Origin of the sequence: Streptomyces sp. NPDC002176, assembly GCF_044903645.1 — a bacterium.
In the GTDB taxonomy this organism is placed as follows: Bacteria; Actinomycetota; Actinomycetes; order Streptomycetales; family Streptomycetaceae; genus Streptomyces.
Genome location: NZ_JBJDQW010000007.1, coordinates 391,568 through 434,329, shown reverse-complemented (window position 1 = coordinate 434,329; position 42,762 = coordinate 391,568). Strand labels below are relative to the sequence as shown.

The following is a 42,762-nucleotide window of genomic DNA, read 5'->3' as shown; positions in this document are numbered from 1 at the left end:
AGTTCTCAAGGAACGGTCGCTTCCTTTGTACTCACCCTCTCGGGCTTTCCTCCGGGCTTCCCTTCGGTGTTTCCGACTCTATCAGACCGTTTCCGCTCCGATTTCCTCGGTGCTTTCTAGGCTCTCACTTCGGCGTTTCCGCTTCGGTGTTTCCCTTTCGGCGATCCAAACTCTATCAGGGTTTTTCCGTGTCCCTGACCAGTCGATCGCAAGCATGCGAGAACTGATCCCGAGATAGGATCTGACGAGTTTGGGTGCTGCCGAGGTTGAGCGCGCTGTCGCGCCGCCCGGTCTCAGGCAGGACGATGACTGTACACAAGTTCTGGCGATGACGCAAACCCCCGAGGTTGGTGGTCTAGACCACTAGCTGCTAACTTCTCTGAGGAACCGCCACCACCCCACTCTTTGGGAGGCTTCCCATGACCACCGTGACGTCCCCGCTCGCCGGACGCGCCATCGGACTGGCCAACGTGCCCGATCCGGTCTTCTCCGGGGCCATGGTCGGCCCTGGTACCGCGATCGACCCCGTGCGTGAGCCCTCCGAGGTCGTGTCCCCCGTGGACGGCGTCGTCGTCTCCCTTCACCCGCACGCCTTCGTGGTGGTCGACGAGAGCGGACACGGCGTGCTGGTCCACCTGGGCATCGACACGGTCCAGCTCAACGGCGAAGGCTTCGAGCTGCTCGTGAACAAGGGGGACACCGTGGCGCGCGGACAGGCCGTCGTGCGCTGGGACCCCGCGGCCGTCGAGACCGCGGGCAAGTCCCCCATCTGTCCCGTCGTCGCGCTCGAGGCCACCTCCGAGTCCCTCGCCGAGCTGCGCGAGACCGGTGACGTGAAGACCGGCGACAGTCTCTTCTCCTGGTCCTGATCTCCTTGTCCTGACGGCACGGCCGTCCGACGGCATGTACGACAACCAACGCGGCGGCGGGGGCCGCCGCATTAGCGGAGACGGTGAGATGGAGACAACGCTGCGAGGCGTCGGTGTGAGCCACGGTGTGGCGATCGGCGAGGTCAGGCACATGGGTACGGCGGTGCTCGAACCGCCGGCCAAGCAGATCCCGGCGCAGGACGCGGAGCGCGAGCAGGGTCGCGCCCGGCAGGCCGTGGACGCCGTGGCCGCCGACCTGACGGCACGCGGCAACCTGGCGGGGGGCGAGGCGCAGGACGTGCTGGAGGCCCAGGCCCTGATGGCCCAGGACCCCGAGCTGATGGCCGACGTGGAGCGGCGGATCGCCGTGGGCAGCACCGCGGAGCGCGCGGTGTACGACGCGTTCGCGGCCTACCGCGAGCTGCTGGCTAACGCCGGTGAGTACCTGGCCGGGCGGGTGGCCGACCTGGACGACGTGCGGAACCGCATCGTGGCGCGGCTGCTGGGTGTGCCGATGCCGGGTGTGCCGGACAGCGACCATCCCTATGTACTGGTGGCCCGTGATCTGGCTCCGGCCGACACCGCGCTGCTCGACCCGACTCTGGTGCTCGGCTTCGTGACCGAGGAGGGCGGGCCGACCAGCCACAGCGCCATCCTGGCGCGGGCGCTCGGGGTGCCGGCCGTGGTCGCGTTGCCGGGCGCGGGTGAGCTGGCCGAGGGCACGGTGATCGCGGTCGACGGCAGCTCGGGCGACATCTTCGTGAACCCGACCGAGGAGACGGCGGCCCGGCTGGAGTCGGCCGCCGCCGAGCGGAAGGCCGCGCTGGCCGCGTCGAGCGGTCCCGGTGTGACGGCGGACGGGCACAAGGTGCCGCTGCTGGCCAACATCGGCGGTCCGGCGGACGTACCGGCCGCGCTGGAGGTCGGGGCCGAGGGTGTGGGGCTGTTCCGTACCGAGTTCCTGTTCCTGGACGACAGCAAGAACGCGCCGTCCGAGGAGAAGCAGGTGACGGCCTACCGGCAGGTGCTGGAGGCGTTCCCCGAGGGCCGGGTCGTGGTGCGGGTGCTGGACGCGGGGGCGGACAAGCCGCTGGACTTCCTGACGCCCGCGGACGAGCCGAACCCGGCGCTCGGTGTGCGGGGTCTGCGGACGCTGCTCGATCACCCGGAGGTGCTGCGCACGCAGCTGACCGCGCTGGCGAAGGCGGCCGAGGGGCTGCCGGTCCACCTGGAGGTCATGGCCCCCATGGTGGCGGACCGTGCCGACGCCAAGGCGTTCGCGGACGCCTGCCGGGAGGCGGGGCTGCGGGCGAAGTACGGCGCGATGGTGGAGATCCCGTCGGCGGCGCTGCGGGCGCGTTCGATCCTGCGGGAGGTCGAGTTCCTGTCGCTGGGTACCAATGACCTCGCGCAGTACACGTTCGCGGCGGACCGCCAGGTGGGTGCGGTGTCGCGGCTCCAGGACCCGTGGCAGCCCGCGCTGCTCGACCTGGTCGCGCTGTCCGCCGAGGCGGCGAAGGCCGAGGGCAAGAGCTGCGGGGTGTGCGGTGAGGCCGCGTCCGACCCGGTGCTGGCGTGTGTGCTGACGGGTCTGGGTGTCACCTCCTTGTCGATGGGTGCGGCGTCGATCCCCTATGTGCGGGCGACGCTGGCGAAGCACACGCTGGCGCAGTGCGAGCGGGCCGCGGCGGCGGCGCGTACCGCGGACAGTGCCGACGAGGCGCGGGCGGCGGCTCAGGCGGTGCTGTCCGGCGAGTAGCCGGTGTCGCGCGGACGTAGGCGTTCGTGCTGGTCAGGGGCGTCCCATCCTTCGGGTGGGGCGCCCCTGGCGCGTTTTCAGTGGTGGTGGCCCCGGTCCAGGGGGTCGTCCGTGAGGTCGGGGGCGGCGCGGTAGTCGACGCCTGATTCGGGGGCGATGAGGTCGCCGGTGTCGATGTCGGTGCAGTAGGCGTCGAAGACCTCGGCCGCGGTGAGCGGCTGGAGGTGTCCGGCGCGCAGGCGCCAGCCGTGGACGCGGTCGGGGCGGTCCGGTGCGGTGACGCGGATGACGAGGCCGCCGGGGCTGTGGGTGGCGAGGCCGAGGGCGAGGACGCTGGTGAACTCGAGTGCTTCGGCCTGGTCCGGTTCGGCGGTGCCGTGGGTGTCGGCGTCGGCGTGGAGGACGGCGACGAGGGTGTCGGGTGGTCCGGCGACGCTGCAGACGAGGTGCTGGGCGCCGGGTGGCGCGGTTTCCAGGACGCGGGCGAGGAGGGCGGAGGCGCGGATGAAGGCGGCGCGGCCGATGTCCTCGCCGCAGGTGGCGCAGGGGCCGAGGCGGGTCAGGAGGGTGGTGGCGTACTCCCAGGTGGCCTGGCGGACGGCTTCGCCGACGAGGGCGGGCAGGAGTGCGGTGAGGGGTTCGCCCTCGTAGGGGATGGTGGGGCCGAGGGCCGCGAGTTCGGCGGTGAAGCGGCTGCGGCTGGCGGGGGCTTCGGGGTCGATGCCGGTGGCGGTGCAGAACTCCTCGTACTCGTCGGGGTCGAAGAGGGCGAGGGCGGTGTGGCTGCCCTGGGCCACGCGGGATTTGAGGACGGCTTCCATCTGGCGCAGGTAGGTGGTGTGGTCGTCGAAGGTGAAGCTGCGGTAGCGCCGCATGGCGTGGAAGTCGTGTTCGTCGGTGAGCAGGCCGACGGTGCCCGCGATCTCGCGGCGCAGAACGCGTCGCATGGTCTGGTGGTCGGTGTGTGCCATGGTGTTCCCCCGGTTTGCGTGGTGTCGATCAATGCTCACTCACGGTAACCGGGGGGACTGACAACGGGGCTGGGGTCAGGCGCGGTCGCGGGCCAGGCGCTCGTAGAAGTCGAGCAGGGTCAGGTCGTCGATGGAGCCGGGGTTGACCGCCTTCTCCAGCGGGGTGCCCTGGAGGAGGCGTTTGACCGGGACCTCGATGCGCTTGCCGGTGAGGGTGTGCGGGACGCCGGGGACCTCGATGATCTCGTCCGGGATGTGCCGGGGTGAGAGCTGCTCGCGGATGGACTTCTTGACGCGGTCCCGGAGGGAGTCGTCCAGGACCGCGCCGGGGGCGAGGTGGACGAAGAGGGGCATCCAGTAGCCGCCGTCGGGCTGTTCGATGCCGATGACCAGGGATTCCTTGATCTCCGGGAGGCGCTCGACGACCTCGTAGATGTCGGCGGAGCCCATGCGGACGCCCTGCCGGTTGAGGGTGGAGTCGGAGCGGCCGTGGATGATCACCGAGCCGCGGGAGGTGACGGTGATCCAGTCGCCGTGCCGCCACACGCCGGGGTAGGTGTCGAAGTAGCTCTCGCGGTAGCGGCTGCCGTCGGGGTCGTTCCAGAAGCGGATCGGCATGGAGGGCATGGGGTTGGTGACGACCAGCTCGCCCACCTCGTCCACCAGTGGCTTGCCGCTGGGGTCCCAGGACTGGAGGTCGGTGCCGAGGCCGGGGGCCTGGAGTTCGCCGGTGTAGACGGGCAGGGTGGGCACGGCTCCGGCGAAGCAGGAGCAGACGTCGGTGCCACCGCTGACGGAGGCGATCCACAGGTCGTCGCGGACCTCGTCGTGCAGCCAGCGGAAGCCGTCCGGGGGCAGCGGGGAGCCGGTGGTGGCGACGCACTGGACGGCTGCGAGGTCGAAGTCGCGGGCCGGGTGGACGCCCGCCTTGCGGCAGGCCATGACATAGGCGGCCGAGGTGCCGTAGAGGGTGGTGCCGGTGCGTTCGGCGACGCGCCACTGGGCACCGGTGTCGGGGTAGCCGGGGCTGCCGTCGTACAGGACGATCGTCGTGCCGGTGAGCAGGCCGGAGACGAGGAAGTTCCACATCATCCAGCCGGTCGAGGTGTACCAGAAGAAACGGTCCTCCGGGCCCAGGTCGCAGTGCAGGCCGAGCTGTTTGAGGTGTTCGACGAGGATGCCGCCCTGGGACTGGACGATGGCCTTGGGCAGGCCGGTCGTGCCGGAGGAGTACAGCACCCACAGCGGGTGGTCGAACGGGACCTGTTCGTAGACCGGTTCGGTGTCCCCGGCGGTCAGCTCCGCCCAGTCCAGGGCGCCCTCGGGGGCCTCGGTGCCGAGCAGGGGGATGTGCACGACCGCGCGCAGGGTGGGCAGTTCGCGGCGGAGTTCGGCGACGGTGTCGTGGCGGTCGTGCTCCTTGCCGCCGTAGCGGTAGCCGTCGACGGTGAACAGGACGACGGGCTCGACCTGCTGGAAGCGGTCCAGGACGCTGCGGGCGCCGAAGTCGGGGGCGCAGGAGGTCCAGACGGCGCCGACGGCCGCGGTGGCGAGCAGGGCGACGACGGCTTCGGGGATGTTGGGCAGGTAGCCGCTGACCCGGTCGCCGGGGTGTACGCCGAGGTCGCGGAGGCGGGCGGCGAGCGCGCCGACCTGGCGGCGCAGTTCGGCCCAGGTCACCGGGCGGGGCTCGTGGGTCTCGTCGACGTACAGCAGCGCGGGTTCGTCGGCCCGGTCGTCGGCGGCACGCAGGGCGTGCTCGGCGTAGTTGAGGGTGGCGCCGGGGAACCATGCGGCGCCGGGCATGGCGCGGTCGCCGAGCACGCGCGCGGGGGGCGTCGAGAAGCGGACGTCGAACCACCGGGTCACGGCCGTCCAGAAGTCCTCCGGTTCGGCGACGGACCACTGGTGCAGGGCCGGGTAGCCGCCCTCGGCCGGAGCGCCGTGGTGCTCGGCGGCCCAGGTCTGGAACCGGGTGATGCGGGCACGGGCGATCCGCTCGTCGGTGGGCTGCCAGAGCGGCTGCGGATGCGCGGTGGACATGATGCGGCTCCCGGACTGTACGCGTCGTTGCGTCGTCCGCGCACGGCCTGGTGGGTGCGCGGGACAGGGCTGACAGGGACGATGCCATGTGATCGACTTCGGCACCAGGGCACGCCCCCACATGGTGCGCGTGTCAACGATGTGGTCCCACCACGGTGAACGGCAGTTGAACGGCACACGCGCGTGGCGCGCACGGTGACAGGGTGAGCAGCATGAACGGTCGTGACCTGGTGCGTTCGTGGGGCGGGGTCGGCGCGGGGCGCGCCGCGCGAGGGATACGGGTGGTGCGGGCGGCCTGGCACCGCAGGCGCAGTGACGCCGTGGGGCTGCCGCCGAGGGGCGCGGAGCGGGCGCGGGTGCCTGGTCAGGTGCTCGGCGCGGAGCCGGAGCCCGGTGGTGGGGTGATCCGGTTCGCGCGCTCGGAGCTGCGGATCGTGGTGGCGGTCGGCGGGGCGGTGTTCCTCGGCTGGGACGGGGCGATGCCCGAGCCGTCGTACGCGCTGGCCGGTGGTCCGCCCGAGGTCGATCCGCGGGCGGTGCTGGAGCCGGACAAGGACGGCGGCTGGCGGGTGGTGGCCGAGCGGCTGACGGTGGTGGTCTCCCGGCACGGGGCGGTGGAGGTGTGCACGCCCGGTGGTCTCGTGCTGCGCCGGGAGCTGCCGCCGCGCTGGTGGGAGCCGGTGGACGGGGGTGCGGCGCGCTGGACGCAGCGGGCCGAGGTGGCCGCTGACGCGCGGTTCTTCGGGCTGGGCGGGCGGACGTCGGGGCCCCGGCTGCGGGACGGCGCGTACCGGCTGTGGGACGGGGCGGTGCCGGTGGCCGTGCCGGTGCAGCTGGTGGTGGCGGACGCCTCGGCGCATCTGGTGTTCCACGACACCACGTGGGACGGGACGGTGGTGCTGCGGGAGGGCGAGGAGGGTGCCGGTTCCGGGCACGACCGGGCCGGGCGCTGCGAGGTGCGGATGGACGGGGGTCCGCTGCGCTGCTGGGTGGTCGTGGGCACTCCCGCGCGCGTGCTCAACGCCTGGGTGGCGCTGACCGGCGCGCCCGCGCTGCCGCCCGCGTGGGCGCTGGGGCACCAGCACGCGCGGGACTTCGCGGACGAGCAGGAGGTGCGCGAGGTCGTCGCGGGGTACCGGGAGCGCGATCTGCCGCTGGCCGCCGTGCAGTTGGACGCCGGGCACCACGACGAGGGGCGGGCGTTCAGCGTCGACCAGGACCGTTTCCCCAAGTTGCGTGGGCTCGCGGAGGAGTTGCGCCGGGACGGGGTGCGGCTGGTGTCGGCCGTCGACGCGGCGGTGCGGGTGGTGCCGGAGGACGTGGTGTACGAGGGCGGTTCGGCCGTGGACGCGTTCGTGCGGGACGCGTCGGGGCGGACGGTACGGGGTGAGGGGCGGGCCGGGGAGTCGGTGTTCCCGGACTTCACGCACGCGCGGGCACGCGCGTGGTGGGGCGGTCTCTACGAGGAGCGGCTGGAGCAGGGGTTCGCCGGTTTCTGGCACGGCGCCCATGAGCCGTCCGCGTGGGACGGGTTCGGGGAGCCGTCACTGCCGCGCTCGGCCCGGCACGCCTTGGAGGGGCGGGGCGGTGACCATCGGGAGGCGCACAACGTGGACGCGCTGTGCATGGCGCGGGCGGCGTACGAGGGGCTGCGTGAACTCGCGCCCGGGGAGCGGCCGTTCGTGCTCTCCCGGTCCGGCTGGGCCGGGTCGCAGCGGTACGGGGGTGTGTGGTCGCAGGACGCGGGGGCGGGCTGGCCGGGGCTCAGGGCGTCGCTGTCGCGGGTGCTCGGGCTGGGGCTGTGCGGGGTGGCGTACTCGGGGACGGATGTGGGCGGGCTCGGTGGTGATCCGTCGCCGGAGCTGTATCTGCGGTGGTTCCAGCTGGGCGCGTATTTGCCGCTGTTCCGTACGCGCACGGGCGCGCGTGCGGGGCGGCGGGAGCCGTGGGAGTTCGGTTCGGGGGTGCTGGAGCACGCGCGCGTGGCGTTGCTGGAGCGGCGTCGGCTGCTGCCGTACTTCGTGACGCTGGCGCACCTGGGCCGCTGGACGGGGACGCCCTGGGTGCGGCCGCTGTGGTGGGGGGCGCCGGAGGACCGGGCGCTGCGGGACTGCGAGGACGCGTTCCTGCTGGGTGACAGCCTGCTGGTGGCGCCCGTGCTGGACCCCGGCACCGAGCGGCGGGCGGTGCGGCTGCCTCGGGGGCGCTGGTACGACACGGTGACGGAGCGGGCGTACGAGGGGCCGGGGCAGGTGCTGGTGGACGCTCCGCGGGCGCGTATCCCGGTGCTCGCGCGCGCGGGTGCCGTCGTTCCGGTGCGGGGTGCGGACGGCGCTCTGGAGCTGGAGGTGTGGGCGCCCGCGCCGGGGCGGACGGGGGGCGGTGTGGTGGTGCCGGACGCGGGCGACGGCTGGGCCGTGCCGGAGGTCGAGCGGTACGTCACCCGCTGGGACGGCACGCGTGTGGTCGTGACCAGGGAGTGGGAGGGCGGCGCCGCCGAGCCGTCTCGGCCGGTGCGGGTGCGGGGGCTCGGCGGGGCCGCCCGAGGTCAGTAGCGGCCCTCGAACCAGGCGCGGACGGCCAGGGTGTGCAGCGGGAAGGCGAGTTCCTCGGGGCCGCGCAGCAGGTGCCAGCCCTCGGTCTCGTCGGTGGCGGCGGAGGCCGGGAGGTCGGCGGCCGGGCGTTCCGGGAGGAGCCCGAAGAGCAGCAGATGGCCGTCGGGCGAGCTCATGGCGTCCACCAGGCGCAGGTCGCGGGCCTCGGCCTCGATGCCGGTCTCCTCGCGCAGTTCGCGGACGGCGGCGTGCTTCCAGTCCTCGCGGTCGTCGATGAAGCCGCCCGGCAGGGCGACGCCGCCGAGCTGGGGGGCGACGGTCCGGGTGATGACGACCAGGGCGGCGCCGTGGGTGTCGTACACGGGCTGGAGCACGACGGCCACCGGCAGCGGGTTGCGGTAGGCGGTGGTGCCGCAGGCGGGGCAGGTGCGCGGCCAGCCGGAGACGCCGTCCCCGTAGGCGGCTCCGCAGCTCGAACAGTGGGAGCCGGGGCCGGAGTTGGCGGTCGGCTGCTGATTCTCGGACACGCGCGGACTGTATCCGATCGGGGCGGGTGTGTCGCGTGGTACGGGTGGGGTTCGGCCTCCGGGTCAGGTGGCGAGGGCGCGGCGGCGTTCGGCGGCCAGCTCCATGGCGTGCTGGACGACGCCGATCAGCACGGTCTTGACCGATTCCCGGTCGCGGGCGTCGGTCAGCAGCACCGGCACGTCCGGGTCGAGGTCGAGCGCTTTGCGGACCGACTCCACCGGGTAACGGGCCGCTCCTTCGAAGCAGTTGACGCCGACGACGAACGGGATCGACCGCCGCTCGAAGTAGTCGACAGCGGCGAAGCAGTCCTCCAGGCGCCGGGTGTCGGCGAGGACGACGGCGCCGAGCGCGCCCTCGGAGAGTTCGTCCCACATGAACCAGAAGCGCTGCTGGCCGGGTGTGCCGAAGAGATAGAGCACGAGGTCGGCGCGGAGGGTGATGCGTCCGAAGTCCATGGCCACGGTGGTGGTGCGCTTGCCCTCGACGCCGTCGGTGTCGTCGACGGGCCGGCCGGCCTCGGTCAGCACCTCCTCGGTGCGCAGCGGCCGGATCTCGCTGACCGCGCCGACCATGGTGGTCTTGCCCACGCCGAACCCTCCGGCCACCAGGATCTTGAGCGTGACGGGCTCGACGGGTGGCTTGCCGCGGTCAGCTCGTCGCTCGAAGACCATCGCTCGCTTCTCCTGCTCGGTGGGGGTCGGTGGAAGGGGTGCCGGGGTCGGTGGAAGGGGTGCCGTAGCCGCCGCCACCTGGGGTTTCGACGACGAGTACGTCGCCGGGTGCGACGTCGGCCGAGCCGCTGGCGCCCAGGTCGGTGACCGTGCCGTCGGCGTGCTCGACCCGGTTGGCGCCGAGGGCGCCGGGTGAGCCGCCCGCCATACCGTACGGGGGGACGCGGCGGTGTTGGGAGAGGGCGGAGACCGTCATGGGTTCGAGGAAGCGGATGCGGCGTACCGCGCCGTCGCCGCCGCGCTGCCGTCCGGCGCCGCCGCTCCCCCGCCGTACCGCGAACTCGTCGAGGCGGACGGGGAGTCGCCACTCCAGCACCTCGGGGTCGGTGAGCCGCGAGTTGGTCATATGGGTCTGCACCACGTCGGCGCCGGGGAAGGTGTCGCCCGCACCCGCACCAGAGGCGATCGTCTCGTAGTACTGGTGGTCGTCGTTGCCGAAGGTGACGTTGTTCATCGTGCCGGAGCCCTCGGCCTGGACGCGGAGCGCGGCGTAGAGGGCGCCGGTGAGGGCCTGGGAGGTCTCCACATTGCCCGCGACGATGGCGGCGGGCGGCTCGGGGGCGAGCATGGAGCCGGGGGGTACGACGATGTCGAGGGGACGCAGGCAGCCGTCGTTGAGCGGGATGTCGTCGGCGACGAGGGTGCGGAAGACGTACAGCACGGCCGCGTGGACGACGGCGGTGGGGGCGTTGAAGTTGGTGCCGAGCTGGGCGGAGGTGCCGGTGAAGTTGATGGTGGCGCGCCGCGCGGCCCGGTCGACGCGTACCTGGACGCGGATGACGGCGCCCGCGTCGGTCTCGTAGGCGTACTCCCCGTCGTCCAGGGCGTCGATGACGCGGCGGACCGCTTCCTCGGCGTTGTCCTGGACGTGCCGCATGTACGCCTGGACGACGTCGAGGCCGAACTCCTCGATCATGCGGCCCAGTTCGTCGGCGCCCTTCTGGTTGGCGGCGATCTGGGCGCGCAGGTCGGCGAGGTTGGTGGCGACGTTGCGAGAGGGGTACGGGGCGTCGGTGAGCAGGCGGCGGGTCTCCTCCTCGCGGAGGCGGCCGTCCTCGGTGAGGAGACAGTTGTCGAAGAGGACGCCCTCCTCCTCGATGGTGCGGCTGTCGGCGGGCATGGAGCCGGGGGCGATGCCGCCGATCTCGGCGTGGTGGCCGCGGGAGGCGACGTGGAAGAGGATCTCGGGGTCACCGGGCCCGGTGCCGAACACCGGGGTGATCACGGTGACGTCGGGCAGGTGGGTGCCGCCGTGGTACGGGTCGTTGACGGCGTAGGTGTCGCCGGGGCGCATGGCGGGGCCGCGGCGGCGGACGACCTCTTTGACGCTGGTGCCCATCGAGCCCAGGTGGACGGGGATGTGCGGGGCGTTGGCCACCAGGTTGCCGTCGGGGTCGAAGAGGGCGCAGGAGAAGTCCAGGCGTTCCTTGATGTTGACGGACTGGGCGGTGGACTCCAGCCGGGCGCCCATCTGTTCGGCGACGGACATGAAGAGGTTGTTGAAGACCTCCAGCAGGACCGGGTCGACGTCCGTGTCGGGCCGGGAACTCTCCGTGACGGCCGTCCGTTCCATCACCAGTTGTCCTTCGTCGTTCGCGGTCGCCCGCCAGCCCTCGTCGACGACGGTCGTGGTGCCGGACTCGGTGATGATCGCGGGGCCGGTGACGGTGTCGCCGGGCGGCAGGGCCTCCCGGCGGTGCAGGGGTACGTCGCGCCAGGCGCCGCCGGTGTGCAGGCGGACGGTGTCGGGGGCGGCGGGGGTGCCTTCGTAGGGGGCGAGGGCGGAGAGGTCGGGCGGTGGGGTGATGCCGGTGGCTTCGACGGAGAGGGCTTCGACGACGATGTGGCGGTCGAGGGTGAAGGAGTAGGTGGCGCGGTGGCGTTCTTCGAAGGCGCGCCGCATGGTGTCGGGTTCGGTGAGTTCGACGGTGAGCGTGGTGTCGGTGCCGTCGTAGCGGAGCTGGGCGCGGCGGACGGTGCGGACGCGGTCCTCGGGCACGTTCTCGGCGCGGAGTTCGGCGCGGGCGGCCGCCTCCAGTTCGTCGGCGGTCGCGTGGACGCCGGGCATGGCCGCGTCGGTCAGGGGTGCCTCGGCGGACTGCTCGCGCATCGCCGTGGTGTCGGCCAGGCCGATGCCGAGCGCGGAGAGGACTCCGGCCATGGGCGGCACCAGCACGGTGCGGATACCGAGGGCGTCGGCGACCCGGCAGGCGTGCTGGCCACCGGCGCCGCCGAAGGTGGTGAGGGCGTAGCGGGTGACGTCGTGGCCCTGCTGGACGGAGATCCGCTTGATCGCGCCCGCGATGTTGGCGACCGCGATGCGCAGGTATCCCTCGGCGACCTGCTCCGGGGTGCGGTCGTCGCCGGTGGCCCGGTGGATCTCGTGGGCGAGCGCGGCGAAGCCGTCGCGTACGGCGGAGGCGTCCAGCGGCTGGTCGCCGTCGGGGCCGAACACGGCCGGGAAGCGGGCGGGTTGGATGCGGCCGAGCATGACGTTGGCGTCGGTGACGGTGAGCGGGCCGCCCGCGCGGTAGCAGGCGGGGCCCGGGTCGGCTCCGGCCGAGTCGGGGCCGACCCGGTAGCGGGAGCCGTCGAAGTGGAGCACGGAGCCACCGCCCGCGGCGACGGTGTGGATGTCCAGCATGGGGGCGCGCAGCCGGACGCCCGCGATCCGGTTGGTGAAGACCCGCTCGTACTCCCCGGCGAAGTGCGAGACGTCGGTGGAGGTGCCGCCCATGTCGAAGCCGATGACACGGTGATGCCCGGCCAGTTCCGACATGCGGGCCATGCCGACGATGCCCCCGGCGGGCCCGGACAGCACGGCGTCCTTGCCGCGGAACTGCCTGGCCTCGGTGAGCCCGCCGTTGGACTGCATGAACATCAGCCGTACGTCCCGCAGTTCGTCGGCGACGTGCCGGATGTAGCGGTGGAGGACGGGCGAGAGATAGGCGTCGACCACGGCGGTGTCCCCGCGCGGGATCAGCTTCATCAGCGGGCTGACCTCGCTGGACAGGGAGATCTGGGGGAAGCCGACTCGCTCGGCCAGCTCACCGACGGCCCGCTCGTGGTCCGGGTGCTGGTGGCTGTGCAGACAGACGACGGCGACCGCGCGGATGCCGTCGTCGTACGCCCGTCGCAGCTCGCCCTCCAGCGTGTCGAGGTCGGGGGCGCGCAGTTCGGTGCCGTCGGCGGCGAGGCGCTCGTCCACCTCCACCACCCGCTCGTAGAGCTGCTCGGGCAGCTCGATGTGGCGGGCGAAGATGTGCGGGCGGTTCTGGTAGGCGATCCGCAGGGCGTCGCGGAAGCCGCGGGTGATCACCAGCAGGGTGCGCTCGCCCTTGCGCTCCAGCAGCGCGTTGGTGGCGACGGTGGTGCCCATCCGGACCGCGTCGACGGGCTCCGGGGAGCCGCTCAGCAGTGCGCGGACGCCCGCCACGGCCGCGTCGGCGTACCGGGCGGGGTTGTCGGAGAGCAGCTTGCGGGTGAGCAGGCCGCCGTCGGGGCGGCGCGCGACGATGTCGGTGAAGGTGCCGCCCCGGTCGACCCAGAACTCCCAGCCTGTCACGTCACTACCCCGCTTCCGCGCTGGTCACAGCGCCCGGAGGCCGTCGATCACGTCGCGCAGAATACTCTCGTCCGGCAGCTCGGCCGGGGGCACCGGACGTGTCACATGGACGAGTTCGGCGTCCACGAGGTCGCCGATCAGGACGCGTACGACGCCCACGGGCAGATCGAGTCCGGCGGCGAGTTCGGCGACCGACTGCGGTTCGTCGCGGCAGAGCCCGACGATCTCCACATGCTCCGGGCCCAGCGTCGGGTCCTCCTCGGGGTCGCCGGCGTCCGGTTCGGTGACGACGACCGCGATCAGGTCGAGGACGTGCTGTCCGGGGCCGGTGGTGCGGCCACGTGTCATGGCGTACGGGCGGACGACGGGGCCCGCCTCGTCGTCGAACCAGTGGCCGCTTCTCTGACCCTCTCCGCTCATGTCTTGACGACTACCCGCCCGTGGGCGAGTCGCTGCGCGGAGCGCTGCCCAGATGGACGCCGACCCGCTTGACCAGGAGCGTCATCTCGTAGGCGACCTGGCCGACGTCGGAGTCGGCGTCGGAGAACACGGCGAGGCAGCTGCCGTCACCGGCCGCGGTCACGAAGAGGAAGGCGTCGTCCAGCTCGACGACGGTCTGGCGGACGCTGCCCGCCTCGAAGTGGCGGCCCACGCCCTTGGCGAGGCTGTGGAAGCCGGACGCCACGGCGGCCAGGTGTTCGCTGTCCTCCCTGGTCAGGTCGGTGGACACGCCCATGGCCAGGCCGTCCCCGGACAGGACGACGGCCTTGCGGATGCTGGCCACCCGGTCGACCAGGTCGTCGAGGAGCCAGTTCAGCTCCTTCTTCCTGGTGTCCGTGTGGCCGGTCGCGTTCGATGCGGTCATCGACCGTCTCCCTCAGTCGTTCCTTGTGCTGTGCCGCTGTGGGCTCGGTCGCCCTCAGCGTTCTCCTCGCGGCCGCGCTCCCAGCCGCGCTGGAGCGAGGCCATCCGGGAGCGGACCTCGTCGGCGTCTCGAACGGCGGGCTCGAAGGTGTTCTCGGTACGCCGGTCGGGGTCGCGCCGCAGTTGCGGGGCCAGGTTGGCCTGGCGTACGCGCTTGGGCAGCGGCGTGGCGTTGTCGGGCGCCGGGTCGGCGGGGGCGGCGGCTGGGTGGGCGGCCGCCGCGCTGATCGGGTCGGGGGTGTCCGGGCCGGTCCGGGTCCGGCGCGGCAGCTCCGGGGGCGGCGCGTCGGTGCCGACGGGCGGGGTCTCGGGCCGCTCCGCGGTGGCGGTGCGGGCGGTCCGGGGCGTGGGGCGCCTGCCGGAGTCGCCGCGGCGGCGGGTGGGCAGCGGGGGCGGGCCGTCGGGTTCGGCGCCGACGGGTTCGCCGGGCGAGGCGACGGGTTCGCCGTGCGAGCTGACCAGTTTCGGCGGCTCGCGCCGGGGCGGCGGGATGAGCGCGGCCGGGTCGTGGAAGTCGGCGGGGGCGAGGCTGCGGGCGCGGAAGATGCCGCCGAGTTCGCTGTCGTCGTCCGCCAGCACGCTGGGGAACTCCTCGGCGGGGGCGTCGAGGGCGGGGCGGTCCAGGGTGGCGCCCAGTTCGGCCGGGTCGTCGCGCTCCGTGGGCCGGGCGGTGCCGCGTTCCCGGCTCCGCTGGGTCTCCTTGGACAGGTCGCCGAGCCGGATGCCGATGCCGTTGGTGTCGGGGGCGTCGTCGGTGAGCAGCGCGTCGGGGATGAGGACGACGGCGGTGGTGCCGCCGTACGGGGAGGGCTGGAGGGAGACGCGTACGTGCTGGCGGCGGGCGAGGCGGCTGACCACGAACAGGCCGAGCCGATCGGTGTCGGACAGCTCGAACTCGGGGGTCTCGGCGAGCCGGAGGTTGGCGTCGAGCAGCGCTTCGGCGGTCATGCCGAGGCCGCGGTCGTGGATCTCCAGGGCGAAGCCGTTGGCGACCCGCTCGCCCACCACCTGGACGTGGGTGTGCGGGGGCGAGAACAGGGTGGCGTTCTCCAGCAGTTCGGCCACGAGGTGGGTGAGGTCGGAGACGGCGGGGCCGATGACGGCCTCGCGGGGCAGCCGCCGTACCTCGACGCGCTCGTAGTCCTCCACCTCGGCGACGGAGGCGCGGACGACGTCCATGAGGCGTACCGGGCGGCGCCACTGCCGGGAGGGTGCGGCGCCGGAGAGGATGACCAGGCCCTCGGCGTGCCGCCGCATGCGGGTGGTGAGGTGGTCCAGCCGGAAGAGGTCGGCGAGTTCGTCGGTGTCCTCGGTGCGGCGTTCCATGGTGTCCAGCAGGGTGAGCTGCTTGTGCAGGAGCACCTGGCTGCGGCGGGCGAGGTTGACGAACACCTCGGAGACCCCGGCGCGCAGTTCGGACTGCTTCACCGCGGCCTCGACGGCGGCCCGCTGGAGGGTGTTGAGGGCGCGGCCGACCTCGCCGATCTCGTTCTGGTCGTACTCGGGGTGGGGCACCTCGCTCTCCACGTCGACCGGTTCGCCCGCGGAGAGGCGGCGCATCACGTGGGGCAGCCGTACCGCGGACGCCTCGTGCGCCTCCATCCGCAGCCGCTTCAGGTCGCGGATGAGGCGGCGGCCGACGCGCACGGACAGCACGAGGGAGACGAGGAGGGCGCCGAGGCCGAGGACGCCCGCGACGGCGGCCTGGGCGATGACACCGTAGGTGACGGGCCGTACCCGGTCGCGGAAGCGGGCCCCGGCCTGGTCCTCCATGGTGCCGAGGTCCTCGAGGACGCCTCCGGCGACGGCGTGCCAGCTGGCGGTGGTGACACCGCGCGGGATGCCCGCGCCGGTGTCGATGACGTCGCGCTCCGCCGTCCGCAGGGGTGCGGTGGCGGCGTTGCGCCAGTAACCGGCGTACCGGTCGCGTTCCGGGGCGGGCAGCAGGGGGAGGCTGACGTCGTAGAGCAGGGTGCGCTGGGCGACGAGGTCGGAGATCTCGCGGGCCTCCTCGCGGGAGAGGCTCCCGACCACCAGCGCGGAGCCGAGGATGGCGTCCTCGCGGGAGAGGAGTTCGCGGGCGCGGCCGGTGTTGACGAGGGCTCCGGCCTGCTTGTCCATCTCCACGTCGTCGACGCCGTCGACCGCGGCGATCAGGGCGTAGCAGGGGTCGACCAGCCGGTTGTAGAGGTCGAGGGCCCCGGCGCGGGTGATGGTGCGTTCCTCGACGCTGCGGCGCAGCGCTTCGAGGCCGCCGAGGGTGTCGAGCGCGGTGGTGAGGCGTTCGCCGTCCTCGCCGCGGACCGCGTCCCGCGTCTTCGGGTCGCGGGCGTTGGCGCGGAGGGCGGCGACGGCCTGGTCGGTGGCGGTGCGGGAGCGGTGCAGCGTGGCGAGGGCGTCGGCGGCGCGCGGGTCGGCGAGGTAGACGAGGCTCTGGCGGCGCTCGCGCTGGAGGTCGCGGACGGTGTCCTCGGTGGGGTGGCCGACGTCCCGCACGGCGCGTGAGACGCGCAGCAGTTGGGCGACCTCGCTGCCCGTGAGCACGGTGGCGAAGCCCCAGACCACGATCAGGGACACCAGCGGCACGAGAAGCAGCGCCACGATCTTCCGGCGGATCGACTTCCCGCGAAACCGCATGGCCTCCCCCAGCTGGACCCCGTCGGTCGGGGCACGTGTGTCCGACTCGGAACGGCGCGAGCCTACTACCGCCTCGCAGGTGACTCGAAGGCGCGTCTGATGCGTGAACTCCCTTGTGAGGGACGAGAGATGGCGAGTTGTCAGGGCATTGGGGGAGATTGCGGCCGTGAGGGGAGGGGTCCAGGGGAAGCGGGCCGAAACAGTACGGACACCGGTTGGCCGGAAATTTTCACAAGTCGGGAATCTTCGAGGCGCCTCGTGCGTCGTTCACATGGGGAGACGGGGACGGAATCGGCCATTGGAGCCGCATCCTTCACCCCGGCCGCGTAAAACAGCGCAAGCCGGGCAGCCACTGGGGAGCCGGGGCCTTCGGGTCGCGGGGCGAGCGGTGTGCCGGCGGTGGGGAGTGACACGGTGATGGGCACGGCGGAGCGGCGCGATGCGCCCGAGGTGAGCGTGGCGGAGCGCCCGGCGCGGATTCCGGACCAGGTGGGTCCGGAGCGCGGGATACCGGCGCGCACGCCGGGTGGCGCGAGAGCCGACCGGCAGTCGGCGTACCGGCCGCTGTGGGTGGAGGAGCCCGCGCGGCAGCGCCGGATGGCGGACCCGGTGCGTACGGCCGCGGTGCGTGCGGTGCTGATCATCGCGGTGACGCTGATCCAGGCGATGGTGGCGTTCCTGTGCACGCTGGCCGGGTCCTGGCTGGCGTTTCCCATGGTGATCAGCAGCGTGGCGAGCACGGTGGTGGCGACCTGGGCGGTGGTCGACGTATGGGTGACCCGCCAGGTGTGGAACCAGCGGTACGGCGTGGTCTCCGAGCCCAGCAGCACGGCCCGGCAGCTGCGCCGGGAGCGGCGGGCGGCGCGGCGGCGGGAGCGGGCCGAGCGGCGGGTCCAGGCGCGGATAGCCAGGCGGGGCGGCGCGAAGCGGCTGTCCCACCCCTGAGGTCCGGGTGGCCCGCTCGGGTCCGGGGCGCTCACCTCGTGGCGGTCTCCGCGGTGCTGCCGAGTTCGCGCCGGGCGCGGGTGAAGGGGCGGGGCCGGTCCACCGCGAGTACGGCGACGGTGTGGCCGTCGCGTTCGTAGCGGGCCAGGAACCCCGCCTCGCCCGGGCCCTCGTCGAGGAGTTCGCCCTCGGTGACGCGGACGGTGTCCCCGGCCCGGTACCGGCCCGCGAACTGGATGCGGGAGCCGTACTGGTCGGACCAGAAGTAGGGCACCGGCCGCGAAGTGGCGACGGTGCGTCCGGCGAGCAGGTTGGTCACGGCGACGCGGGGCTGCTCGGTGGCCGAGGTCCAGTGCTCGGCGCGGGTGCCCCCGGCGCGGGCGACATCGCCGACCGCGACCACCTGGGGCAGCGCCGTCGCGCATCCCTCGTCGCAGAGCACGCCGTCGCCCAGGGCGAGCGTCGAGCCCGCCAGCCAAGCGGTGTTCGGGACGGCGCCGATGCCGGTGATCACGATGTCGGCGGTGAGGGTGTGGCCGTCCGCCAGCTCCACGGCCGTGGCCGACCCGGTGCGCCGCAGGCTCGTCACCCCGGTGCCGGTGCGGAGCCGTACGCCGCCCCGGTGGTGCAGCGTGGCGCACACGGCGGCCATCTCGGGGCCGAGCTGGGGCAGCAGCGGCAGCGGGGCGGTTTCGACCACGGTGACGTCATGGCCGAGGGCGGCGCAGGACGCGGCGGTCTCGGCGCCGATGAAGCCTCCGCCGATCACGACGACCCGTCGTGGGCCCTCGGTGAGCCGGGCGCGCAGGGCGCGGGCGTCCTCCAGGGTGCGCAGGGTGTGGACGTCGGCGGGGGCTCCGGGCAGGCGGCGGGCCGTGGCGCCGGTGGCGATGACGAGCCCGTCCGTGGTGAGGGTGCGGCCGTCCGCCAGCAGGACGGTGCGGGCCCGGGTGTCGAGTCCGCGCGCGCGGACGCCGAGCAGCCATTCGGCGTCGAGTTCGGCGGTCTCCTCGGCGTCCGTCAGGGCGAGTCGGTCCTCGTCCGTCCGGCCGGTGAGGAAGTCCTTGGAGAGGGGCGGGCGGTCGTAGGGCGGGTGCGGTTCGTCGCCGACGACGACCAGTCGGCCGTCGTAGCCCTGGGCGCGCAGCTCGCGTGCCGCGTACAGCCCGGCGAGGGAGGCGCCGACGATGGTCACGGTCCTCATGTGCGGTGACTCCTTGTCCGCGGGGGCGCGTTCAGGCGGCTGTTCCTTCACTTCCCTCGCGCACCGTGACCTGGACGTGGATCACGCCGTCGTCCACGGTGACGAGGTGGGTGCGCAGGGCGTTCCGGGCCGGGAGACAGGTCGGGGTGCCGGTGCGCAGGTCGAACGAGGCGGCGTGCAGGGGGCATTCGATCAGACAGCCCTCCAGCCAGCCCTCGGAGAGCGAGGCGTCCTGGTGGGTGCAGGTGTCGTCGACGGCGTACAGGGAGCCGTCGTCGGTGCGGAACACCGCGATCGGCGGGGCGGTGTCGATCCGGACGGACTCGCCCTCGGGAAGGTCTTCGAGGCGGCAGACGGGAATCACGGGTCCCCCCTCTCGGTCCGGGACGCTCGGTCCGGACCGGATAGGCGCAGACGGCAGGGATACGAGGGTGACGATCGGGGTGTGGCACGAGGCGGACCGGGCAGGTCCAGAAGATCCGCACCCCTTACGGGACACGGACTCTTCGGTAACATGATGTTCCGCATGGCGCACGAACTGGCGCTGTGCGCAACAGAATCCGCGCGGGACGACCGTCGCGTCAAGGGCTTCCCGCAGATGCGGCCCGAACCGGGCTGCCAGATGGGGAGAGTCGAGCCATGAGCCGCACGCAGAAGCGGGCCGACCCCGGCGGGACGACCAGCGAGAACGACGATTCCACGGAGCGCGGCAGAGGTCGCGGCGCGGCTGGTTCCGTGCAGTCGGTGGACCGCGCGGTGAGCGTGCTGGAGATCCTCGCCCGGCACGGCGAGGCGGGCGTCACCGAGATCGCCGACGAGCTGGACGTGCACAAGTCCACGGCGTTCCGGCTGCTCGGCGTCCTGGAGAACCGGGGCCTGGTGACCCAGACCGGCGACCGCGGCAAGTACTACCTGGGGGCCGGGGTGCTGCGCCTGGCGGGCGCGGCGGCGGGGCGGCTGGACATCTCCCAGGAGGGCGTGCCGGTCTGCCGCGAGGCCGCCGACGAACTCGGCGAGACCGTGAACATCGCGGTGCTCGACGACGACGCCGCCGTCAATGTCATGCAGGCCCGCGGCACCGCCTCCGTGTCCGCGCAGAACTGGCTCGGCAGGCGCACCCCGCTGCACGCCACCTCCAGCGGCAAGGTGCTGCTCGCGCACATGCCGCTCACCCTGCGCGAGGGCTTCCTCGCCCGGCCGCTGCCCCGGCTCACCGAGCGCACGGTCACCGGGGCCGCGCTGCTGCGGACCGAGCTGGAGACCGTGCTGGCGCGGGGATACGCCCTGACCACCGACGAGTTGGAGCTGGGCCTCGCGGCCGCCGCCGCGCCGATCCGGGCGCACGACGGCAACGTGATCGCGGCGATCAGCGTGTCCGGTCCGGTGTACCGGCTGGGCCCGGAGCGGCTGTCGGTGGTGGCGAAGCGGATGGTGGCGGCGGGCGAGGAGCTGTCCCGGCGGATGGGCTACGGCTTCTGACGGAAGGGCCGGGCGGCCGTGTGTCGGGGCGGTTTCGGCGGCCCGGATTCGTTTACCAAGGGTTGACGCGCACCTCTTGACGGTGCGTCGGCCGCGTTCTCACTATGTTCCTCACCACGCAACACATCGTGCATTGCGCAACGGCAGCCCGAGACACCCGGTCCCCCGTCCTCGCCCGTACAAGGAGGGGCATGTCCGCCACGCCCGAAGAACGCACGCACCCGTCCCCCGAGAACTCCCCACGCGTCGTCATCGTCGGCGCCGGAATCGTCGGCTGTTCCCTCGCCGACGAGCTGACCGCCCGCGGCTGGACGGACGTCACCGTCCTCGAACAGGGCCCGCTGCCCGCCCCCGGCGGCTCCACCTCCCACGCGCCGGGGCTCGTCTTCCGCACCAGCCCCTCGAAGACGCTGACCGAGTTCGCCCGGTACACCGTCGGGAAGTTCGGCTCGCTCAGCCACGACGGCACCCCCTGCTTCGAGCCGGTCGGCGGTCTGGAGCTGGCCACCACCCCCGAACGCCTCGCCGACCTGCACCGCAGGGCCGGACTCGCCGCCGCCTGGGGCGTGGACGGCGAGGTGGTGAGCGGCGCCCGCTGCAAGGAACTCTGGCCGCTGCTGGACGAGTCGATGGTGCTGGGCGGCTTCCACACCCCCGGCGACGGGCTGGCCCGCGCCCTGCCCGCGTGCCGTGCCCAGCTCGACCGGGCCGCCGCGCGGGGTGCCCGGTTCCTCGACCGGCACACCGTCACCGGCATCGAGCGGGCGGACGGCCGGGTCACCGGTGTCGTCACCGACCGGGGCGTCTTCCCCGCCGACCACGTCGTCTCGGCGGCGGGCTTCTGGGGGCCGGTGATCGGCCGGATGGCCGGGATCGACGTGCCGTTGCAGCCGCTGGCGCACCAGTACGCGCGGACCCGGCCGCTGCCCGCGCTGGGCGGGGCGTCCCGCGAGGCGACCCTGCCCATCCTCCGCTTCCAGGACGCCGACCTGTACTTCCGGGAGCACCACGACCGGATCGGCATCGGCTCGTACGCGCACCGGCCGCTGCCCGTGGACCCGTTCGGTGTGCCCTCGTACGACGGGGCGCGGGCACGGGGCATGGAGATGCCGTCCTCGTATCCCTTCACCGAGGAGGACTGGGCGCCGAGTTGGGCCGATGCCCAGCGGCTGCTGCCCGCGTTGCGCGCAGCGGAGGTGGAGAGCGGGTTCAACGGGGTCTTCTCGTTCACCCCCGACGGCATGCCGCTGCTCGGGGAGGCCCGTGAACTGCGCGGTTTCTGGCTGGCCGAGGCGGTGTGGGTCACGCACTCCGCGGGTGTGGCCCGGGCGGTGGCCGAATGGATGGTTGACGGCCGTCCGTCGATCGACGTGCATGACTGCGATGTCACGCGATTCGAGGAAGCGCAGCGTTCACCCGCGTATGTCCGTGAACGCGGTTCACAGCAGTTCGTCGAGGTGTACGACGTCATCCATCCGCTCCAGCCGCTGGAGCGGCCACGCCCGCTGCGCGTCAGCCCCTTCCACGCCCGGCAGGAACGGCTCGGCGCCCACTTCCTGGAGGGCGGCGGCTGGGAGCGCCCGCACTGGTACGAGGCGAACGCCCCGCTGGCGGCGTCCCTCGGCGTGGACCTGCCCGAGCGCGACCCCTGGTCGGCCCGCCACTGGTCCCCCGTCGCCGCCGCCGAAGCCCGCGCCACCCGCGAGCGCGTCGCCCTCTACGACATGACCCCGCTGCGCCGCCTGGAGGTGACCGGCCCCGGCGCCCTGGACTTCCTCGACCGCATGACCACCAACAAGCTCCGCAAGAAGCCCGGCGCTGTCACCTACACCCTCCTGCTGGACGAGACCGGGGGCATCCGCTCCGACCTCACCGTGGCCCGGCTGGCCGAGGACCACTTCCAGGTGGGCGCCAACTCCCCCGCCGACCTCGACCACCTCCTCCGGCACGCCCCGGCAGGGGGCCCCTCCCGCTCGAGCGAAGCCGAGAGTGGGGGAGTACACATCCGGGACATCACCTCCGGCACCTGCTGCATCGGCGTCTGGGGACCGCTGGCCCGCGCACTCGTCCAGCCGCTCACCGCCGACGACTTCTCCCACGAGGGCTTCGGCTACTTCCGGGCCAAGCGAACCCACCTCGGGCATGTCCCCGTCACCGCGATGCGGCTGAGCTACGTCGGCGAGCTGGGCTGGGAGCTGTACACCACCGCCGACCTGGGCCTCCGCCTCTGGGACACGCTGTGGGAGGCGGGCCGGGAGCTGGGGGTGATCGCGGCCGGACGCTCCGCGTTCAACTCGCTTCGGCTGGAGAAGGGCTACCGCGCCTGGGGCACCGACATGACCGCCGAGCACACCCCGGCCGAGGCGGGCGTCGGCTTCGCCGTCCGAATGGACAAGGGCGACTTCGTCGGCCGGGACGCCCTGCGCGACCGCCCCGAGCCGACCCGCCGCCTGACCCCGCTGCTGCTGGACGACCCGGCCGCCGTGGTACTCGGCAAAGAACCGGTGTCGGTGGACGGCACCACGGCGGGCTACGTGACCAGCGCGGCCTACGGCTACACGCTGGGCCGGTGCGTCGCCTACGCGTGGCTCCCGGCGGGCCTCGCCCCCGGCACCGGCACGCACATCGAGTACTTCGGCGAGAAGGTCCCCGCGACCGTCGCCGAGGAGCCGCTGTTCGACCCGGAGATGACCCGCATCCGCCGCTGACCGCTCCCACCCCAGGAGGTCCGCAGAAGTGTCCCCCACCTACGACGTGATCGTCATCGGGCTAGGCGGCATGGGCAGCGCCGCCGCCCACCACCTCTCCGCGCGCGGGGCCCGGGTGCTCGGGCTGGAGAAGTTCGGCCCTGTGCACGACCGGGGCTCCAGCCACGGCGGTTCCCGCGTCACCCGGCAGTCCTACTTCGAGGACCCGGCGTACGTACCCCTGCTGCTGAGGGCCTACGAGCTGTACGAGGAACTGGAGCGGGCCACCGGTCGGGACGTCGCCGTCCTGTGCGGCGGCGCGATGGTCGGCCCACCGGACTCCCGTACCGTCTCCGGCTCACTGCGCTCGGCCACCGAGTGGGACCTGCCCCACGAGATGCTGGACGCCAAGGAGATCCGCCGCCGCTTCCCCACCCTCACCCCGGCCGACGACGAGGTCGCCCTGTTCGAGGCGAAGGCGGGCCTGCTGCGCCCGGAGAACATGGTCGCCGCCCATCTCCAGCTGGCCACCCGGCAGGGCGCGGAGCTGCGCTTCGAGGAACCGGTGGTGCGCTGGGAGCCGTACCGGGACGGGGTGCGGGTGCACACCGGCGAGAACACGTACACCGCCGGGCAGCTGGTGATCTGCCCCGGCGCCTGGGCGCCCCGGCTGCTCGCGGACATCGGGGTGCCGATCACCGTGGAACGGCAGGTCATGTACTGGTTCCAGCCGACGGGCGGCACCGGGCCGTTTGAGCCGGAGCGTCATCCCGTCTACATCTGGGAGGACGCGGACGGCGTCCAGGTGTACGGCTTCCCCGCGATCGACGGCCCCGAGAAGGGCGCCAAGGTCGCCTTCTTCCGCAAGGGGCAGGTCACCACGCCGGAGACCATCGACCGGACCGTGCACGAGCACGAGGTCCGGGCCATGGCGGACCACATGTCCGCGCTGATCCCGGACCTGCCCGGCACCTTCCTGAAGGCCGCCACCTGCATGTACTCCAACACCCCGGACGAGCACTTCGTGATCGCCCGGCACCCCGCGCACCCGGAGTCGGTCACCGTGGCCTGCGGTTTCTCCGGGCACGGCTTCAAGTTCGTGCCGGTCGTCGGCGAGATCCTGGCCGACCTCGCGCTGACGGGTTCCACCGCGCACCCGACCGGCCTGTTCGACCCCGCCCGTCTCACCGCCCCGGCCGCCCGAGGAGCCCAGCCATGACGACGACCCCGGTGTCCCCCAGCCTGATCGCCACCCTCCCCGGCCGCTACTACACCGACCCCGAGGTCTTCCGGCGCGAGCAGGAGGCGCTGCTGGAGTCGATGTGGTTCTGCGCCGTGCGCGGCGCCGACCTGGACCGGCCCGGCGCGTTCCGTACGGTCCAGGTCGGCCGGGAGAGCGTGCTCGTCACCCGCGACCGCACCGGCACGCTGCGGGCCTTCCTCAACGTCTGCCGCCACCGGGGTGCCCGGCTGTGCACCGAGGAGTCCGGCGAGGTCCGCCGCAGCCTGCAATGCCCGTACCACGCCTGGACGTACGGGCTCGACGGCAAGCTGGTCGCCGCGCCCAACCTGACGAAGATGCCGGACGTGGACCGCGACCGGTACGGGCTGATCAAGGTCGCGCTGCGCGAATGGCTGGGCTACGCCTGGGTGTGCCTGGCCGACGCACCGCCCTCCTTCGAGGAGACCGTCCAGCACGCGGCCGTGGAGCGCCTCGGCGACCCGGCGGCCATCGAGCACTACGGCACCGAGCACCTGGCCCTCGGCAAACGGATCACCTACGACGTGCGGGCCAACTGGAAGCTGATCGTCGAGAACTTCATGGAGTGCTACCACTGCGCCACCATCCACCCCGAACTCACCGAGGTGCTCCCGGAGTTCGCGGACGGCTACGCGGCCCAGTACTACGTGGGCCACGGCGCGGAGTTCGGCGCGGGCGTGGAGGGGTTCACGGTGGACGGCAGCGCGGGATTCGGCCGGCTCCCGGAGGTGGCCGAGGAGCAGGACCGGCGCTACTACGCGATCACGGTCCGGCCCAACGTCTTCGTCAACCTCGTCCCCGACCACGTCATCCTGCACCGCATGTTCCCGCTGGCCGAGGACCGCACGGTGGTGGAGTGCGACTGGCTGTACGCGCCCGAGGTGGTGGCATCCGGGGCCGATGTGTCGAAGTCGGCGGAGCTGTTCCACCGGGTCAACGTCCAGGACTTCGAGGCGTGCGAGCGCACCCAGCCCGCGATGTCCTCGCGCGCCTATCGCGGGGGCGGGGTGCTGGTGCCGACCGAGCACCACATCGGGGCGTTCCACGGGTGGCTGCTGGAGAAGCTGGGCGAACAGGCTCCGTGAGGGCCGAAGCGGGGTAGGACACGGCCGCCCCCGTTTCCCCCTGCCCCCAGGAGTCACACCGATGACCAAGGCAGCACCACCGTCAGGTACGCACGGGCACGACGACAGCGAACTCGCGGAGTTCGGGTACCGGCCCGAACTCAAGCGCACGCTGGGCAACTTCCACACCTTCGCGGCCGGGATCAGCTACATCTCGATCCTGACCGGCACCTTCCAGCTGTTCTACTTCGGCTACGGCAGCGGTGGCCCCGCCTACTGGTGGTCGTGGCCGATGGTGTTCGTCGGCCAGTTCGCGGTGGCCCTCTGTTTCGCGGAGCTGGCGGCCCGCCATCCGGTGGCGGGCTCGGTCTACAACTGGTCGAAGCGGATAGGCAATCCGCACCTGGGCTGGCTGGCCGGGTGGATGATGCTGGTCGCGTCCATCGTGTCGATCGCGGCGGTGGCGCTCGCCTACCAGCTGACGCTGCCGCAGATCTCGTCCGCCTTCCAGTTCGTCGGGGACGGCACCGGCACCTACGACGTGGCGACCAACGCGGTGGTGCTGGCCACGGTGTTGATCCTGTTCACCACGCTGGTCAACGCCTTCGGGGTGAAGCTGATGGCCCGGATCAACACCGCGGGGGTGTTCATCGAGCTGGTCGCCAGTGTGGTGCTGATCGTCATGCTGGCCGTCCACATCACCCGGGGCCCGCAGGTCGTGCTGGAGACCAACGGCACGGGCGCGGGCCACGGCTCCGGTTATCTCGGCGCGTTCCTGGTGGCGTCGCTGGCGTCGGCGTACGTGATGTACGGCTTCGACACGGCCGCCTCGCTCGGCGAGGAGTCGCTGAACCCGTCCCGGAACGCGCCCCGCGCCATCCTGCGGGCGATCATCGCCTCCTTCGTGCTGGGCGGTCTGGTGCTGCTGCTGGCGCTGATGAGCGTCTCCAGCCTCAAGGGCGAGAAGCTCTCCACAGACGGCCTCCAGTACGTGGTGCTGGACGTGCTCGGTCCGACGGCGGGCAAGGGGATGCTGTGGTGCGTGCTGATCGCGGTCACGGTGTGCGCGCTGGCCGTGCACACGGCGGCGATCCGGCTGGCGTTCGCCATGGCACGGGACAACAACCTGCCCGCCTCCTCGGTGCTGGCCCGGGTGAGCCCGCGGTTCCGGACCCCGGTGGTGCCCGCGGTGGTGATCGGGGTGCTGGCGCTGGCGATCCTGGTGGTCAACATCCGCCAGCCGCAGATCTTCACCGTGGTGACCAGCATCGGCATCATCATGATCTACCTGGCCTACCTGGGCGTGACCGCGCCGATGCTGGTGGCACGGCTGCGCGGCCGGTGGACCCCGGCCGGTGAGGGGCGGTTCTCGCTGGGCCGCTGGGGGCTGGTCGTCAACGTGGTCGCGGTGGTGTGGGGCGCGGGGATGACGGTCAACCTGATCTGGCCGCGCGCGGCGGTGTACAACGCGAGCGCGCCCTACCACTGGTATCTGCGGTGGGGCGCGGTGCTGTTCGTCGCGGTGATCGCGGGCGGCGGCTTCGCGTACTACTGGTTCATCCAGCGGCACCGGACGGGGGTGCTGGCGGAACACCGGCTGGAGACACCTGTGCCCGCCGCCACGTCCGACTGAACAGGGGCGCGGGGAACTGCGCGACCGGCCCCCACCGGCCCGCGGCTTCCCCACAGCCTCCTACGACACGCCCGCCGACGGCCTCTTGTACATCCGGGTCGCGGTGATCTCGCTGCGCACCGTGTCCCCGTCCTGCCGCTGCTGCGGCAGGCCGGGCCGGAGGTGCTCCTCCACGCTGATGTACTTCAGCCCGGCCCGGAGGTCGGCGTCGTTGCGCAGCCGGATGACGAGCGGGAACTCGGCCAGCGCGGTGGTGTCGAACAGGCCAGTGGTGTACAGCAGTTGGACGCCGAGCGCGTCGGACACGGCCCGCTGGAGCTCCAGCAGATAGGTCGCGTTGGCGCGGCCGATGGGGTTGTCCAGGAACAGCGTGCCCGCGTGCCGGTGCTTGTCGCGGCCCCGGTCGTTGGAGCGCAGGGCGGCCATCGTGCAGTACAGCGCGATGGCGGCGGTGAGCAGCTGGCCACCGGAGAACACGTCGCCCATCTGCCCGACCGGGACCCGCTCGGCGCGCAGCACCGCGTCCGGCTTGAGGATCTCCACCGCGACGCCCTTGGGCTGCAGCGCGGCCGCGACCCCGCGCAGCAGCAGGGACATGCCGTCCCGGCGCAGGTCGGAGTTCTTCTTGACGGCGGCCCGGGTGGCCTCGTCGATGACCTCGCCGAGCCGCTCGGTGAGGGTGGCCTGGTCGGGCTCCTCGAAGCGGATGCGCAGGAACTCCTGCCCGGACCACTCGCCGAGCCCCTCGGGCAGCCGGGAGAGCCGCTGGGCGGAACGCAGGGTGGCGAGGGAGGACTCGACCAGGCCGCGAAGCCGGTCCACGATCGAGTCGCGGTTGCGCTCCAGCTGGGCCAGCTCGTCGGTGAGGACGCGCAGCCGGGGTGCGAAAGCGTCGGCCCACTTCTGGGCGTGCTCGGGCAGCGCGGCTGCGGGCAGTTCGCGGATCTGCTGCCGGGCCGGGGTGCGGACCTGCTCGTAGCGGGTGGAGTTGGCGTGCCGGACCAGGATGTCACTGGCCTCGCGGACGGCGGTGTCGGCGGTGGAGAGGTCGGCGGCGCAGCCGCGCAGCGAGCGGCGGGCCTCGGCGGCCGACTGCCGGGCCTCCTCGAGGGTGCCGGAGTACGGCTCGGGGTCCTCCCGCTCGGCCCCTTCGTCCTGGGCCGCCGGTTCGCGCAGCTGGTCGCGGAGCATCGCCGCGATCTCGTCGAAGCCGCCCGCGCCGTCCTCGGCGGCCCGGTGGGCCTGCTGGAGTTCGGTGTGGGCGTCGCGGGCCTCGGTCAGCGCCTCGGTGCGGGTGGCGAGTTCGGCGGTGGCGGTGCGCAGCAGGCTCTGGGCGTGCTCGGCGTCGCGCGGCCGCAGGTCCTCGGGCAGCTCGGTGTGGGCGTCGCCGTCCTCGGGGGCGTGCCGTTCGGCCTCGCCGCGCAGTCGGCCGAGCTGTTCGCTCGCGGTCGACATGCGGGTCTCCAGCAGCTGCACCAGTTCCTCGGCGCGGGCGGCAGCCGACTGCCGGGAGGGCCCGTCGGAGCCGTCGGTCGACTCGAGGAGCTGTTCGGCTCGGGTGCGGACCTTGTTGCTGAGCCGGTCGAGGTCGGCGCGGGCGCCGCTCTCGTCGCTCTCGGCGCGGGCCTGTTCGGCACGCAGGTCGGCGCCGACGCCGACCTTCTCGTACACCTGGGAGGCGGCCCGGTACGCCTCGCGGAGCGCGGGCAGGGACGACTTCGGGGCGCCGCCCTCCGCTTCGGGCACGTCGTCCGGGGCGCCCGCGATCTCGGCGCGCTCGGCACGCAGGGCGCGGGCGGTGCGGCGGGCGTCGTCGGCGGCGCGCTGGGTGGCGCGGCGGTCCTCGTCGGCGGCGCGGGCGCGTTCCAGGCAGGACTGGGTAAGGGCCTCGGACTCGGCGGCGTCGTCGGCGAGTTCGCGGAGCTTGACCTGCCAGGTGGCGCGTTCGCGCAGCCGGTGCGCGAGTCCGGCGAGGGCGTCCGCGACCCGGCTGGCGCGCTGGGCGGACTCCTGGCGTTCGTCGCGCAGCCGGGTGGCCTCGGCGGCGGTCTCCTCGGCCTCCGCGCGGGCGGTGCGGGTCTCGGTGAGTTCGGCCTCGGTCTCCTCGGCGAAGGTGCGGGCCTCCTCGGCTCCGGCGGCGAGTTCGACGATCCGTCCGGCGGGGCAGCCGGTGCGCCAGGAGGCGAGGCGGGCGGCGAGTTCGCGGTCCTTGCCGAGGCGGGCGGCGAGCGTCCGGATCTCGTCGTCGCGTTCGGTGGCCCGGGCGCGCAGGGCCTGGCGTTCCTCGTCGGCGGCGTGTTCGTCGTGCATGGCCGGGTTCGGCGGCACGAGAAAGACGTCGGTGGGCTGCGCCTCGGCGGCGGGGGCCGGGGCGAGGAGGGCGGCTGCGGTGCCGACGGCGACGGCGGAGCGGGGCAGCAGGGCCGCCTCGCCGAGGGCCTCGCGGGCGCGGGCGTGGGTGTCCGGGTCGGTGATGATCACACCGTCGACCAGTTCGGGGCGGGTGGCGAGCACGCGCGCGTGGTCGGCGGGGTCGACGGCCTGGGCCAGGTAGCGCCAGCCGGGCAGGGCGGGGATGCCGTGCTCGCCCAGGTACTCCACGGTGGCCAGCACGTCGGGGCCGGGCGGCAGCAGGCCGCCGTCGCCGAGCGCGGAGAGGATGCGGGTGTCGTCGGCGGCGGCGGTGCGCAGGTCGAACAGGGTGCGCTCGGCGGCGGACACGGCGTCGTCCAGGAGGCCGCGCAACTCGTCGGCGTAGCGGTCCAACTCCTCGGCGGTGAGCGGGCCTTCGGCGGCGCTGTCGCGTACGGGCTCACCGGAGTCGGAGCCGTCGCGCGGGGCCGGGATGGCCGAGCGCGTGGCACCGGCGGCGGGCAGGCTGAGGAGTTCCGCGAGCCGCTCCTCGGCGGCGAGCGCCTCCGCGAGACGGCGTTCGGCCTCGTGGGCGCGTTCGGCGGCGGTGGCGGCGTCGGCCGCGCGGGCGGCGGTGAGTTCGGCGCGGGACTCGGCGGCGGCCGTCTCGCGGGCGTGCTCGACGGCCGCGCGGGCCGCCTCCCGGGCGGTGTCCCAGGCGGCGACGGCCGTCTTCTCGGCGTCGCTGGCGGCGAGCGCGGCCCGCGCGGGGTCGGCGTCGGGGGCGCTGTCGTCCAGCCAGCCCGCGCGGACGGCCTCGGCCGTCTCCTGCTCGACCTCGGTGAGGCGCTGGCGCAGGTGCCCGATCTCGCTGCGGGCCCGCTGGGCGTCGGTGGCGGCGGAGGTGGAGTCGCGGTAGGCGGCGTCGCTGACCTCCTGGAGGGCGGCGGAGCGCTCCTCCTCCTCGTTGGCGAGCGCCTCGGCGTTCCCGGCGGCGGCGTGCAGGGCGCGTACGAGGTCGACGGCGGCCTTCGCGCGGGCGGCGAGCGCGGGCGCAGCGTCCCGCTCGGCCTCCTGGATGGCGGCGGAGACGCGGGCCACGCGGTCGGCGGCGGCGCGGTGCCGCAGTACGGCCTCGGCGGCCTGCCAGGCGGAGTACAGGGTGCGGGCGTCGGCCAGCTCGCGCTTCTGTGCGGCGGCGGCCTTCTCGGCGGCGGCGAGCGCCAACGAGGCGTGCCGGTAGGCGAGTTCGGCCGCGACCAGTGCGCTGCGCTCGCGGGCGCCCTCGGAGTGGGTGACGGCGTAGGCGGCGGCGGTGACCCGCTGGGCGAGGTCGGAGGCGCGGACCCGCTCGCGCACGCCCCGCGCGGACAGCCGCCGGGCCAGGGTGCGGGTACGGCGCTCGGCGCCGGTGTGCACCTCCCGCGCGCGGGTGCGGGCGTCGGCCGCGTCGACGATCCGGCCGAGCAGGTCGACCGAGCCCGCCGTGAAGTCCCGTTCCGCGATGAGTTCGGCGCGGCGGCCCAGCTTGTTGCCGAACCCGCTGACCAGGTCGGCGAGACCGTCGGTGTCGCGGGTGTCGGTGACGGCGCGCAGCAGCAGGTCGGTGAAGTCGGAGTCCTTCTTGACCGCGAAGAGACCGGCGGCCTCGCCCTCGTCGGCGTTCATCTCCCGCTGGTAGCGGAAGAGTTCGGGGTCGAGGCCCAGGTCGCCGAGGTGCTCGGTCCAGCGCTCGTGGGTCTCCTCCCAGTGCGCCTCCAGGTGCGGGTAGTTCTTGCCCGCCTCGGTGAGGGCGTCCCGGAAGCCCTTCATGGTCCGGCGGCGGCCCTGCGCCCCGGAGGCGCCCTCCACCAGCGGCCGTACGGCGGTGGCCTCCGCGACCGGGAGGTTGTCCAGGCTCAGACCGGGGCCGGGCCGGAACGAGTACCAGGCTTCGGCGAACTTGCGCGGGTCGTTGGAGACCTGACGGCCCCGCCACTCGCTGACCTTGCCGACGACCACGCACTCGCCGGTCTGCACGTGCTGCCACTCCAGCGCGACGTGCCCGCAGTCGTCGGCGAGCAGGAACTTGCGCAGCACGCCGGAGCTGGCGCCGCCGAGCGTGTTGCGGTGGCCGGGGAGCATCACCGAGAAGATCAGCTTGAGCAGGACGGACTTGCCGCCGCCGTTCTCCAGGAACAGCACACCGGCGGGCGCGGGTCGGCGGGGCGGGCCGACCGGCTCCTCCTCGAAGAACTCCGCCTGCGTGGGCGCCGGATCGGGCACGGGGGCGCCCACGCCGCGCATGTCGAGCACGGTGTCGGCGTAGCGCGCGCCGGCGGGCCCGATGGAGTAGAGGCGGACGCGGGACAGCTCGTACATGGCGGACTCTCGTGAGGGCTTCGGAAAAGGTGCGGGCGGGTCAGGAGTGGAAGGGCAGTCCGGCGTCGGCCACCAGGTCCAGGTCGTCGGTGTCCTCGGCGGGCAGCAGGCTGGCGGTGCCGCCGGTCTCGGTGACGACGCCCAGCTCCAGCAGTTCGGCGAGCGCGGCGCCGCCCGCCATGTCCCGCACCTGCAACTGGTAGCGGGCGGTGGTGCGGTAGGTGCCGCCGTGGTCGTCGCCGGTGCGCTGGAGGAACCCGGACTCGGTGAGGAAGCCGAGCGCCTTGGCGACGATGCCGGTGGTGGAGGCGGCCGGGCGGCGGGCGTCCTTGGTGGCGCCGGTGGCGCTGCGCCGGGCCCAGATCCGCCAGGCGGACTCGAGGCCGGGGGCGTCGGTGACCGGGTCGGTGTTCTCCCCGGACTCCTCGGCCCGCTCCTCCAGCCTGCGGCACGCCTGCCGTACGAAGGCGTCCACCCCGTTGACCGTGACGCGCCCGATGTAGGAGTCGTCGGCCAGATCCTCGGGGCGCGGGAACGCCAGCGCGGCCACGGACAGGTGGGCGAGGCCGTGCAGGAAACGGTCGGCGGAGTCGGCGGTGGTACGGCGGGCGTAATCCCCCATCCGCACCGCGAACACCGAGTCCTCGGCGGCCGTCACGGCCATCCCCGCACGCGGCGACACCTCCAGCACGACGAGCCCGAGCCCGGTCGCCACCGCGTCGGCGAGCCGCGCGAACGCCCCGTCCTCCCGGTACCGCCGCAGCAGCTCGGTGTACTCCTGGTCCCGCGCGGGCTGCAACTTCGGCTGCAACCCGAACGCCACGAGCCGCGCCGCGTCGGCGGCATCGGCGGGGGTGACGGCCGACGGCGCCGCCGGGGCTTCGACGTCACTCCACTCGACGGGCTCGGTCACGGTCGGATCTCCTCGGGCATCTTGAAAACAGGGTTAAGTGCAGCCCACCCAGGGGCGCGGGGAACTGCGCGATCAACCACAACGGCGGGACAGCCACTCACCCGGCCACCGCCCGATCGCTGGCCATCCCCACCGCATCCAACAAGGCAGTCCCCACGATCAGATCCGCCCCACCAAAATCCGGATCATCCAACTCAGTCCCGTCATCGACAGCGAACAACAACTTCGCCTCCCCCTGCCGATAAGCGGTCCCCACAGCAGGACTGGCCGCGTGAATAGCCATCAGCGCGACGAGATACGCCAGCTCGAACCCCTCCGCACCCCGAGCCTCCGCCAGCAGCCCCGACAACCTCCGAGGAGCGTCAGCCGGAAGATCCAGCAGAGCCCGAGCGGCAGCGACCTGCTGCTCCGAGAACCGACTGTCGTCCGGCGTGGCGATCAGCTCCGGCTCCGGCATCTCCGCCCCGAGATGCTCCCGCTCGACCGGCGGCGTGAGCAGAATGTCGACCAGGTCCCCCACCCGCACCGCCACCGGCGTACGCAGCCCCACCCCGCTGGCGAAGAACGCGTCGGTGACCCGGATCGCCTGCTGGAGCGGCAACGGCAGCGTGGGCGCGACCAGATGCCCGTACAGGTCGAGACCGGAGGTCCCCGTGGGCGTGGCGAACGCCTGCCGGTCCTGCTCGGCGCGGAACAGCGGCCCCGCCTCCAGCAGCCGGGACTGGAGCTGGGTGTGGCGCCGGATGCAGTCCTTGACGATGTCGACGAGTTCCGCGGCGCGCCGCTTGTGCTCGGGCTCCTCCGTCTCGTCGCGGGCCTTGCGGATGTTGGTGAGGATCGCGTTCTCGTGGCGGTAGCGGTCGGCCACGTGGTCCAGCGCCTCGGCGATCATGTCGGGCACGGAGTTGAGCCAGTCGACCGCGCGGACGTTGCGCCGGGTGGCGTCCAGGGCGCGGCGCAGGGTCTCGGAGTACTGCACGGTGCGGTAGCGGGCCTGCTCGGCGGCGAGCTGGGCGTCGGCCAGCCTGCCCCGGTTGATCAGCACCTCCAGCTTGACCTCGGCGGCGATCTGGGCGCTGGTGACGTCGGTGTCGAGGGCGCCGACGAGGACGTTGACCGCTTCGTCGGTGGTGCGCAGGTAGACCGTGCCGCCGGGTCCGGGGACCTCTTCGATGAGCTTGAAGTCGTAGTCGCGGCGGACATAGGTGCCGTCGGAGGCGAAGGTGCCGTACACCGCGCGGAAGCCGCGGTCGGCGCTGCCGACGTTGATCAGGTTCTCCAGCACCCAGCGGGCCACGCGCTCGTGCTCGGCGGCGGTGCGGTGGGGGGCCTGGGCGGCGATGCGGGGGACGAGCCGGGCGACGATCTGCTCGTGGTCGGCGCCGGTGTCGAAGTCCATGTTGAGCGTGACGAGGTCGATGGCGGCGAGCGCCACCTCGGCCATGCCGTACGTCGAGTACTCACCGGCCAGGTTGGCCTTGCGGGCGTCCAGGTCGTGCAGCGGGGCCGTGCAGGCGAGCGCGCGCAGCCGTCGCGCCAGCCCCTCGTCGGCGGCCGGGCCCGGCGCGGGGCGCGGCGCCGCGCTGAGCTGGGGCGGAACGCGGTCCGTCGGTGCAGGCGAAGTCACGGTGCACAGATTAGGTCCTCGGTCCGACAACCACCCAAACGGTGTGGAAGCGACGGCCGTCACAGCGACGCGTGAGGCCCTGCGCCGGGGGGTGTCTCACTCCTCGTCGACCCGGCGCCGGTACACCTCCAGCACGCGTTCGAGGGAGTCGGCGAGGTAGGTCGCCAGCAGCTCTTCCGCCGCGCCCCGGTCTCCGGCGCGCAGGGCGTCGAGGATCTGGCGGTTGCGGGCGAGGTAGGGCTCGTGGAGGCGGCGCGGGTGGTCCACGTGGTGGAAGGCGAGCCGGAGTTCGGCGAACACGCTGCGCATCAGCTCGTCGGTGCGTGCGCTGCGGGCCAGCGCGACCAGTTCCCGGTGGAAGTGGAAGTTGGCCGTCCCCAGCGATTTCCAGTCACTTTCCCGCGCTGACGCCTCCCCCTCGGTGACCGCGCCGACGAGCCCGTCGAGGGCGTAGGGGGGTTCGCCGAGGCCGCGTACGACGGCGCACTCGACCAGCGCGCGGGTGCGGTAGATGTCCTCCACGTCCGCGACGCTCAGCACCCGGACGAAGACGCCCCGGTTGAGTTCGTGGACCAGCAGCCGTTCATGGGTGAGCAGCCGGAACGCCTCGCGCAGGGTGTTGCGGGACACCCCGAGGGCGCCGCCGATGCTGTCCTCCGACAGCCGGGTGCCTGGCGGGAAATAGCCCTCCGCGATGCGGCTCCGGAGGATGTCGGAGACGCGTTCGGCGGTGCTGGTCCGGCCCAGGAGGGCGCGGTCGTCGGCGAGTTGGTGCGACTGCTCTGCCATGCCCGGAATTCAACCGCACGGCCGGGGCCGGGACAACGTACCCATTGAAGGATCGTTGAACGATCCTCTACGGTGCTCGGCACGGCCCTCCCCCACGAGGCCCGTGTCCGCACGACCCCGCACTGCTCACCGACCCGCACCCCCCTCACGCTTCTGCGAGGTGCCGCCCATGAGCACGACTCCCCCTCCCGAGCTGACCGCCGTCCCTGACCAACCCGTCCACGAAGAAGGCCCGTTGGGCTGGTTCCGCGCCCTGGGCCCGCGTGGCCGGCGCGCCTTCGCCGGAGCCTTTGGCGGCTACGCCCTCGACTCCTACGACTACTTCACGCTGCCGCTGACCATGGTCGCGCTGGCCGCGTACTTCCACCTCGACAGCGGCCAGACCGGCCTGTTCACCACCGTCACGCTCGTGGTCTCCGCCGTCGGCGGCGCCCTGGCGGGCATGGTCGCGGACCGGATCGGCCGGGTCCGGGCGCTGATGATCACCGTCGTCACGTACGCGGTGTTCACCGTGGCCTGCGGCTTCGCCCCCACCTACGAGACGCTGCTGCTCTTCCGCGCCCTCCAGGGGCTCGGGTTCGGCGGCGAGTGGGCGGTCGGCGCGATCCTGGTCGCCGAGTACGCGAGCGCGCGGCACCGGGGGCGCACCCTCGGTGTGGTGCAGAGTTCCTGGGCGGTCGGCTGGGGTCTGGCCGCGATCGTCTACACGCTGGTGTTCTCCTTCGTCGGCGAGGACCTCGCCTGGCGGGTGCTGTTCTGGACCGGGGCGCTGCCCGCGCTGCTGGTGGTGTGGCTGCGGCGCGAGGTGAAGGACGCGCCCGAGGCCGCGGCGGCCCGTGAACGCAGCCCGGAACGCGGGTCGTTCACGGCGATCTTCCGGCCGGGCACGGCCGGGCAGCCGGGCCTGCTGCGCGTCACCCTCTTCGCCAGCCTGCTGTCGACCGGTGTGCAGGGCGGCTATTACACGCTGGCGACCTGGGTGCCGACGTATCTGAAGACCGAGCGCGGGCTGTCGGTCGTCGGTACCGGCGGCTATCTGGCGCTGCTGATCTCCGGGGCCTTCCTCGGCTATCTGACGGGCGGCCATCTCACCGACCGGCTGGGCCGCCGCCGCACCATCTGGCTGTTCGCGCTGCTGTCGGCGGTCTGTGTGCTGGCGTACGCGAACATCCCGCCCGGCGCGGGCACCGTGCTGCTGGTGCTGGGCTTCCCGCTCGGCTTCTGCATGTCGGCCATCTTCAGCGGCTTCGGCTCCTACCTGAGCGAGCTGTACCCGGCAGCGGTGCGCGGTACGGGGCAGGGCTTCACGTACAACACCGGTCGCGCGGTGGGCGCGGTCTTCCCGACGCTGGTCGGCTTCCTGGCCGACGGCTGGGGCCTCGGCGGCGCGCTGGCGTTCGGCGCGGCGGGCTACGGGCTGGCGGCGCTGGCGCTGTTCGGGCTGCCGGAGACGCGCGGACGGGAGCTGGCATGACCCGCCCCGACCTGACCGGCGACCGTCCGGTGCTTCTGGACGAGACGGGCGCGCGGGACTGGAGCCCGGCGACCGCGCGGGCCCGCTTCCGGGCGGGCCTGGCGGGCCCCACGGCGGGTGTCGCCGCGGGCCACACCCAGGCCAACCTGATCGCGGTGCCCGCCGAATGGGCCTACGACATGCTGCTGTTCTGCCAGCGCAACCCCCGGCCGTGCCCGGTGCTGGACGTGACGGACGCGGGCGCGGTCACCACCGTCCTGGCGCCGGGCGCGGATCTGCGCACCGATCTGCCGCGTTACCGGGTGTGGCGGGACGGCGAGCTGGTGGCCGAGCCGACGGATGCGCGGGAGTACTGGCGGGACGACCTGGTGGCGTTCCTGCTGGGGTGCAGCTTCACCTTCGAGTGGGCGCTCGCCGGGGCGGGTGTGCCGATCCGCCATGTCGAGCAGGGCCGCAACGTGCCGATGTACGTGACCGACCGGGAGTGCCGTCCGGCGGGGCGGCTGCGCGGGCCGATGGTGGTGTCGATGCGCCCGGTGCCGCCGGAGCATCTGCGGGCGGCGATCCGGGAGAGCGGGCTGCTGCCCGCCGTGCACGGCGGCCCGGTGCACTGCGGCGACCCGGCCGCCCTCGGCATAACCGACCTGGCCCGGCCCGACTTCGGCGATCCGGTGGAGACGGCGCCGGACGACATCCCGGTGTTCTGGGCGTGCGGGGTGACCCCGCAGGCGGCGGTGATGGCGTCCCGGCCGCCGTTCGCCCTCACCCACGCGCCGGGGCAGATGTTCCTGACCGACGCGCGCGACGAGCAGTACCGCGTGGTCGGCGTCGACTGATCCGCGTACCCGAGCGTCGACTGATCCGCGTACCCGAGGAGGTACCTGCCCCATGACCGTGACCGAACCGGTCGATCTCAACGCCGACCTGGGCGAGGGCTTCGGCCGCTGGCTGCTGACCGACGACGAGGGGCTGCTGTCCGTCGTCACCAGCGCCAATGTGGCCTGCGGCTTCCACGCCGGGGACGCGGCCACCATGCGCCGGGTGTGCGAGCTGGCGGCCGCGCGCGGGGTGGTGATCGGCGCCCAGGTGTCCTACCGGGACCTCGCCGGTTTCGGGCGGCGCGCGATGGATGTGCCGTCCGCCGAGCTGGCGGCCGAAGTCGCCTACCAGATCGGCGCGTTGGAGGTGTTCGCGCGGGCGGCGGGCGCCTGCGTGGCGTACGTCAAGCCGCATGGCGCGCTCTACAACCGGGTGGTGCGCGACGAGGAGCAGGCCCGCGCGGTGGTCGAGGGGGTGCTCCTCGCGGACGCCCGGCTGCCGGTGCTGGGGCTGCCCGGCTCGCGCCTGCTGGAGGTGGCCGCGAAGGCGGGCCTGCGCGCCGTGCCGGAGGCGTTCGCGGACCGCGCCTACACCGACGAGGGCACGCTCGTGCCGCGCGACCGGGAGGGTGCCGTGGTCAGCGACCCGGAGGCGGTGGTGGCGCGCTCCCTGGACCTCGCCCGCTCCGGCGAGGTGACCGCGCTCTCGGGAGCCCGCGTCCCGGTACGGGCCCGTTCCCTGTGCCTGCACGGCGACACCCCCGGCGCGGTCGAACTGGCCCGGCGGGTACGGACCCGGCTGGCGTCGGCGGGCGTGCCGGTCGAGGCGTTCGCGTGAGGGCGCTGCCGGTGGGCCCGGACGCGCTGCTGCTGGAGGTGGGCTCGGCCGAGCAGGCGCGGGCGCTGCACGCCGAGTTGCTGCGGCGGCGCGCGGCGGGCTCGCTGTCCGCCCGCGAGATCGTCCCGGCGGCCCGCACGGTGCTGCTCGACGGCGTGGACGACCCGGTACGCCGGGCCGCCGAACTCACCGCCGCCGAGGTGCCGCCCGCTCCCGAGGCCACGTCCGCCCCGGTCGAACTCCCGGTGCGCTACGACGGACCGGACCTCGTCGAGGTCGCCGCGCACTGGGGGGTGGCGCCGCGCGAGGTGGCCGAGATCCACGCGGGCACCGGCTTCACGGTGGCCTTCTGCGGCTTCGCCCCCGGCTTCGGCTACCTCACCGGCCTGCCCGAGCACCGGCACGTGCCCCGCCGGTCCACCCCGCGTACGGCGGTCCCGGCCGGGTCGGTCGCGCTGGCCGGGCCGTACACCGGGGTGTATCCGCGTGCGTCGCCGGGCGGCTGGCGGTTGATCGGCCGTACGGACGCCGTGCTGTGGGACACCGCGCGGGAACCGGCCGCCCTGCTGGCGCCGGGCACGCGGGTGCGCTTCGTCCCGGTGGGGGTCGCGTGACGGACCGTGCGCTGGTGGTGGTGCGGGCGGGGGCGCTGACGACCGTGCAGGACCGGGGGCGGCCCGGCCACGCCCACCTGGGTGTCCCCCGCTCCGGCGCCCTCGACCCGCCCGCGGCGGCGCTCGTCAACCGGCTGGTCGGCAACTCCCCGGACGCGGCCGTGCTGGAGACGACGCTCGACGGCTGTGCCGTACGGGCCCGTTCGGCGGTGACCTTCGCGGTGGGCGGCGCGCCCTGCCCGGTGAGGGTGGGCGGCCGTCCGGCCCCGTGGGGTGCGCCGGTCCGGGTGGCGGCGGGCGAGGTGCTGGAGGTGGGGGCGGCGGTGGCGGGGGTGCGGACCTACGTCGCGGTGTCGGGCGGGGTCGCGGTGGAACCGGTGCTCGGCAGCCGGGCCACGGACCTGTTGTCGGGCCTGGGCCCACCGCCCCTCGCGGACGACGTGGTGCTTCCGCTGGGCCCGCCGACGGCCGCCCCGGCCCGCCTGGACACCGCCCCGCAGCCCGCGCCCCCGGCCGAGCTGGTGCTCCGGGTGACGCCGGGGCCTCGCGAGGACTGGTTCACCCCGCGGGCCCTCGGCACCCTGACGAGCCGTACGTACCGCGTCTCCCCGGCCAGCAACCGCATCGGCCTGCGCACGGAGGGGCCCACGCTGGAACGGGCCCGGTCGGGCGAACTCCCCAGCGAGGGAATGGTGTGGGGGGCGATCCAGGTACCGCCGGACGGCCTGCCCCTGATCTTCCTGGCCGACCATCCCACGACCGGCGGCTACCCGGTCCCGGCGGTGGTCCACCCGGCGGACCTGCCGGGCGCGGCCCAGGCGAGGCCGGGGACTCCGCTGCGCTTCGTGCCCGTACGGGCCCGCCGGTGATCCGACGGGCCCGTCGGCTCACAGGGTCTGCGGGTCCTGTTCGAAGCGGCTGCGGACCGCCGTCTGGACCTCGTCCTCCTCGGCCGGGTCGGCGGCCAGGCGGCGGAGGCGTTCGACGACGCGGGCGTCGCCGGTCTCGGCGTGGCGGGCGGCCAGTTCGCGGGTGGTCTCCTCGCAGTCCCAGAGGCACTCGACGGCGAACCCGGCGGCGAAGGAGGGGTCGGTGGCCGCGAGGGCGCGGGCCGCGCGGCCGCGCAGATGGGAGGAGGCCGTCTCCCGGTAGACATGGCGCAGTACGGGCGCCGCGCAGGCGATGCCCAGGCGTCCGGCGCCGTCGACCAGGGTCCACAGGGTCGGCGCGTCGGGGCCCTCACCCCGTACGGCCTCGCGCAGGGCGCCGAGGACGAGGTCGCTGTCCTGGGCGCCGCCCCGGCAGGCGAGGACACGCCCGGCGGCGGCGCCGAGCGCGTCGGGCCGCTGGGCCCAGCGGCGGGCGCGGTCGACGGCGGCCGGGGTCCGCATCCGCTCGAAGGCGTCGAGGGCGGCGTCCACGACGATCCCGGTCCCGTCCGCGACGGCGGCCTCGACCAGGTCGAGTGTCTCGGGCGCCTCGCTGTCGGCGAGATAGCGCAGGGCGGTGCAGCGGGCGCCGTCGGTGCCCGCGCGGGCGGCGGCGAGGATCTCCGGCCGGTCCTCGGGCGCCGCGACGGCGACCAGGCAGCGGGCGGCGGGGACATGGAGGGCGGCGCCGCGCTCGAGGCCCTGCTGGGCCCAGGCGAAGACGGCGTCCACGCTCCAGCCGGGGCGGGGCCCGGAGGGCCGCATCTGCTGCTGCCAGCGGTCGAAGCTGCCGGCCTCGCGGGCGGCCCGCACACGGGTGGAGACGAAGGCGCGCGGGTCGTCGGCCCACAGGCGCCAGGGCCTCGGTTCGAAGGCGTCGCGGACGGCGGCGGCGAGCTCGGCCTCCCCGGCCGGGTCGGTGCCGAAGCGGGCCAGGACGGGGGCGGCGAGGGCGCGCAGGCCCGCGTCGTCGTCGCGCAGGGCCAGCTCGTCCAGCGCCCAGGCCCAGTTGGCGCCCTGAGCCGCGTACCGGCGCAGCAGGGCGAGCGCGTCGAGCCTGCCGTAGGAGGCGAGGTGGCCGAGGACGGCGAGGGCGAGCCCGGTGCGGGACTCGTCGGTGTGCAGGGCGTCCTCGGGGTCGAGGAGGTGGGCCTCGATGGCGTCCAGCCCGCCGTTCAGGTCGAGGTAGAGGCGCGCGTAGTACAGGGAGCGGTTCTCCACCTGCCAGTCGTGGCGGGGATCGTGGAGCACACAGTGGTCGAGGGCCTGGAGCGCTTCCGCGCGGGGGGCGGTGAGCGCGTGCAGGGTGCCGTCGCCCCGGCCCCGCTGGAGCAGGCCGAGCAGGGTACCGCTGGGCGCTATGACCGGATCGAACATGGGAAACAGCCTCACATCAAGCGTCGACGCAACCGGGGATCACTCATCACCTGGCCGCGTGACACAACGTCGGAGCGCCCGCCGTCTCTTGCTTGCCGCTACCCATTTCTCTGCCTCTCGTCGGGGCCCCTTGCGGGCCGCTTCACGGCCCGCGTGGTGCGGCATCTCCTGCCCAGCCACCACGTCCGTGAATCACGTCGTCATGATGACCCGCGGTTTGTGCCGCCGCGACCGTATTTACGGCGGTCCCCCTCCGCCTCCCCCCGTTGATCTCCGGCCCCTCGCGGAGCCGGTCGTCCAAGTGTCAGCGCGCGCCGAACAGTTCCAGTAGTTCGATCTTGCCGAACATGCGGGCGGTGTCGATCGCCGAGGGGGTTCCCGCGGCCGGGTCGGCACCGCTGTCGAGCAGGGCCCGGATGACCGCGGTCTCGCCCTTGAAGACGGCTCCGGCGAGCGGGGTCTGCCCCCGGTCGTTGATCCGGTCGGCGTCGGCGCCGCGCTGGAGCAGCGCGCGGACCGCGTCGGCGTGCCCGTGGTACGCGGCAAGCATCACCAGGCAGTCACCGCGGTCGTTGGTGAGGCCGACCGGGACACCGGCGTCGACGTAGGCCACCAGTTCCTCGGTCCGCCCCTGCCGGGCGAGATCGAAGATCTTGGTCGCCAGCTCCACGACCTCCGGGTCGGGGGCTTCGCTCATCGGCCGGACCGCCTCTCATGACTTCCGTTCGGGTGAATCGCCAGCGTACTGGCTCGCGCACCGGCGCGGGCGCGCTGCCCGGCCGGGTGACCGGCGGCTCCACCACTCGTGGGAAAAACACCGAATTTCACCCACTTGCACCTTTTATCGTATGGATACATTCTGTGATCCTGGAAGTACTCATGGTGACTGTCCCCCCTTCGACACCAGGAGGTCCCAAATGATCCTCTCCATGTCCGGCGTGGTCCTGCTCGGCATCATCGTCTTCCTGTTCTTCCGCAAGGACGGGCTCAAGGGTTCGCACGCCGTCGTCTCGGCCCTGTTCGGCTTCTACCTGGCGAGCACGGCGATCGCGCCCAGCATCAAGGCGGGCGGCGAGAGCCTGGCGAGCCTCCTCGGCGGCATCAAGTTCTGACCCCGCTCCTCCCCCGAGGCCACGCGGACCGGCGGGTCCCGTCCGAGGGGGAGTCTCCCCACGCCCGTACGCACCAACAGGAGACAGCAGTGGCCCGGCGCCCACTCCCCCGCATTCTGAGCAAGGACAGCGCGCAGCTCGCCCGCACCCAGCTCGCCCGGAGCCGGGAGCTGGCCCGGACGGCGGCCGACAGCGCCACGGACGTCCTCCACCCCCTGATCACCATCTCGCGCGGCCTGCGCCGACTGGCCCTGGTCGGGCGGGACAGGTTCACGGCCACCCCGAAGGACAAGCGGGGGCCCCTGCTGTTCCTGGCCGCCGCCGTGATCATGGCCGTGGCGCTGATGCCGTACGGCCCGCTGCTGGCCGCCGTGTCCCTGATGGTCGCGGCGGCCTGGTACGGACGCGACCACGCCCCGGCCGCCCCCGAGGGCCCCGACGACGCCCAGCTGGAGCGGCTCCAGTCGTTGTACGAGGCCCTGGTGCCGTGCTTCTCCATGGCCGACGACCCGGCCCCGCTGTACGCGCACGGCGGCGAGTGGGGGACGGTGTTCACGGAGCACGAGTTCGACGACGGCGGGCGGCTCGAGCGCGTCGTCATCCGCTACCCGGCGTACTTCCCGGACGGCGACCCGGAGTCCCGCGCGCGGGTCGAGCGGCTGCTGACCGCCAAGGCCGGGCGGGGCCGGGAGTACCGCTTCGC

32 protein-coding genes (1 of these 32 running past the window's edge) are annotated in these 42,762 nt (G+C 73.4%); 16 read left to right on the top strand and 16 right to left on the bottom strand.

Going from position 1 to position 42,762, the window contains the following annotated elements; genetic code table 11:
• The first annotated feature begins 419 nt into the window (after positions 1-419).
• Both ACI2LY_RS30010 and ptsP read left to right on the top strand, forming a co-directional pair.
• On the top strand, positions 420-869 hold the full coding sequence (locus ACI2LY_RS30010; protein ID WP_393915360.1) for a PTS glucose transporter subunit IIA: 450 nt from the start codon (positions 420-422) through the stop codon (positions 867-869).
• Positions 870-957: 88 nt separating this feature from the next.
• On the top strand, positions 958-2,628 hold the full coding sequence (gene ptsP, locus ACI2LY_RS30005) for a phosphoenolpyruvate--protein phosphotransferase (protein WP_404709850.1): 1,671 nt from the start codon (positions 958-960) through the stop codon (positions 2,626-2,628).
• Positions 2,629-2,705: 77 nt separating this feature from the next.
• Here ptsP and ACI2LY_RS30000 read toward each other — a convergent pair whose 3' ends face one another.
• Together ACI2LY_RS30000 and ACI2LY_RS29995 are read right to left on the bottom strand one after the other, a co-directional pair.
• The gene (locus tag ACI2LY_RS30000) at positions 2,706-3,599 is read right to left on the bottom strand and encodes a hypothetical protein (protein WP_404709849.1); all 894 of its coding nucleotides are present in this window, start codon (positions 3,597-3,599) and stop codon (positions 2,706-2,708) included.
• Between the two features lie 75 nt (positions 3,600-3,674).
• Positions 3,675-5,642, bottom strand: a complete 1,968-nt coding sequence (locus ACI2LY_RS29995) for an acetoacetate--CoA ligase (RefSeq protein WP_404709848.1) — start codon at positions 5,640-5,642, stop codon at positions 3,675-3,677.
• Positions 5,643-5,854: 212 nt separating this feature from the next.
• Here ACI2LY_RS29995 and ACI2LY_RS29990 point away from each other — a divergent pair, with 212 nt between their 5' ends.
• On the top strand, positions 5,855-8,197 hold the full coding sequence (locus ACI2LY_RS29990; RefSeq protein WP_404709847.1) for a glycoside hydrolase family 31 protein: 2,343 nt from the start codon (positions 5,855-5,857) through the stop codon (positions 8,195-8,197).
• Here the strand turns inward: ACI2LY_RS29990 and ACI2LY_RS29985 are convergent.
• The 6 genes from ACI2LY_RS29985 to ACI2LY_RS29960 all read right to left on the bottom strand — a co-directional run bounded on the left by ACI2LY_RS29985 (position 8,191) and on the right by ACI2LY_RS29960 (position 16,582).
• Positions 8,191-8,724 carry an NUDIX domain-containing protein gene (locus tag ACI2LY_RS29985; protein WP_404709846.1) on the bottom strand — a complete coding sequence of 178 codons (534 nt, stop codon included), beginning with the start codon at positions 8,722-8,724 and terminating at the stop codon, positions 8,191-8,193. The genes ACI2LY_RS29990 and ACI2LY_RS29985 overlap by 7 nt on opposite strands.
• Before the next feature lie 63 nt (positions 8,725-8,787).
• Positions 8,788-9,396, bottom strand: a complete 609-nt coding sequence (locus ACI2LY_RS29980; RefSeq protein WP_393599828.1) for an ATP/GTP-binding protein — start codon at positions 9,394-9,396, stop codon at positions 8,788-8,790.
• The gene (locus ACI2LY_RS29975) at positions 9,374-13,021 is read right to left on the bottom strand and encodes a hydantoinase B/oxoprolinase family protein (protein ID WP_404709845.1); all 3,648 of its coding nucleotides are present in this window, start codon (positions 13,019-13,021) and stop codon (positions 9,374-9,376) included. Before ACI2LY_RS29975 ends, ACI2LY_RS29980 begins: the two co-directional genes overlap by 23 nt.
• Positions 13,022-13,045: 24 nt before the next feature.
• Positions 13,046-13,441 carry a DUF742 domain-containing protein gene (locus ACI2LY_RS29970; RefSeq protein WP_389004510.1) on the bottom strand — a complete coding sequence of 132 codons (396 nt, stop codon included), beginning with the start codon at positions 13,439-13,441 and terminating at the stop codon, positions 13,046-13,048.
• A 10-nt stretch (positions 13,442-13,451) separates the two neighbouring features.
• Positions 13,452-13,886 (bottom strand): roadblock/LC7 domain-containing protein, encoded by a 435-nt coding sequence (locus ACI2LY_RS29965; RefSeq protein ID WP_389004511.1) that lies wholly within the window; start codon positions 13,884-13,886, stop codon positions 13,452-13,454.
• Entirely contained in the window at positions 13,883-16,582 is a 2,700-nt protein-coding gene (locus ACI2LY_RS29960; protein WP_404709844.1) for a nitrate- and nitrite sensing domain-containing protein, read from the bottom strand. Before ACI2LY_RS29960 ends, ACI2LY_RS29965 begins: the two co-directional genes overlap by 4 nt.
• A 417-nt stretch (positions 16,583-16,999) precedes the next feature.
• Here ACI2LY_RS29960 and ACI2LY_RS29955 point away from each other — a divergent pair, with 417 nt between their 5' ends.
• A complete protein-coding gene (locus tag ACI2LY_RS29955) occupies positions 17,000-17,527 on the top strand; it encodes a hypothetical protein (protein ID WP_404709869.1) in 528 nt (175 codons plus the stop codon).
• 31 nt (positions 17,528-17,558) lie between these two features.
• Here ACI2LY_RS29955 and ACI2LY_RS29950 read toward each other — a convergent pair whose 3' ends face one another.
• Together ACI2LY_RS29950 and ACI2LY_RS29945 are read right to left on the bottom strand one after the other, a co-directional pair.
• Positions 17,559-18,731: an NAD(P)/FAD-dependent oxidoreductase gene (locus tag ACI2LY_RS29950; protein ID WP_404709843.1), complete on the bottom strand. Its 1,173-nt coding sequence runs from the start codon at positions 18,729-18,731 to the stop codon at positions 17,559-17,561.
• 31 nt (positions 18,732-18,762) lie between these two features.
• Complete coding sequence (locus tag ACI2LY_RS29945) at positions 18,763-19,095, bottom strand: bifunctional 3-phenylpropionate/cinnamic acid dioxygenase ferredoxin subunit (protein WP_404709842.1); 333 nt, start codon at positions 19,093-19,095, stop codon at positions 18,763-18,765.
• Positions 19,096-19,466: 371 nt separating this feature from the next.
• Here ACI2LY_RS29945 and ACI2LY_RS29940 point away from each other — a divergent pair, with 371 nt between their 5' ends.
• The 5 genes from ACI2LY_RS29940 (at position 19,467) to ACI2LY_RS29920 (ending at position 26,855) form a co-directional block, all read left to right on the top strand.
• A complete protein-coding gene (locus tag ACI2LY_RS29940) occupies positions 19,467-20,210 on the top strand; it encodes an IclR family transcriptional regulator (protein ID WP_393915528.1) in 744 nt (247 codons plus the stop codon).
• Positions 20,211-20,401: 191 nt separating this feature from the next.
• Positions 20,402-22,918, top strand: coding sequence for an FAD-dependent oxidoreductase (locus ACI2LY_RS29935; protein WP_404709841.1), 2,517 nt, complete (start codon positions 20,402-20,404; stop codon positions 22,916-22,918).
• Between the two features lie 28 nt (positions 22,919-22,946).
• Complete coding sequence (gene solA, locus ACI2LY_RS29930) at positions 22,947-24,116, top strand: N-methyl-L-tryptophan oxidase (protein WP_404709840.1); 1,170 nt, start codon at positions 22,947-22,949, stop codon at positions 24,114-24,116.
• Positions 24,113-25,243: an aromatic ring-hydroxylating dioxygenase subunit alpha gene (locus ACI2LY_RS29925; RefSeq protein ID WP_404709839.1), complete on the top strand. Its 1,131-nt coding sequence runs from the start codon at positions 24,113-24,115 to the stop codon at positions 25,241-25,243. Before solA ends, ACI2LY_RS29925 begins: the two co-directional genes overlap by 4 nt.
• A 61-nt stretch (positions 25,244-25,304) precedes the next feature.
• Positions 25,305-26,855: an APC family permease gene (locus ACI2LY_RS29920; RefSeq protein WP_404709838.1), complete on the top strand. Its 1,551-nt coding sequence runs from the start codon at positions 25,305-25,307 to the stop codon at positions 26,853-26,855.
• Positions 26,856-26,915: 60 nt separating this feature from the next.
• On the opposite strand, the gene ACI2LY_RS29915 is transcribed toward ACI2LY_RS29920, so the two are convergent.
• The 4 genes from ACI2LY_RS29915 to ACI2LY_RS29900 all read right to left on the bottom strand — a co-directional run bounded on the left by ACI2LY_RS29915 (position 26,916) and on the right by ACI2LY_RS29900 (position 34,897).
• Entirely contained in the window at positions 26,916-31,568 is a 4,653-nt protein-coding gene (locus ACI2LY_RS29915) for a hypothetical protein (RefSeq protein ID WP_404709837.1), read from the bottom strand.
• 40 nt (positions 31,569-31,608) lie between these two features.
• A complete protein-coding gene (locus tag ACI2LY_RS29910) occupies positions 31,609-32,481 on the bottom strand; it encodes a hypothetical protein (RefSeq protein ID WP_404709836.1) in 873 nt (290 codons plus the stop codon).
• A gap of 97 nt (positions 32,482-32,578) precedes the next feature.
• Positions 32,579-34,108, bottom strand: coding sequence for a hypothetical protein (locus ACI2LY_RS29905; protein WP_389004532.1), 1,530 nt, complete (start codon positions 34,106-34,108; stop codon positions 32,579-32,581).
• 96 nt (positions 34,109-34,204) lie between these two features.
• A complete protein-coding gene (locus ACI2LY_RS29900; protein ID WP_404709835.1) occupies positions 34,205-34,897 on the bottom strand; it encodes a GntR family transcriptional regulator in 693 nt (230 codons plus the stop codon).
• Positions 34,898-35,066: 169 nt separating this feature from the next.
• Here ACI2LY_RS29900 and ACI2LY_RS29895 point away from each other — a divergent pair, with 169 nt between their 5' ends.
• From ACI2LY_RS29895 to ACI2LY_RS29875, 5 genes are read left to right on the top strand one after another with little or no spacing between them, the layout of a single operon-like run.
• On the top strand, positions 35,067-36,371 hold the full coding sequence (locus tag ACI2LY_RS29895) for an MFS transporter (protein ID WP_404709834.1): 1,305 nt from the start codon (positions 35,067-35,069) through the stop codon (positions 36,369-36,371).
• Complete coding sequence (locus tag ACI2LY_RS29890) at positions 36,368-37,207, top strand: putative hydro-lyase (RefSeq protein ID WP_404709833.1); 840 nt, start codon at positions 36,368-36,370, stop codon at positions 37,205-37,207. The genes ACI2LY_RS29895 and ACI2LY_RS29890 overlap by 4 nt, the downstream gene beginning before the upstream one ends.
• 52 nt (positions 37,208-37,259) lie before the next feature.
• Complete coding sequence (locus ACI2LY_RS29885) at positions 37,260-38,027, top strand: LamB/YcsF family protein (RefSeq protein WP_404709832.1); 768 nt, start codon at positions 37,260-37,262, stop codon at positions 38,025-38,027.
• The gene (locus ACI2LY_RS29880; protein ID WP_404709831.1) at positions 38,024-38,641 is read left to right on the top strand and encodes an allophanate hydrolase subunit 1; all 618 of its coding nucleotides are present in this window, start codon (positions 38,024-38,026) and stop codon (positions 38,639-38,641) included. The genes ACI2LY_RS29885 and ACI2LY_RS29880 overlap by 4 nt, the downstream gene beginning before the upstream one ends.
• Complete coding sequence (locus tag ACI2LY_RS29875) at positions 38,638-39,510, top strand: biotin-dependent carboxyltransferase family protein (RefSeq protein ID WP_404709830.1); 873 nt, start codon at positions 38,638-38,640, stop codon at positions 39,508-39,510. Before ACI2LY_RS29880 ends, ACI2LY_RS29875 begins: the two co-directional genes overlap by 4 nt.
• Before the next feature lie 18 nt (positions 39,511-39,528).
• Here the strand turns inward: ACI2LY_RS29875 and ACI2LY_RS29870 are convergent, their stop codons facing one another.
• Together ACI2LY_RS29870 and ACI2LY_RS29865 are read right to left on the bottom strand one after the other, a co-directional pair.
• Entirely contained in the window at positions 39,529-40,947 is a 1,419-nt protein-coding gene (locus ACI2LY_RS29870; RefSeq protein ID WP_404709829.1) for a HEAT repeat domain-containing protein, read from the bottom strand.
• Positions 40,948-41,251: 304 nt separating this feature from the next.
• A complete protein-coding gene (locus ACI2LY_RS29865) occupies positions 41,252-41,644 on the bottom strand; it encodes an ankyrin repeat domain-containing protein (RefSeq protein WP_404709828.1) in 393 nt (130 codons plus the stop codon).
• 220 nt (positions 41,645-41,864) lie between these two features.
• Here ACI2LY_RS29865 and ACI2LY_RS29860 point away from each other — a divergent pair, with 220 nt between their 5' ends.
• The gene (locus tag ACI2LY_RS29860; protein ID WP_030810431.1) at positions 41,865-42,059 is read left to right on the top strand and encodes a hypothetical protein; all 195 of its coding nucleotides are present in this window, start codon (positions 41,865-41,867) and stop codon (positions 42,057-42,059) included.
• Between the two features lie 89 nt (positions 42,060-42,148).
• Positions 42,149-42,762, top strand: the beginning of a protein-coding gene (locus tag ACI2LY_RS29855; protein WP_404709827.1) for a hypothetical protein. 994 nt of this gene lie beyond the right edge of the window; 614 of the gene's 1,608 nt are visible here — the first part of the coding sequence; it begins with the start codon at positions 42,149-42,151; its stop codon lies beyond the right edge, outside the window.

Bases quoted from the DNA above. Each gene is read 5' to 3' on its own strand.
- ACI2LY_RS30010 (WP_393915360.1), top strand. From the start codon at position 420: ATGACCACCGTGACGTCCCCGCTCGCCGGACGCGCCATCGGACTGGCC.
- ptsP (WP_404709850.1), top strand. From the start codon at position 958: ATGGAGACAACGCTGCGAGGCGTCGGTGTGAGCCACGGTGTGGCGATC.
- ACI2LY_RS30000 (WP_404709849.1), bottom strand. From the start codon at position 3,599: ATGGCACACACCGACCACCAGACCATGCGACGCGTTCTGCGCCGCGAG.
- ACI2LY_RS29995 (WP_404709848.1), bottom strand. From the start codon at position 5,642: ATGTCCACCGCGCATCCGCAGCCGCTCTGGCAGCCCACCGACGAGCGG.
- ACI2LY_RS29990 (WP_404709847.1), top strand. From the start codon at position 5,855: ATGAACGGTCGTGACCTGGTGCGTTCGTGGGGCGGGGTCGGCGCGGGG.
- ACI2LY_RS29980 (WP_393599828.1), bottom strand. From the start codon at position 9,396: ATGGTCTTCGAGCGACGAGCTGACCGCGGCAAGCCACCCGTCGAGCCC.
- ACI2LY_RS29970 (WP_389004510.1), bottom strand. From the start codon at position 13,441: ATGAGCGGAGAGGGTCAGAGAAGCGGCCACTGGTTCGACGACGAGGCG.
- ACI2LY_RS29965 (WP_389004511.1), bottom strand. From the start codon at position 13,886: ATGACCGCATCGAACGCGACCGGCCACACGGACACCAGGAAGAAGGAG.
- ACI2LY_RS29960 (WP_404709844.1), bottom strand. From the start codon at position 16,582: ATGCGGTTTCGCGGGAAGTCGATCCGCCGGAAGATCGTGGCGCTGCTT.
- ACI2LY_RS29955 (WP_404709869.1), top strand. From the start codon at position 17,000: ATGGGCACGGCGGAGCGGCGCGATGCGCCCGAGGTGAGCGTGGCGGAG.
- ACI2LY_RS29950 (WP_404709843.1), bottom strand. From the start codon at position 18,731: ATGAGGACCGTGACCATCGTCGGCGCCTCCCTCGCCGGGCTGTACGCG.
- ACI2LY_RS29935 (WP_404709841.1), top strand. From the start codon at position 20,402: ATGTCCGCCACGCCCGAAGAACGCACGCACCCGTCCCCCGAGAACTCC.
- ACI2LY_RS29925 (WP_404709839.1), top strand. From the start codon at position 24,113: ATGACGACGACCCCGGTGTCCCCCAGCCTGATCGCCACCCTCCCCGGC.
- ACI2LY_RS29920 (WP_404709838.1), top strand. From the start codon at position 25,305: ATGACCAAGGCAGCACCACCGTCAGGTACGCACGGGCACGACGACAGC.
- ACI2LY_RS29915 (WP_404709837.1), bottom strand. From the start codon at position 31,568: ATGTACGAGCTGTCCCGCGTCCGCCTCTACTCCATCGGGCCCGCCGGC.
- ACI2LY_RS29900 (WP_404709835.1), bottom strand. From the start codon at position 34,897: ATGGCAGAGCAGTCGCACCAACTCGCCGACGACCGCGCCCTCCTGGGC.
- ACI2LY_RS29895 (WP_404709834.1), top strand. From the start codon at position 35,067: ATGAGCACGACTCCCCCTCCCGAGCTGACCGCCGTCCCTGACCAACCC.
- ACI2LY_RS29890 (WP_404709833.1), top strand. From the start codon at position 36,368: ATGACCCGCCCCGACCTGACCGGCGACCGTCCGGTGCTTCTGGACGAG.
- ACI2LY_RS29885 (WP_404709832.1), top strand. From the start codon at position 37,260: ATGACCGTGACCGAACCGGTCGATCTCAACGCCGACCTGGGCGAGGGC.
- ACI2LY_RS29870 (WP_404709829.1), bottom strand. From the start codon at position 40,947: ATGTTCGATCCGGTCATAGCGCCCAGCGGTACCCTGCTCGGCCTGCTC.
- ACI2LY_RS29865 (WP_404709828.1), bottom strand. From the start codon at position 41,644: ATGAGCGAAGCCCCCGACCCGGAGGTCGTGGAGCTGGCGACCAAGATC.
- ACI2LY_RS29860 (WP_030810431.1), top strand. From the start codon at position 41,865: ATGATCCTCTCCATGTCCGGCGTGGTCCTGCTCGGCATCATCGTCTTC.